This is a genomic window from Cellulosimicrobium sp. BMG9.23, from assembly GCF_059159985.1.
In genome coordinates this window covers 282,804-336,628 of sequence record NZ_JBZGBZ010000008.1, presented here as the reverse complement: position 1 = coordinate 336,628, position 53,825 = coordinate 282,804, and the positions used below count along the sequence as shown (strand labels likewise).

51 protein-coding genes and 1 pseudogene (1 of these 52 only partly in view) are annotated in these 53,825 nt (G+C 73.6%); 38 read left to right on the top strand and 14 right to left on the bottom strand.

The genetic code is table 11. The features are described from left to right. The first annotated feature begins 672 nt into the window (after window positions 1–672). From AC4H2G_RS16260 to AC4H2G_RS16200, 13 genes are all read left to right on the top strand, one after another. Window positions 673–1,398, top strand: coding sequence for a hypothetical protein (locus tag AC4H2G_RS16260; protein WP_494366762.1), 726 nt, complete (start codon window positions 673–675; stop codon window positions 1,396–1,398). Further along, on the top strand, window positions 1,395–2,417 hold the full coding sequence (locus tag AC4H2G_RS16255) for an HAD-IIA family hydrolase (protein WP_494366761.1): 1,023 nt from the start codon (window positions 1,395–1,397) through the stop codon (window positions 2,415–2,417). The genes AC4H2G_RS16260 and AC4H2G_RS16255 overlap by 4 nt, the downstream gene beginning before the upstream one ends. A 134-nt stretch (window positions 2,418–2,551) precedes the next feature. Continuing rightward, window positions 2,552–2,785: a hypothetical protein gene (locus AC4H2G_RS16250; protein WP_494366760.1), complete on the top strand. Its 234-nt coding sequence runs from the start codon at window positions 2,552–2,554 to the stop codon at window positions 2,783–2,785. 2 nt (window positions 2,786–2,787) lie between these two features. Beyond that, window positions 2,788–3,732: a TlyA family RNA methyltransferase gene (locus AC4H2G_RS16245; RefSeq protein WP_494366759.1), complete on the top strand. Its 945-nt coding sequence runs from the start codon at window positions 2,788–2,790 to the stop codon at window positions 3,730–3,732. Then, window positions 3,729–4,703: an NAD kinase gene (locus AC4H2G_RS16240; protein WP_494366758.1), complete on the top strand. Its 975-nt coding sequence runs from the start codon at window positions 3,729–3,731 to the stop codon at window positions 4,701–4,703. Before AC4H2G_RS16245 ends, AC4H2G_RS16240 begins: the two co-directional genes overlap by 4 nt. 2 nt (window positions 4,704–4,705) lie before the next feature. Further along, window positions 4,706–6,463 carry a DNA repair protein RecN gene (gene recN, locus AC4H2G_RS16235; RefSeq protein WP_494366757.1) on the top strand — a complete coding sequence of 586 codons (1,758 nt, stop codon included), beginning with the start codon at window positions 4,706–4,708 and terminating at the stop codon, window positions 6,461–6,463. A 6-nt stretch (window positions 6,464–6,469) separates the two neighbouring features. Further along, window positions 6,470–7,654, top strand: a complete 1,185-nt coding sequence (gene steA, locus AC4H2G_RS16230; protein WP_494366756.1) for a putative cytokinetic ring protein SteA — start codon at window positions 6,470–6,472, stop codon at window positions 7,652–7,654. Between the two features lie 191 nt (window positions 7,655–7,845). After that, entirely contained in the window at window positions 7,846–8,892 is a 1,047-nt protein-coding gene (locus tag AC4H2G_RS16225) for a copper transporter (protein WP_494366755.1), read from the top strand. A 1-nt stretch (window position 8,893) separates the two neighbouring features. Further along, on the top strand, window positions 8,894–9,745 hold the full coding sequence (locus AC4H2G_RS16220; protein ID WP_494366754.1) for a hypothetical protein: 852 nt from the start codon (window positions 8,894–8,896) through the stop codon (window positions 9,743–9,745). Continuing rightward, on the top strand, window positions 9,742–11,355 hold the full coding sequence (gene murJ, locus AC4H2G_RS16215) for a murein biosynthesis integral membrane protein MurJ (protein WP_494366753.1): 1,614 nt from the start codon (window positions 9,742–9,744) through the stop codon (window positions 11,353–11,355). The genes AC4H2G_RS16220 and murJ overlap by 4 nt, the downstream gene beginning before the upstream one ends. 58 nt (window positions 11,356–11,413) lie before the next feature. After that, window positions 11,414–13,099, top strand: a complete 1,686-nt coding sequence (gene pyrG, locus AC4H2G_RS16210) for a CTP synthase (RefSeq protein WP_494366752.1) — start codon at window positions 11,414–11,416, stop codon at window positions 13,097–13,099. Then, window positions 13,100–13,771 (top strand): NUDIX domain-containing protein, encoded by a 672-nt coding sequence (locus AC4H2G_RS16205; protein WP_494366751.1) that lies wholly within the window; start codon window positions 13,100–13,102, stop codon window positions 13,769–13,771. 70 nt (window positions 13,772–13,841) lie between these two features. Then, entirely contained in the window at window positions 13,842–14,729 is an 888-nt protein-coding gene (locus tag AC4H2G_RS16200) for a formylglycine-generating enzyme family protein (protein WP_494366750.1), read from the top strand. Between the two features lie 18 nt (window positions 14,730–14,747). Here the strand turns inward: AC4H2G_RS16200 and AC4H2G_RS16195 are convergent, their stop codons facing one another. Next, window positions 14,748–15,344 carry a TetR/AcrR family transcriptional regulator gene (locus AC4H2G_RS16195; RefSeq protein WP_494366749.1) on the bottom strand — a complete coding sequence of 199 codons (597 nt, stop codon included), beginning with the start codon at window positions 15,342–15,344 and terminating at the stop codon, window positions 14,748–14,750. 83 nt (window positions 15,345–15,427) lie between these two features. Between AC4H2G_RS16195 and AC4H2G_RS16190 the strand changes: the two genes are divergently transcribed. Further along, the gene (locus AC4H2G_RS16190; protein ID WP_494366748.1) at window positions 15,428–16,465 is read left to right on the top strand and encodes an NAD(P)-dependent alcohol dehydrogenase; all 1,038 of its coding nucleotides are present in this window, start codon (window positions 15,428–15,430) and stop codon (window positions 16,463–16,465) included. Window positions 16,466–16,480: 15 nt separating this feature from the next. On the opposite strand, the gene AC4H2G_RS16185 is transcribed toward AC4H2G_RS16190, so the two are convergent. The 3 genes from AC4H2G_RS16185 to AC4H2G_RS16175 form a co-directional block, all read right to left on the bottom strand. After that, entirely contained in the window at window positions 16,481–17,458 is a 978-nt protein-coding gene (locus AC4H2G_RS16185; RefSeq protein WP_494366747.1) for a COX15/CtaA family protein, read from the bottom strand. Window positions 17,459–17,536: 78 nt separating this feature from the next. Further along, a complete protein-coding gene (locus AC4H2G_RS16180; protein ID WP_494366746.1) occupies window positions 17,537–18,373 on the bottom strand; it encodes an ABC transporter permease in 837 nt (278 codons plus the stop codon). Further along, window positions 18,370–19,335 (bottom strand): ABC transporter ATP-binding protein, encoded by a 966-nt coding sequence (locus AC4H2G_RS16175; RefSeq protein WP_494366745.1) that lies wholly within the window; start codon window positions 19,333–19,335, stop codon window positions 18,370–18,372. The genes AC4H2G_RS16180 and AC4H2G_RS16175 overlap by 4 nt, the downstream gene beginning before the upstream one ends. A 208-nt stretch (window positions 19,336–19,543) precedes the next feature. On the opposite strand from AC4H2G_RS16175, the gene AC4H2G_RS16170 reads away from it, so the two are divergent. The 10 genes from AC4H2G_RS16170 to AC4H2G_RS16125 all read left to right on the top strand — a co-directional run bounded on the left by AC4H2G_RS16170 (window position 19,544) and on the right by AC4H2G_RS16125 (window position 29,134). Continuing rightward, on the top strand, window positions 19,544–20,317 hold the full coding sequence (locus AC4H2G_RS16170; protein WP_494366744.1) for a helix-turn-helix transcriptional regulator: 774 nt from the start codon (window positions 19,544–19,546) through the stop codon (window positions 20,315–20,317). Window positions 20,318–20,409: 92 nt separating this feature from the next. Next, window positions 20,410–21,870, top strand: coding sequence for a Fe-S cluster assembly protein SufB (gene sufB / locus AC4H2G_RS16165; RefSeq protein WP_494366743.1), 1,461 nt, complete (start codon window positions 20,410–20,412; stop codon window positions 21,868–21,870). 1 nt (window position 21,871) lies between these two features. Next, a complete protein-coding gene (sufD, locus tag AC4H2G_RS16160) occupies window positions 21,872–23,116 on the top strand; it encodes a Fe-S cluster assembly protein SufD (RefSeq protein WP_494366742.1) in 1,245 nt (414 codons plus the stop codon). Continuing rightward, on the top strand, window positions 23,113–23,457 hold the full coding sequence (locus AC4H2G_RS16155; protein WP_494366741.1) for a non-heme iron oxygenase ferredoxin subunit: 345 nt from the start codon (window positions 23,113–23,115) through the stop codon (window positions 23,455–23,457). The genes sufD and AC4H2G_RS16155 overlap by 4 nt, the downstream gene beginning before the upstream one ends. 58 nt (window positions 23,458–23,515) lie before the next feature. After that, window positions 23,516–24,289, top strand: coding sequence for a Fe-S cluster assembly ATPase SufC (gene sufC, locus AC4H2G_RS16150; RefSeq protein WP_494366740.1), 774 nt, complete (start codon window positions 23,516–23,518; stop codon window positions 24,287–24,289). A 40-nt stretch (window positions 24,290–24,329) separates the two neighbouring features. Further along, on the top strand, window positions 24,330–25,649 hold the full coding sequence (locus AC4H2G_RS16145; RefSeq protein ID WP_494366739.1) for a SufS family cysteine desulfurase: 1,320 nt from the start codon (window positions 24,330–24,332) through the stop codon (window positions 25,647–25,649). Between the two features lie 10 nt (window positions 25,650–25,659). Then, window positions 25,660–26,235 (top strand): Fe-S cluster assembly sulfur transfer protein SufU, encoded by a 576-nt coding sequence (gene sufU / locus AC4H2G_RS16140; protein ID WP_494366738.1) that lies wholly within the window; start codon window positions 25,660–25,662, stop codon window positions 26,233–26,235. Beyond that, complete coding sequence (locus tag AC4H2G_RS16135; protein WP_494366737.1) at window positions 26,232–26,588, top strand: metal-sulfur cluster assembly factor; 357 nt, start codon at window positions 26,232–26,234, stop codon at window positions 26,586–26,588. The genes sufU and AC4H2G_RS16135 overlap by 4 nt, the downstream gene beginning before the upstream one ends. A gap of 171 nt (window positions 26,589–26,759) precedes the next feature. Next, complete coding sequence (locus AC4H2G_RS16130; protein ID WP_494366736.1) at window positions 26,760–27,566, top strand: hypothetical protein; 807 nt, start codon at window positions 26,760–26,762, stop codon at window positions 27,564–27,566. A 215-nt stretch (window positions 27,567–27,781) separates the two neighbouring features. Further along, complete coding sequence (locus tag AC4H2G_RS16125; protein WP_494366735.1) at window positions 27,782–29,134, top strand: helix-turn-helix domain-containing protein; 1,353 nt, start codon at window positions 27,782–27,784, stop codon at window positions 29,132–29,134. 21 nt (window positions 29,135–29,155) lie between these two features. Here AC4H2G_RS16125 and AC4H2G_RS16120 read toward each other — a convergent pair whose 3' ends face one another. Both AC4H2G_RS16120 and AC4H2G_RS16115 read right to left on the bottom strand, forming a co-directional pair. Then, window positions 29,156–29,812, bottom strand: a complete 657-nt coding sequence (locus tag AC4H2G_RS16120) for a response regulator (protein ID WP_494366734.1) — start codon at window positions 29,810–29,812, stop codon at window positions 29,156–29,158. Beyond that, window positions 29,809–30,948 carry a sensor histidine kinase gene (locus AC4H2G_RS16115; protein ID WP_494366733.1) on the bottom strand — a complete coding sequence of 380 codons (1,140 nt, stop codon included), beginning with the start codon at window positions 30,946–30,948 and terminating at the stop codon, window positions 29,809–29,811. Before AC4H2G_RS16115 ends, AC4H2G_RS16120 begins: the two co-directional genes overlap by 4 nt. A 158-nt stretch (window positions 30,949–31,106) precedes the next feature. Here AC4H2G_RS16115 and AC4H2G_RS16110 point away from each other — a divergent pair, with 158 nt between their 5' ends. Then, window positions 31,107–31,598 carry a DUF6326 family protein gene (locus AC4H2G_RS16110; protein ID WP_494366732.1) on the top strand — a complete coding sequence of 164 codons (492 nt, stop codon included), beginning with the start codon at window positions 31,107–31,109 and terminating at the stop codon, window positions 31,596–31,598. A 676-nt stretch (window positions 31,599–32,274) separates the two neighbouring features. On the opposite strand, the gene AC4H2G_RS16105 is transcribed toward AC4H2G_RS16110, so the two are convergent. Both AC4H2G_RS16105 and AC4H2G_RS16100 read right to left on the bottom strand, forming a co-directional pair. Further along, window positions 32,275–32,700, bottom strand: coding sequence for a type II toxin-antitoxin system VapC family toxin (locus tag AC4H2G_RS16105; RefSeq protein WP_494366731.1), 426 nt, complete (start codon window positions 32,698–32,700; stop codon window positions 32,275–32,277). Next, complete coding sequence (locus tag AC4H2G_RS16100) at window positions 32,697–32,924, bottom strand: FitA-like ribbon-helix-helix domain-containing protein (RefSeq protein WP_494366730.1); 228 nt, start codon at window positions 32,922–32,924, stop codon at window positions 32,697–32,699. Before AC4H2G_RS16100 ends, AC4H2G_RS16105 begins: the two co-directional genes overlap by 4 nt. A gap of 170 nt (window positions 32,925–33,094) precedes the next feature. On the opposite strand from AC4H2G_RS16100, the gene AC4H2G_RS16095 reads away from it, so the two are divergent. Then, entirely contained in the window at window positions 33,095–33,808 is a 714-nt protein-coding gene (locus AC4H2G_RS16095; RefSeq protein WP_494366729.1) for a lysoplasmalogenase, read from the top strand. Here the strand turns inward: AC4H2G_RS16095 and AC4H2G_RS16090 are convergent. Then, the gene (locus AC4H2G_RS16090; protein ID WP_494366728.1) at window positions 33,805–35,202 is read right to left on the bottom strand and encodes a PP2C family protein-serine/threonine phosphatase; all 1,398 of its coding nucleotides are present in this window, start codon (window positions 35,200–35,202) and stop codon (window positions 33,805–33,807) included. The two genes, AC4H2G_RS16095 and AC4H2G_RS16090, sit on opposite strands and share 4 nt — an antisense overlap. A gap of 69 nt (window positions 35,203–35,271) precedes the next feature. Then, complete coding sequence (locus AC4H2G_RS16085) at window positions 35,272–37,722, bottom strand: DNA gyrase/topoisomerase IV subunit A (protein ID WP_494366727.1); 2,451 nt, start codon at window positions 37,720–37,722, stop codon at window positions 35,272–35,274. A gap of 204 nt (window positions 37,723–37,926) precedes the next feature. Here AC4H2G_RS16085 and AC4H2G_RS16080 point away from each other — a divergent pair, with 204 nt between their 5' ends. The 4 genes from AC4H2G_RS16080 to AC4H2G_RS16065 all read left to right on the top strand — a co-directional run bounded on the left by AC4H2G_RS16080 (window position 37,927) and on the right by AC4H2G_RS16065 (window position 43,481). Beyond that, entirely contained in the window at window positions 37,927–40,914 is a 2,988-nt protein-coding gene (locus AC4H2G_RS16080; protein ID WP_494366726.1) for a bifunctional acetate--CoA ligase family protein/GNAT family N-acetyltransferase, read from the top strand. Between the two features lie 116 nt (window positions 40,915–41,030). Further along, window positions 41,031–41,633, top strand: coding sequence for a DUF5998 family protein (locus AC4H2G_RS16075; RefSeq protein ID WP_494366725.1), 603 nt, complete (start codon window positions 41,031–41,033; stop codon window positions 41,631–41,633). Further along, the gene (locus AC4H2G_RS16070) at window positions 41,630–42,835 is read left to right on the top strand and encodes an alkaline phosphatase family protein (RefSeq protein WP_494366724.1); all 1,206 of its coding nucleotides are present in this window, start codon (window positions 41,630–41,632) and stop codon (window positions 42,833–42,835) included. Before AC4H2G_RS16075 ends, AC4H2G_RS16070 begins: the two co-directional genes overlap by 4 nt. Window positions 42,836–42,839: 4 nt before the next feature. Continuing rightward, window positions 42,840–43,481, top strand: coding sequence for a thymidine kinase (locus AC4H2G_RS16065; RefSeq protein WP_494366723.1), 642 nt, complete (start codon window positions 42,840–42,842; stop codon window positions 43,479–43,481). 30 nt (window positions 43,482–43,511) lie between these two features. Here AC4H2G_RS16065 and sepH read toward each other — a convergent pair whose 3' ends face one another. Continuing rightward, window positions 43,512–44,708 carry a septation protein SepH gene (sepH, locus tag AC4H2G_RS16060; protein WP_494366722.1) on the bottom strand — a complete coding sequence of 399 codons (1,197 nt, stop codon included), beginning with the start codon at window positions 44,706–44,708 and terminating at the stop codon, window positions 43,512–43,514. Between the two features lie 112 nt (window positions 44,709–44,820). On the opposite strand from sepH, the gene AC4H2G_RS16055 reads away from it, so the two are divergent. The 3 genes from AC4H2G_RS16055 (at window position 44,821) to AC4H2G_RS16045 (ending at window position 46,909) form a co-directional block, all read left to right on the top strand. Further along, complete coding sequence (locus AC4H2G_RS16055; protein WP_494366721.1) at window positions 44,821–45,474, top strand: trimeric intracellular cation channel family protein; 654 nt, start codon at window positions 44,821–44,823, stop codon at window positions 45,472–45,474. 3 nt (window positions 45,475–45,477) lie between these two features. Next, the gene (locus tag AC4H2G_RS16050) at window positions 45,478–46,329 is read left to right on the top strand and encodes an inositol monophosphatase family protein (protein WP_494366720.1); all 852 of its coding nucleotides are present in this window, start codon (window positions 45,478–45,480) and stop codon (window positions 46,327–46,329) included. A 280-nt stretch (window positions 46,330–46,609) separates the two neighbouring features. Next, on the top strand, window positions 46,610–46,909 hold the full coding sequence (locus AC4H2G_RS16045; protein ID WP_229245043.1) for a DUF4193 domain-containing protein: 300 nt from the start codon (window positions 46,610–46,612) through the stop codon (window positions 46,907–46,909). A gap of 86 nt (window positions 46,910–46,995) precedes the next feature. Here AC4H2G_RS16045 and AC4H2G_RS16040 read toward each other — a convergent pair whose 3' ends face one another. Next, window positions 46,996–47,505 (bottom strand): DUF3093 domain-containing protein, encoded by a 510-nt coding sequence (locus AC4H2G_RS16040; protein WP_494366719.1) that lies wholly within the window; start codon window positions 47,503–47,505, stop codon window positions 46,996–46,998. 85 nt (window positions 47,506–47,590) lie between these two features. Between AC4H2G_RS16040 and dut the strand changes: the two genes are divergently transcribed. The 4 genes from dut to AC4H2G_RS16020 all read left to right on the top strand — a co-directional run bounded on the left by dut (window position 47,591) and on the right by AC4H2G_RS16020 (window position 50,335). Beyond that, the gene (gene dut / locus AC4H2G_RS16035) at window positions 47,591–48,067 is read left to right on the top strand and encodes a dUTP diphosphatase (protein ID WP_494366718.1); all 477 of its coding nucleotides are present in this window, start codon (window positions 47,591–47,593) and stop codon (window positions 48,065–48,067) included. Between the two features lie 188 nt (window positions 48,068–48,255). Beyond that, the gene (locus AC4H2G_RS16030) at window positions 48,256–49,014 is read left to right on the top strand and encodes a DUF3710 domain-containing protein (protein WP_494366717.1); all 759 of its coding nucleotides are present in this window, start codon (window positions 48,256–48,258) and stop codon (window positions 49,012–49,014) included. A gap of 1 nt (window position 49,015) precedes the next feature. Next, window positions 49,016–49,390 carry an OB-fold nucleic acid binding domain-containing protein gene (locus AC4H2G_RS16025; RefSeq protein ID WP_494366716.1) on the top strand — a complete coding sequence of 125 codons (375 nt, stop codon included), beginning with the start codon at window positions 49,016–49,018 and terminating at the stop codon, window positions 49,388–49,390. Between the two features lie 84 nt (window positions 49,391–49,474). Then, window positions 49,475–50,335 carry a DUF3159 domain-containing protein gene (locus AC4H2G_RS16020; RefSeq protein ID WP_494366715.1) on the top strand — a complete coding sequence of 287 codons (861 nt, stop codon included), beginning with the start codon at window positions 49,475–49,477 and terminating at the stop codon, window positions 50,333–50,335. A 142-nt stretch (window positions 50,336–50,477) separates the two neighbouring features. Here AC4H2G_RS16020 and AC4H2G_RS16015 read toward each other — a convergent pair. Both AC4H2G_RS16015 and AC4H2G_RS16010 read right to left on the bottom strand, forming a co-directional pair. After that, window positions 50,478–51,140: pseudogene (locus tag AC4H2G_RS16015) on the bottom strand (potassium channel family protein); the annotation flags it as partial. Further along, entirely contained in the window at window positions 51,140–51,793 is a 654-nt protein-coding gene (locus AC4H2G_RS16010) for a potassium channel family protein (RefSeq protein ID WP_494366775.1), read from the bottom strand. The gene AC4H2G_RS16010 and the pseudogene AC4H2G_RS16015, both read right to left, overlap by 1 nt. Before the next feature lie 106 nt (window positions 51,794–51,899). Here AC4H2G_RS16010 and AC4H2G_RS16005 point away from each other — a divergent pair, with 106 nt between their 5' ends. Further along, window positions 51,900–53,825, top strand: the 5' portion of a protein-coding gene (locus AC4H2G_RS16005) for an APC family permease (RefSeq protein WP_494366714.1). 78 nt of this gene lie beyond the right edge of the window; only the first 1,926 of its 2,004 coding nucleotides appear in the window; it begins with the start codon at window positions 51,900–51,902; its stop codon lies off the right edge, out of view.

Here is a 53,825-nt window from a genome sequence, read left to right as displayed (position 1 = left end):
ACGGGGTGGGCCTTCGGCATTTCACCATCCTCCACAGCGTGCGCGATCATCCGCGCGGACGGCGTACCGCCGTCAGGCCAGCTGCACCGAGCAGCGCGCAGCCGGCGTGGGAGGATGATCAGCGCACTTCTGTACGGGGAGGGAACCCTGGTGAACGACACCCACGACGGCTCGGATCGCGAACGTCCGGCCTCTGACGGGCCGCGCGGAGAGCGCCGTAGTCGGGACGACCGAGCCGGAACCTCAGGTCCGGATCGCGGCAGACGTGACGGTGGGCCGGCGCGCTCGGGTTCCTCCGGCGCGCAGCGGTCCCCGCGGGGCTCGGGCGCGCCGCGCAGCGATCGTGGATCCGGGGAGCGCGCCGACCGGCGGGCGCCCGTGCGACGAGAGGGCGAGGGTCGTCCGGCGTCCCCACGTCGCGACGACCGCGACGGTGCGCGTGCGGGCGGGCGTGACGGCGGCCGCGGGCCGCGGGACGGCCAGCGTGACGGCAGGACGAGCGGTGGTCCCGACCGGTCGAGGGGATACGAACGTCGAGACGGCGGTACACGGACGGACGGGGACCGTCGCAACCACGCGCCGCGCGGTGGCGCGGGTCGCGATCGCGTGCGGTCCGACGACCGCCCGGCGCCGCGGCACCCCGCGGGCCCACCGGTTGCCGAGGACGTGAACATGTCGCAGCTCGACCGCTCCGCGCGGGCGCGCCTGCGGACGCTGAGCAAGGACACCGCGGAGGTCGTGGGAAAGCACCTCGTCATGGCGGGCCGACTCATCGACTCCGATCCCGAGCTGGCCTACGAGCACGCCCAGGCGGCGGTGCGCCGCGCCGGACGGGTCGACGTCGTGCGCGAGGCGGCCGGCCTGACGGCCTACAGCACGGGACGGTACGCCGAGGCGCTGCGCGAGCTGCGCACGGTGCGTCGGCTCAACGGCTCCTCGGAGCACCTGCCGATCATGGCGGACTGCGAGCGTGGGCTCGGCCGTCCCGAGCGGGCTCTCGCGCTGGCGGCCTCCGACGAGGCGCGCACGCTCGACGACGTGGGACGGACCGAGCTCGCCATCGTCGTGAGCGGGGCGCGCGTCGACCTCGGAGAGCTCGACGCGGCGCTTGCCGTGCTCGCCCAGGTGCCGCCCGCCGGGAAGCGGGGCGAGCTGGGGGCACGGGTGCAGCAGGCGAAGGCCTCCGTCCTCGAGGCGGCAGGGCGCACTGAGGAGGCCGCGCAGGTCCTCGCGAGCATCGACGCGTCGTTCCTCGTCGCTGACCCGGGTGACGACGACGAGGACGTGGTCGTCTACGACCTCTCCGACGACGACCAGTCCGGGACCGACGCCGCCGAGGACGCGGGCGAGCGCGCCGCGCAGACCGGAGCCGCGTCGTCGGAGGAGAGCGGACGGTGAGCGGGGGTCTGCTCGCGAGCGAGGTCGCGCTCGACGAGGCGTACGACCTCGCGCTCGTCGACCTCGACGGTGTCGCGTACCGGGGGCACGATCCGATCCCGCACGCCGCCGAGAGCTTGACCGGTGCTCGCGCGCGCGGGATGCGGCTCGTCTTCGTGACGAACAACGCGTCGCGCGAACCCGGCTCCGTCGCCGAGCAGCTCACAGGGCTGAGCATCCCGACGACCGCGGACGAGGTGATGACCGCCGCCCAGGCCGCGGCCGCGCTGCTGCGCACGCGGCTCGAGCCGGGCGCGCGCGTCCTGGTGGTGGGCGGCGCGGGACTCGTCACGGCGGTGCACGACGCCGGGCTCCAGATCGTCGAGAGCGCCGACGACGACCCCGTCGCGGTGGTCCAGGGTTTCGCGCCCGAGCTGGGCTGGACCCAGCTCGCGGAGGCGGCCTACGCCGTCCAGCGCGGCGCCTGGCACGTCGCGAGCAACCTCGACCTGTCCCTGCCGACGGCGCGCGGGTTCGCGCCGGGCAACGGCTCGCTCGTCGGGGCCGTGCGCGCGGCGACGGGGGTCGAGCCGGACAGCGCCGGCAAGCCGTCGCCGACCATGTACCGCCTCGCGATCGAGCGTGCCGGAGCCCGGTCGCCGCTCGTCGTCGGCGACCGGCTCGACACCGACCTCGCGGGTGCCCGCGCCGGCGGGTACCCGGGTCTGCACGTGCTCACGGGAGTGAGCACGGCGCGCGACGCGATCCTCGCCGAGCCGGGCCTGCGTCCGCACTTCCTGGGCGCCGACCTGCGGTCGCTCCACGAGGCGCACCCCGCCCCGACGGCCACGGGTGACGGCTGGTGGGCGTGCGGGCGCAGCGCGGCCCGTGTCGAGGACGGGTCGTTGCGTCTCGACGTGCGCGGTCCCGCGACGATCGACACCGTGCGGGCGGCGGCGTCCGCGGCCTGGGCGACGGTCGACGAGGGCGGTGCCGTCGACGCGGCGAGCGTGCCCGAGATCGCCGTCGGTTCGCACTGACCCGACGCCTGGCGTGCCGCGGTGTCGGAGGACCCGGCGCGGCAGTGGTCGATGTGCGGGTCCGGTGGGTCGCAACCGGTAGCGTTGGCGACGGCGGCCACGAGGCCGTCGTCGCAGCGCCGGAGGGAGCAGAGATGGCCGACGGGAACGCGCCGGGCGCGCCGACGCCGGGCGACCTGCGGCGTCGTGAGACGGTCCTCATGTCGGGACCCCACGACGGGGCGGGCACGGTCGACGCGTCCAGCACGCTCGACGACGCGCTCGCGCGGCTCGACCACCTCGACTCGCTGGCGACGCCGGCGCACGTGGAGGTGCTCGAGGCGGTGCACGAGGCGCTCGTGGCCGACCTGGCGCGCTCGGAGGACTGAGCGTGGCGGGAGGCTCGGGTTCTCGCCTGGACGGCGAGCTGGTGCGACGCGGCCTCGCCCGTTCGCGCCGCCACGCGGCGGAGCTCCTCGCGGCGGGCAGGGTGACGCGGGACGGTCTGCCGGTGACCAAGGCGTCGCTCGCCGTCGGGACGGCGACCGTGCTCGAGGTCGCACCCGACCCGGACGACCCGGGATATGCGTCGCGGGCCGCGTTCAAGCTCGCCGGGGCGCTCGACGCGCTCGAGGCGCTGCGCGGCGGCACGCCCGGGCTGCCGGCGCCACCGGCCGTCGACGGTGCCCGGTGTCTCGACCTCGGTGCTTCGACGGGCGGTTTCACCGACGTGCTCCTGCGCCGCGGCGCGGCCGAGGTGGTCGCGGTCGACGTCGGGCACGACCAGCTCGTCCCCGCTCTGCGCGCGGACCCCCGCGTCCAGGTCCACGAAGGGCTCAACGCGCGGGACCTCACGCCCGAGCACGTGGGTGCCGTGCCCGACCTCGTGGTCGGCGACCTGTCCTTCATCTCGCTCGCGATGGTGCTCCCGGCCGTCGCCGGGGTGGTCGGCCCCGGGACGGACCTCCTGCTGCTCGTGAAGCCGCAGTTCGAGGTCGGTCGTGACCGGCTCGGGAGCGGTGGCGTGGTCCGTGACCCGTCGTTGCACGCCGAGGTCGTCACGTCGGTCGCCCGCCATGCCGCGCTCGCCGGGCTGCGACCGGTGGCGGTGGTCCCGAGCCCGTTGCCCGGACCGAGCGGGAACCGCGAGTACTTCTGGTGGCTGCGGGCGGGCGACCCCCGCGAGGTCGACGACGCCGCAGTGGCCGACGCCGCGCGGCGCGCCGTGGCCTGGGACCCGGTCCCCGGCGCCGAGGCCCCACCCGTCGCCGTCGTGCTGCCCGCGCCCGGTCGCGAGACCGTGCGAACCACCCGCTCGACAGGAGGAGCACCGTGACACGTCGCGTGCTGATCGTCACCCACGGCGGCCGCCCGGAGGCGGTCGTCGCGCTGCGTGAGGCGGTCGCCGAGCTCGAGGCGGCGGGCTTCGCCGTCACGCTCCACGACGACGACCTCGCCGAGACCTTCGGCGACCACATGGCACTGACCCGTGTCCGTGAGGGGGTCACCGAGTCCGAGGTCGTCATGGTGCTGGGTGGTGACGGGACGATCCTGCGGGCGGCCGAGCTCACCCACGGGACCGACGTCCCGATCCTCGGCGTCAACCTCGGTCACGTCGGCTTCCTCGCCGAGAGCGAGCGCGAGGACCTCCACGCGGCGGTGACCCGTCTCGTCGCGGGGGACTACACGGTCGAGGAGCGCACCGTCGTCGAGGTGCAGGTGCACCTCCCGGACGGCGGCGAGCCGCTCGCCGGCTGGGCGCTCAACGAGGCGACGGTCGAGAAGGCGCAGCGCGAGCGCATGATCGAGGTCGCGATCGGCGTCGACGGTCGACCGGTGTCCTCGTTCGGGTGCGACGGTGTCGTGACGGCGACCGCGACGGGCTCCACGGCGCACGCGTTCTCGGCGGGCGGCCCCGTGATGTGGCCCGAGGTGGACGCGGTGCTCGTCGTCCCGCTCGCGGCCCACGCGCTCTTCGCGCGGCCGCTCGTGGTCGGGCCGCGGTCGACCGTGACCGTGGACGTCCTGCCGCGCTCCGCGTCGCCGGGCGTGCTGACGTGCGACGGCCGGCGGCGCATCGACCTGCCCAACGGCTCGCGGGTGGAGGTGCGCCGCAGCCCCACACCGCTGCGGTTCGCCCGGCTGAGCACGGCCCCGTTCACGGACCGGCTCGTCTCGAAGTTCTCGCTGCCCGTCGTGGGCTGGCGCGAGCGCGCGGCCGGCACCGCCGCCGCGACGCCGGCTGCCGCGTCGCCGCCCGCCGTGACGAGCCGCGCGACCGCGACACCCGACCCTGAGGAGGAGTGACCGTGCTCGAGGAGATCGTCATCGAGAACCTCGGCGTGATCCGGTCGGCGCGCGTGCCGCTCGGGCCGGGTCTGACCGTCATCACGGGCGAGACCGGCGCCGGCAAGACCATGGTGCTCACCGGCCTGGGGCTGCTCATGGGTGGCAAGGCGGATCCCGCGACCGTCCGTCCGGGCGCCGCGACGGCAGTCGTCGAGGGCCGCGTACGGGTCGTGGACCGGCCGGCGGTCGCGCGCCGGGTCGACGACGCGGGCGGGGAGGTGGACGACGACGGCACCGTCGTCGTGCTGCGCACGGTCGCCGCGGAGGGTCGTTCGCGCGCGCACCTCGGAGGCCGCAGCGTGCCGCAGGGAGTGCTCGCCGAGCTCGCGGACGACCTCGTCACCGTGCACGGGCAGTCGGACCAGCTCCGGCTGCGCACGGCGAGCCGCCAGCGCGAGGCCCTCGACGCGTTCGCGGGTCCCGAGCACCGTGCCCTGCTCGACCGGTATCGCGCCGCCTGGGCGGAGCGCAGCGTGCTCCAGTCGGAGATCGACGACCTCACCGCCCGGGCCGGCGAGCGGGCACGCGAGGCCGAGCTCCTGCGCCTCGGCCTCGCCGAGGTGGAGCGCGTCGACCCCCAGCCGGGCGAGGACACCGAGCTCACCGCGCTGGTGGCCCGGCTCGGCAACGTCGAGGAGCTCCGGGTCGCGGCACAGCTCGCGCACGACGCGATCGCGGGCGACGACGCCACCGAGCAGCCGGAGAACGCGGTCGCGTCGGTCGACCGGGCGCGTCGGGCGCTCGAGTCCGCGGCGCCCACCGACCCGGCCCTGGCCCGGTTCGCCGAGCGGCTCGCGGAGGTCGGCTACGTCCTCGCGGACGTCGCCACGGAGATCTCCGGGTACGTCGAGGACCTCGCGGCCGACCCGGCGGGGCTCGAGACGTCGCACGCACGGCTCGCGGAGCTGGGCACGCTCACACGCAGCTACGGGCAGACGATCGACGACGTGCTCGCGTGGGCGAGCGACGCCGGGCTGCGCCTGCTCGACCTCGACGACGGCGGGGAGCGGTTGCGCGCCGCGACGGAGCGCCGCGACGAGCTCGACGCGGAGCTCGGGAGCGTCGCCGCCGCCGTCACGGCGTCGCGCGAGCGCGCAGGCGCGGAGCTCGCCGCAGCGGTGACCGACGAGCTGCGCGGTCTGGCGATGAGCGGGGCGAGCCTGGTCGTGGACGTCGCCGCGACGGACGAACCCGGCCCGTGGGGTGCGGACGCGGTGACCTTCTCCCTCGCGCCGCACCCGGGCGCTCCGCCTCGGCCCCTGGGCAAGGGTGCGTCGGGGGGCGAGCTGTCGCGCGTCATGCTCGCGATCGAGGTCGCGCTCGCGACGTCGTCGGTCGCGGCGGACGGCAGCGGGCCGGCGCTGCCGACGTTCGTGTTCGACGAGGTCGACGCGGGGGTCGGGGGGAAGGCCGCCGTCGAGGTGGGCCGAAGGCTGGCGGCCTTGGCGCGCCGCGCGCAGGTGGTCGTCGTGACGCACCTCGCGCAGGTCGCGGCCTTCGCCGACGACCAGCTCGTGGTGACGAAGTCCTCGCCGGACCGTGCGGACGTGGACGGCGACGGGGACGCGAGCAGCCCTGTGACCGTGACGGGCGTGCGGAAGGTCACGGGGGAGGACCGCGTGCGCGAGCTGGCGCGGATGCTGTCGGGGCAGGAGGACTCCGACGCGGCGCTTCGGCACGCGCACGAGCTCCTCGAGTCGTCGGTCGTGGGACGATAGGGCACGATGAAGCTGACTCTGCGCAAGACCACGCTGCCGGAGACCGGACCCGACACGCTGGGCCCGGCGAAGGTCGACGCCCGGACGAAGGCCCTGACCAAGCGGCTGCACCCGGGCGACGTCGCGGTCATCGACCACGTCGACATCGACCGCGTGGCGGCGGACGCCCTCGTCGCCGCGAAGCCGGCCGCCGTCCTCAACGCGGCACGCTCGGTGTCCGGGAGGTACCCGAACCTCGGCCCCGACATCCTCGTCGAGGCCGGCATCGTGCTCGTCGACGACCTCGGTCCCGCGATCATGGCAATCCCGGACGGACGCGAGGTGCGGCTCGACGGGAACAAGATCCTGCTCGGTGACGACGTCGTCGCGGAGGGCGTCGTCCAGACGCAGGAGTCGGTCGCGCGCAGCCTCGAGGAGGCGCGGGCCAACCTCTCGGTCGAGATCGAGTCGTTCGCCGAGAACACGATGAACTACCTGCGGCGAGAGCGTGAGCTCCTGCTCGACGGCGTCGGCGTCCCGGACATCCGTACCGAGATCGACGGCCGCCAGGTGCTCATCGTGGTGCGCGGCTACCACTACCGCGAGGACCTCGCGACGCTGCGGCCGTACATCAAGGAGTACCGGCCCGTGCTCATCGGGGTCGACGGCGGAGCGGACGCCATCCTCGACGCCGGCTGGAAGCCCGACATGATCGTCGGCGACATGGACTCGGTCTCGGACCGCGCCCTGAGCAGCGGCGCGGAGATCGTCGTGCACGCCTACCGCGACGGCAAGGCGCCGGGGCTCGAGCGGGTCCAGGAGCTCGGGGTGGACCCCGTCGTGTTCCCGGCGACGGGCACGAGCGAGGACATCGCGATGCTCCTCGCGGACGACAAGGGTGCCGAGGTCATCGTCGCCGTCGGCACGCACGCGACGCTCGTCGAGTTCCTCGACAAGGGCCGGGCGGGCATGGCGAGCACGTTCCTCACCCGGTTGCGGGTCGGGGGGAAGCTCGTCGACGCCAAGGGCGTCTCGCGCCTGTACCGGCACCGGATCTCCAACGTCCAGCTCACGCTCCTGTCGCTCGCGGGGCTGTTCGCCGTCGTCATGGCGCTGATGTCGACGTCGGCCGGTCGGACGTTCTTCGGGCTCCTCGGCGCACGGTTCGACGACCTGACCTCCTGGATCGGCGCCCTGTTCGGCGGAGGCTGACCGGCGGAGGCTGACCGGCGGCACGACGGCGCGACCAAGTACGCACGGACGCACCGAGGAGTCGCCCGGCCGCCGGCGGTGACCCCGCCTGCCGCCGCCCGCCCGGACCGCACCCGCCCGGACCGCACCCGCCCGGACCGCACCCGACCATCTGACCACCTGCAGCACGCACCGAAGGACACCACCGCACAGTGATCGACTTCAGGTACCACATCGTCTCGTTGATCTCCGTCTTCCTCGCCCTGGCCGTCGGGATCATCCTCGGCGCGGGGCCGCTCCAGGGCGCGATCGGCGACCAGCTCACCGGGCAGGTGGAGCAGCTGCGCGCCGAGCGCAACGAGCTGCGCGACGAGCTCGACCGGGCGAACGTCACGCTCGAGGACGAGGCGCGCTACATCGAGGCGGCCGGCCCTCAGCTCGTCGCCGGGTCGCTCCAGGACCGTCGCGTGGCCGTCGTCGACCTGGATGGCGCCGACGGGGAGCGTGACGAGCAGATCGGCGCGCAGCTCGAGTCCGCCGGCGCGAGCGTCGTCGCGCAGGTGCGCCTCACCGACGCGTGGACGAGCGAGGACGAGGTGAGCGCGCGCGACACCGTGGCGGAGGGGCTCGCCGACAAGCTCGGGGACGTGCCGGAGGACGCCTCGACGGACCAGCGGCTCGCCCGCGCGCTCGCGCTCGCGCTCACGGGGACGTCCCCGCTGAACCCCGACGCGCGCAGCGACGAGGCCGTGGAGCTCGAGACGCTGCTCGAGCGCTTCGCGCTCGTCGACGTGGTCGAGGAGCAGGTCGCGCCGGCGGACGTCGTGCTCCTCCTCGCCGGACCGGCGCCTGAGCAGGCCGCCGAGGCTGCGGCGGAGGAGGCCACCGAGGCGCCCGCTCCGGACACCACCGTCATCGACATCGAGGTCGAGGTCGCCGTCGCGGCGCAGGACGTCGCGCAGGCCGCCCTCGTCGCCGGGAGCACCGCGGTGCCCGGTGACCTCGTCTCCACGATCCGTGGCTCCGAGGAGCTCGCAGCGAGCGTGTCGACGGTGAGCGGGACCGAGGCCGAGCCCGGCCGCATCAACGTGCCGCTCGCGCTCGCGGCCCGGCTCGCGGACCAGATCGGGCAGTTCGGGTTCGAGGAGAGCGCGACGGCGGTCCTGCCGCCGGCGGTCGAGCTGCCACCCGTCGTCCGTGGCTCGGACGACTCCGAGGGCGCCCCGACGAGCACGTCGACCGACCAGGGCGAGGGCTGACGTGGCGCGCGCGGGATCGGTGCTCCGGGCGGCCGGGGTCGCCGCAGCCACGACGACCGTCGTGCGGCGGGCCCTCGACGGGCTCTCCGGCGGCGGTGCCGAGCGCGGTGCCGAGCGCTGGACGCGCACGAACCACCGCGGCGAGCCCATCAGCCTGCTCGAGGGACCGGCGGCCGCCGCCGGGCTCGTCGCCGGAGCCCTGGCCGCGGGCGGCGACGCGCGCTCCCGCACGGCGACCGCGCTCGCCGCGGCCGGCGGCGGCGCCTTCGGCCTCGTCGACGACCTCGCCGAGGACACCTCCACCCGGACCAAGGGCCTGCGCGGTCACCTCGGGGCGCTCGCGCACGGCCAGGTGACGACGGGCGGCCTCAAGGTCCTGGGCATCGGCGCGACGTCGCTCGTCGCCGCGGCCGTCGGGACGCGACGCCGGGGCTCGGTGCTCGGCCACCTCGTCGACGTCGGCGTCAACGGCGCCCTCGTCGCAGGGACGGCGAATCTCGTGAACCTTCTCGACCTCCGTCCGGGGCGTGCGCTCAAGGCGTCCGCGCTCGTCACGGTGCCGTTCACGGCGTCGGCGACCGGCGGGACGACGGGCGCCGTCCTCGGTGCGGGCGCCGCGGCCGCACCGGCCGACCTCGGCGAGCGCGACATGCTCGGCGACTGCGGGGCGAACGCGCTCGGTGCGGTGCTCGGGAGCCAGGTCGCGTTCGCCGCGCCGCGGTCCGTGCGCTGGCTCGCGCTCGCGGGCGTCGTGGGTCTGACCCTGGCGAGCGAGAAGATCAGCTTCTCGGCCGTCATCGAGGGCAACGACGTGCTGCGGCGCGTCGACACGTGGGGGCGGCGCGCCGCGTGAGCGGACGCCCCGGGCGCCTGCGCGCGGCGACCCAGACGCTCGCGGGCGCGGCCGTGATGATCACGGTCGTCACGATCGCGAGCCGCCTCGTCGGCTTCGCGCGGTCGCTCGTGCTCTCGTCGACGCTGGGCACGACGGGCGTCGGGACCGCGTACACGTCGGCGAACATCCTGCCCAACGTGCTGTTCGAGGTCGCCGCGGGCGGGGCGCTCGCGGGCGCCGTCGTGCCGCTCCTCGCCGGTCCGATCGCGCGGCGGTCCAGGGAGGATGTCTCGCGCATCGCGTCGGCGGTGCTGGGCTGGACGCTGCTCGTCCTGGTGCCGCTCGGCGCGCTGCTCGCCCTGCTCGCGCAGCCGATCGCCGCGGTGCTCATGTCGAAGCATCCGGAGCTCGTCGACGTCACGGCGACGTTCGTCCGCGTGTTCGCGCTCCAGGTCCCGCTCTACGGGGTCGCCGTCGTGCTCGGCGGGATCCTCCAGGCGCACAAGCGCTTCTTCTGGCAGGCGTTCTCGCCGCTGTTGTCGAGCCTCGCCGTCATCGCGGTGTACCTCGTGTTCGTCGGTCTCGCCGACGGGAACCAGGAGGACGTCGCGGCGCTGTCCGGGCAGGCGATCGCGTGGCTGGGCTGGGGAACGACCGTCGGCGTCGCGGTGCTCGCGATCCCGCTGGTCGGGCCCGTGCTGCGCACCGGGACCCGGCTGCGTCCGCGGCTGCGGTTCCCCCACGGCGAGGGAGTGCGGGCGCGCAACCTCGCGCTCGCCGGCGTCGGCGCGCTCGTCGCGCAGCAGCTCTCGGTGCTCGCCGCGATGGGTGCCGCGCTGCGGTTCGGCCCGGAGTCCACCTTCCCGACGTACACGTTCGTGCAGCAGGTCTATCTCCTCCCGTACGCGGTGCTCGCCTTCCCGCTCGCGACGAGTGCGTTCCCGAGGCTCGCCGAGCACGTCGCCCACGCCCGCCAGGACCGTTTCCGCGCGCTGCTCGCGACGACGACGCGCGCGCTCGTCGTGGTCTCGGGTCTCGGCGTCGCGGCCCTCGTCGCGGCGTCCGGACCGGTCGAGGTGGTGTTCGCCGCCGTCGCGCGGACGTCCGTCGAGGGCCTCGGCGCGGGCGTCGCGTGGATGGCGCCGGGCATCGTCGGGTTCGCCCTGATCCTGCACCTGTCGCGCGCGCTCTACACGATCGACCACCAGCGCGTCGCCGTGGCGGCGACCGTCGCCGGCTGGGTCGTCGTGGCCGTCGCCGCCTTCGTCCTGCCGCTGGTGACGGGGGCGCGGGACGCCCAGGGTGTGCTGTCGATGCTCGGCCTCGCCACGACGCTCGGCATGACCGTCGCCGGCGCCGGGCTGCTCCTCGGCGTCCGGCGCCTCGCCGGGGTCGAGGCGGTCGCCGGCATGCTGCGCACGCTCCTCGTCACGGGTGTCGGCGCCGCCGCAGGAGCCACGCTCGGCGCGCTGCTGTCCCGCGCGCTCCTGCCCGACGACGCGGGCTGGCTCCCGGCCATCGGCGTCGGGGTCCTCGCGGCGGCGCTCGCGGGCGCCGTCGTGCTGGGGGCGTCGCTCGCGGCCGACCGTCCCGCGCTGCTGGGCGTCCTCCGTCGTGGCTCGGTGTGAGGCGCCTGACCCCCCGGTCCGCGTGCCGTCGTCCCGCCCGCTGTTAGGATGGAGTTCCGTGGCAGATCACCTGAACCGGCCCTCCTCCCGCCTCAACGCCTCGGGCGCTCGATCCGAGCACCGCACCGCGCACGTCTTCGTCACCGGCGGCGTCGCCTCCTCGCTCGGCAAGGGCCTGACCGCCTCGAGCCTCGGTCGTCTGCTCCGCTCGCGCGGACTGCGGGTCACCATGCAGAAGCTGGACCCGTACCTCAACGTCGACCCCGGGACGATGAACCCGTTCCAGCACGGTGAGGTCTTCGTCACCGAGGACGGCGCGGAGACGGACCTGGACATCGGGCACTACGAGCGCTTCCTCGACGTCGACCTCGAGGCGTCCGCGAACGTCACGACCGGCCAGGTGTACTCCCAGGTCATCGCGCGCGAGCGGCGCGGCGAGTACCTCGGCGACACGGTCCAGGTGATCCCGCACATCACCGACGAGATCAAGTCCCGCATGCGCGCCCAGGCCGGCGAGGACGTCGACGTCATCATCACCGAGGTCGGCGGCACGGTCGGCGACATCGAGTCCCAGCCGTTCCTCGAGGCGGCACGACAGGTGCGCCACGAGCTCGGCCGCGACGACGTGTTCTTCCTGCACGTCTCGCTCGTGCCGTACATCGGCCCCTCCGGCGAGCTCAAGACCAAGCCGACGCAGCACTCCGTCGCGGCCCTGCGCTCGATCGGCATCCAGCCCGACGCGATCGTGCTGCGCGCCGACCGTGTCGTGCCCGAGCCGGTCAAGCGCAAGATCGCCCTCATGTGCGACGTCGACAACGAGGCCGTCGTCAACGCGATCGACGCGCCGAGCATCTACGACATCCCGCGCGTGCTGCACTCCGAGGGCCTCGACGCGTACGTCGTGCGCCGCCTCGGCCTGCCGTTCCACGACGTCGAGTGGGACGGCTGGAGCCAGCTCCTGGAGCGGGTGCACGAGCCCGCCCACCGGGTCGAGGTCGCGCTCGTCGGCAAGTACATCGACCTGCCCGACGCCTACCTGTCGGTGACCGAGGCGCTGCGCGCGGGAGGCTTCGCCAACGACGCGAAGGTCACGATCCGCTGGGTCGCCTCGGACGAGTGCCAGACGCCGGCCGGCGCGGACGACGCGCTGCACGGCGTCGACGCGGTGCTCGTGCCTGGCGGGTTCGGCGTGCGCGGCATCGAGGGCAAGCTCGGCGCGCTGCGCTGGGCGCGCGAGAGCAAGGTCCCGACGCTCGGCATCTGCCTCGGTCTCCAGTCGATGGTCATCGAGTACGCGCGCAACGTCCTCGGCATCGCGGACGCGTCGTCGACGGAGTTCCACCCGGAGACCTCGGACCCGGTCATCGCGACGATGGAGGAGCAGCTCGCGATCGTCGGCGGCGACGGCGACCTGGGCGGCACGATGCGCCTCGGCTCGTACGAGGCGGCCCTCGTGCCCGGCTCGGTCGTCGCGACGACGTACGGCGCGGAGCGCGTCTCCGAGCGTCACCGGCACCGTTACGAGGTGAACAACGCGTACCGCGGCCGACTCGAGGAGGCTGGGCTCGTCGTCTCGGGCGCCTCGCCCGACTCGTCGCTCGTGGAGTTCGTCGAGCTGCCGGCGGACGTGCACCCGTACTACGTGAGCACGCAGGCGCACCCCGAGTTCAAGTCGCGCCCGACCCGCGCCCACCCGCTGTTCGCCGGGCTCGTCGCGGCCGCGCTCGAGAACCAGGCCGACTGAGTGGCCGCCGACCTGGGCGACGCGACGTCGCCCACCGGCCCGCGGACCGACGAGCCGGTGGCGGACGCGCTCGCTCCGAGACCGGTCGCCGAGACGTCGATCGTGCACGAGGGGCGCGTGTTCGACCTGCGCTCCGACGTGGTCGAGCTCGGCGACGGCGCGGTGACGCGCGAGTACCTCGACCACCCGGGGGCGGTCGCGGTCGTCGTCCTGGACGACGACGAGCGCGTCCTCCTGCTGCGCCAGTACCGGCACCCGGTGCGGCGTGAGCTGTGGGAGCCGCCCGCGGGCCTGCTCGACGTCGACGGCGAGGACGCTCAGCTCGCCGGCGCGCGCGAGCTCGCGGAGGAGGCCGACCTGCGGGCGGCGCGGTGGGACGTCCTCGTCGACTACTACACGTCGCCGGGCGGCTCCAACGAGGCCCTGCGCGTGTTCTTGGCCCGCGACCTGTCACCCGTCCCCGACGGCGAGCGGTTCGCGCGCGAGGCCGAGGAGCTCGACATGGAGCTGCGCTGGGTCCCGCTCGACGACGCCGTGGACGCGGTGCTGCGCGGCGACGTGCACAACCCGTCCGCCGTCGTCGGCCTCCTTGCCGCCGCGGCGGCGCGCGCCGCCGGCTGGTCGACCCTGCGCCCGGCCGACGCGCCGTGGCCTGAGCGCCGCGGCGGCTGACCGGAGGCGGTCCGCCGACCGGGCGACCGCCCGGTCGGCGCGCGGTACGCCTCGGGTAGCGTCACCTTGCGTGACCACGTTCGCACCGACTCTCGTCCGTGTCCCCGCCGGGAGGATCGAGCTCACCGACGCACGGTCGGGTTCGGCGCGGGTCGTCGGTCTCGCCGCGTTCGAGATCGGCCGGGCGCCCGTGACGGTCGCCGAGCACCGTGCGGTCGTCGATGCGGGGCGCGAGCTGGACCCTCTCGACGCGTGGGGGGCATCGGGTCCCCCGGCGGGCACGCCGCCCCCGTCAGGACCCCCCGACATGCCCGTGCACGGCGTCACATGGTTCGAGGCCGTGCACTGGTGCAACCTCGCGTCGGACGTCGCGGGACTGGCCCGGGCCTACCGTACCGACGGTCGCGACGTCGAGTGGGACGTGAGCGCGGACGGCTTCCGCCTGCCGACCGAGGCGGAGTGGGAGCACGCGTGCCGGGCCGGGACGTCCGGACCGGCGTACGGGCCGCTGGCCGAGGTCGCCTGGACGGTGGCCGACGACGTGCCCGGCCCGCAGCCCGTGGCCGGGAAAGCGCCCAACGCGTACGGCCTGCACGACATGCTCGGCAACGTGTGGGAGTGGTGCTGGGACTTCGCGGACACGGCGCGGTACGGGGAGTACCGGAGCCTGCGCGGTGGGGGATGGGCCGACCGCGCCTGGAGCGTTCGTGCGTCGGTGCGCCGGGGCAGCGCTCCCGACGCGCGGATCGAGGACGTCGGCTTCCGGGTGGCGCGGGGTGCGGTCGGCGAACCCGGCGCGCTTGCCGCGCAGGGATGGTCGGACGGGGCCGACCGTGTACGAGCGCACGTGGAGGGTTTCGTGCCGCTGGGATGGACCCCGCTCGCGCCGGGAGCGGGCGGAGCGGATCGTGGGCGACGCGAGCCACGGCCGCGCCGAGGCCGCCGCGCGCCTGGCTGAGCTCGAACCCCGACGGGGTCAGGTGACAGCCTCGGGTTGGATCGCGCGTCGGACGGCGTCCCGCAGCAGGATGCGCCGCCGCTCGTGCACGGCGTCCGGCTCTGCGGCGGTCGCGGCATAGACGTTGCTCACGGGCGACCACGCCATCGACATCGCGATCACCATCGCCATGATGTCGAACGGGTCGCCGGGCCGGACGAGGCCCGCGGCCTGCGCGTCGGCGATGGCACGGAGCTTGACGTCGTCCAGCCGGTCGGCGTCCGCCACGAGGTGCCCGGTGGGGCGGCGTTCGAGTCGCGCCCACGTCGCCAGCCGGATGAGGTCCGGGCGGCGGAGGTACTCGTCGTACAGGCGCACGGCCCAGTCGGCGAGGTCGGTGCCGTCGATCGGGGCCGTGTTCATGATCTGCTCGAGCGAACCCCTGAAGATGGCGTCGAACAGGCCGTCCTTGCTGCCGAAGTAGCCGTAGAGCTGGGCCTTGTTCGTGCGCGCACCCGCGACGATCCGCTCGATCCGTGCCCCGGCGACGCCGTGCTCGGCGAATTCCTGGGTCGCGATCTGCAGGATGCGCTGCTTGGTCGCGGCTCCGCGCGCGGTCGACGGCTCCTCGGGCATGGGCCCAGGATAACGACAGACCGTTCGGTCTATGCGGTGGTAGTAGTCTCAAAGAGACCGAACAGTCTGTTTAGGGAGACCGCATGCGCACGTCGATCGGATGGCAGCTCGACGGAGACAGGCTGCGCAGGACGACGCTCGAACGACGGGACCTGCGCGCGGACGACGTGGCGGTGCGCGTCGACTACTGCGGGGTGTGCCACACCGATCTGCACGCTGTGCACGCCCACGCTGGGGGCGGGGGCGGCCCGCTCGTCCCCGGGCACGAGTTTACTGGGGTCGTGAGCCAGGTGGGCCCCGCGGTGACCCGGTTCGCCCCGGGCGACGCCGTCGCGGTCGGCAACATCGTCGACTCCTGCGGGGCCTGCGACATGTGCCGCCGCGGCCAGGAGAACTTCTGCGCGGAGTTCCCGACGCTCACGTACGGCGGCACCGACCGCACCGACGGAAGCACTACCCTCGGCGGGTACTCACGCGAGTACGTCGTGCGGGAAGGCTTCGCGTACCCGCTGCCCGGCGGGCTCGACCCCGCCGCGGCGGCGCCGTTGCTGTGCGCGGGCGTGACCGTGTGGGAGCCGCTGCGTTCCCTGGGCGTCGGCCCCGGCTCGCGGGTGGCGGTCGCCGGACTGGGCGGGCTCGGGCACCTGGCTGTGCGGCTCGCGGTGGCGCTCGGTGCCGAGACGACGGTCGTCAGCCGGACCCCGGACAAGGCGGACGACGCCCGACGCCTCGGTGCGCACGCGATCGTGCTGTCCACGGACGTGGAGCAGATGGCTGCCGCTCGGGGCGGCTTCGACGTCGTGATCGACACGGTCGCCGTCCCGCACGACCTCGCCCCGTACCTCGGTCTGGTGGACCTGGACGGCACGCTGTGCACGCTCGGCCACCTCGGAGGTGTCGACCTGGAGGTCATGGACCTGCTCGTCGGGCGCAAGAGGCTCATGTCGGCGGGCAGCGGCGGACGCCCGGCGACCGCCGAGCTGCTGGAGTTCTGCGCGACCCACGGCGTCGTCGCGGACGTCGAGGTGCTGCCCTCGGAAGCGGTCGAGGAGGCGTTGCGCCGGCTCGAGCGCGGCGACGTCCGCTACCGCTTCGTGCTCGACCTGGCCGACCTCGACTGACCCGGAACCGAAAGATCAGGCGCGGGTTCGCGTGGTCAGCACGACGCGCGTCGTGCCGGCGACGAGGAGCGCCGAGCCGAGCATGTGGAGCCCGACGAGCAGAGCCGGCAGGCCGGTGAAGTACTGCACGTAGCCGATCGCTCCCTGGGCGAGCGTGATCGCGAGCAGGAGCCAGGCGGCACGTCGTACCTGCTGCGGGCCGCGACGGACGCTCACGAGGTAGGCGACGAGGAAGGCGACAAAGATCCAGACGGCCGACGCGTGGAGCTTGCTCATGAGCGCGGGGTCGACGGCGAACCGGTAGCCGACCTCGGCGTCACCGCTGTGCGGGCCGGCGCCGGTGACGACGACACCGAGCGCCACGACCACCGCGGTGAGCGCGGCGAGAGCCCAGGCGAGCGCCCGGGTGCGGGGCCCGACCGTCGGGACCGGTGGGCCGTCGCCCTCGCCGGACCGGTGCAGCAGGAGCAGCGACACCGACACGAGCGCGGCCGAGACGAGGAAGTGCACCGAGACCCAGCCGGGGTGCAGGTGCAGCAGGACGATGACCCCGCCGATCACGGCCTGCGCGGCGACGCCGAGCAGCGGGACCGCGCCCAGGAGCCGGTACGACAGGGTGCGCGACCGGTCCGTCCACACGAGAACGAGCACCGCCACGGCGATGACCGAGAGCACGCCCGCGAGCGTGCGGTTCCCGAACTCGACGAACTCGTTGTACGTCGTCGCGGGGTGGAACTCGGCCGTGAACTGGCCGGGGTGGCACTCGGGCCACGTCGAGCAGCCGAGCCCCGACTCGGTGAGTCGCACGGCGCCGCCCGTGACGATGATGCCGATCTGCCCGACGAGGTTCGCGACGAGCACGGGCCGGGTCCAGCGTCGCAGCGGCGCGAGCCGGTCGGGACGGCCTGCGGCGTATCCGGTGGCGCGGGCCGTGGCGTTGGCAGCGGCACGGTCGGTAGCGGCGGGATCCAGCGCGGGGGGCGGGGTGCTCACCGTCCCACGGTATCGGGGTCGGCCCGAGCCTTGGAATCCTGCGGGTGTGAGATGCGACCTCCTGCCGACGATGACCGCTCAGGTCCAGCGGAAGAGCTTGCCGGCACCCCAGCCGAGCGCTGCGGTCCACCCGAGCAGCACGACGACGGAGAACGGCGGGACCGCGCCGTCGAGCAGCGCGCCGCGCATCGCCTCCCCGAGCGCGCCCGAGGGGAGCAGCAGCGCGACGTGCGCGAGCGGCCCGGGGAGCTGTTCCGCGGGCACGAGCACGCCGCCGCCGACGGTGAGGAGCACGAGGACGAGGTTCGCGACCGCCAGCACGCCCTCGGCACGGAGGGTCCCGGCGAGGAGCATCGCGAGCGACGTGAACGCTGCCGTGCCGAGCAGGACGGCGAGCACCGCCGCGGGAACGCCTGCGAGGACGGGCTCCCAGCCGAGCGCCAGCGCGACGCCGGAGATCACGACGACCTGCACGACCTCGACCACGAGCACGCCCAGCACCTTGCCCGCGAGCAGCCCGCCGCGGCCCAGGGGAGTGGTCGACATGAGACGCAGCACGCCGTTGCGCCGGTCGAACGCCGTCGCGATCGCCTGGGACGTGAACGCCGTCGACATCACCGCGAGGGCGAGCACGCCGGGCGTCACGAAGTCGATGCGAGACGCGCCGCCCGTGTCGAGCTCGACGAACGATGTGAGGACGAGTCCGAGCAGCAGCATGACCGGCAGGATGATCGTCACGAGGAGCTGCTCGCCGTTGCGCAGGATCATGCGCGTCTCGAACGCGGTCTGCGCTGCGACGCGGCGCCAGGCGGGCGCGGCGAGCGGGAAGACGGTCGGTGCGGGACCTGCGGCCGCAGCCGGGGGCACGGCCGTCGACCGGCTCGTGGTCCTCGACGGGTTCTCGGGCGTGGTCATCGCAGGTGCCGTCCCGTGAGGTCGAGGAACACGTCCTCGAGCGTGCGGCGGCCCACCGTCACGCCCGAGGCGAGCACGCCGCGCTCAGCGAGCCACGTCGTGAGCGTCACGAGCGTCCCGGGGTCGGCGGGACCGGTGAGGGTGTACGAGCCAGGCTGGGGCTCGGCGACGAGCCACACGCTCTCGTCCGCACCGGGGGGCGCCGTCGTCCCGTCGGCGAGCGCGGCGTCCAGGCCCGCGAGGTCGATGCCGGGTTCCGCCTCGAAGCGCACCGTCCGGTCGACGTCGCCGTCCGCGCCCGCCTCGAGGAGGGAGCGGGTGGCGCCCGCGGCGATGACCTTGCCGTGGTCGACGACGTAGACCTGGTCCGCCAGGTCCTCCGCCTCGTCCATGAGGTGCGTCGTGAGGACGATGGCCACGCCGTCGGCTCGCAGCTCGCGCACGAGCTCCCACACCGCGTGCCGGCTCTGGGGGTCCATGCCCGCGCTGGGCTCGTCGAGGAACACGACGTCGGGCCGCCCGACCACCGCGGCGGCGAGCGCGAGGCGCTGACGCTGGCCGCCCGAGAGGCGTCGGACGGTCGTGCGCGCGAAGCTCTCGAGGCCCAGCCGTTCGGTGAGCTCGCCGACGTCGCGCGGCCTCGCGTACATCGACGCGACGTGCCGCAGCATCTCGAGCGCACGGACGCCGGTCGGCAGGCCGCCGTCCTGCAGCATCACGCCGACGCGCGGGCGCAGGCCGCGCGCGTCGGTCACGGGGTCGAGCCCGAGCACCTGGACTCGACCGGCGTCGGGGGAGCGCAGGCCCTCGCAGCACTCGACAGTCGTCGTCTTGCCGGCGCCGTTGGGCCCGAGGACCGCGGTGATCGCGCCGCGCTCGGCGGTGAGCGACACGCCGTCGACGACGGCACGACCGTCGTAGCGCTTGACGAGGTCGTGCACGAGCACGGCAGGGGCGGGCACCCGGCCGATTCTAGGGGCTGGCCGGGGGAGCGGGACCTCACGAGCGGGTCGGCCCGGCCGGGTGTCGCGTACGCCACATCGCCCCCTCTTCCGTGCCCGCTGAGGGTCGCCTTGCTTGCGCTCAAGCAATTAGGGAACAACCATGTTCTCTATATCGAGCTGCGTGCTGCGCGCACGCGTGCCCGCGACGACGCCGCAGGAGGTGTGCATGGCCGCAGGATCCGTCCGACAGGACGCACCGAGTCCTGCCGTGCCCGAGGTGCCGATGGTGCACGTCGCGTCCGACGTCGACCGTCGCACGCGCGAACGTGTGCTCGAGCTCGTGGCGAGCGACGGCCCTGTGAGCGCCGCCGAGCTCGCGGCGACCCTCGGGCTCACGCCCGCCGCCGTACGCCGCCACCTCGCTCTCCTCGAGGAGGACGACCTCGTCGCCGTGCACGACGCCGGGCATGCCACCGGCCTGCGCGGCCGGCCCGCGCGGCGCTACGTGACGACGTCGGCCGGTCAGGGCGAGCTCACGGGCACCTACACCGATCTCGCGACCGAGGCCCTGCGGTACCTGCGCGACGTCGCCGGCCCGGACGCGGTCGAGCGCTTCGCGCACGAGCGCCTCGCCGGGCTCGCAGACCGCTACGCCGCGCGCCTGGACGCCGACGACGTCGAGGGCCGCGCCGTGCAGCTCGCGGCGGCGCTCGCGGACGACGGCTACGCGGCGAGCGTGCGGCCCGTCCCGGGGACTCTTGCCGTCCAGCTGTGCCAGGGCCACTGCCCGGTGCAGCACGTCGCCGAGGAGTTCCCCCAGCTGTGCGAGGCGGAGGCACAGGTCTTCGCCAAGCTGCTCGGCTCGCACGTGCAGCGCCTCGCGACGCTCGCCACGGGCGGGCACGCGTGCACGACCAACGTGCCGCTCCACCCCGCCGCCCGCCTCCCGGGCGCCGGTGACGTCCGCACGCGCGGGAGACCGCCGTCGGACGAGCTCTGACCGCACCTCGAGCACGACCACCCGCCGGACCATCCCGGCTGCCCCCCGAACCGACTGCCCCCTCCGCATCGACGGACAGTGGAAGGAACACCATGAGCGCTCCCACCCAGGACGCCGCCGGCACGGCTCTGCCGACCGGTGAGAAGCAGACCGACGACGAGATCATCGCCTCGATCGGCTCCTACGAGTACGGCTGGCACGACAGCGACGCCGCCGGTATGTCCGCGCAGCGCGGGCTCTCCGAGGAGGTCGTGCGCAACATCTCCGCGCTGAAGAACGAGCCGGAGTGGATGCTCAAGACCCGGCTCAAGGCCCTGCGCCTGTTCGACAAGAAGCCGATGCCGAGCTGGGGCTCCGACCTCACGGGCATCCACTTCGACAACATCAAGTACTTCGTGCGCTCGACGGAGAAGCAGGCGACGAGCTGGGAAGAGCTTCCCGAGGACATCAAGGCGACGTACGACCGGCTCGGCATCCCGGAGGCGGAGAAGCAGCGCCTCGTCGCGGGCGTCGCGGCCCAGTACGAGTCCGAGGTCGTCTACCACCAGATCCGCGAGGACCTCGAGGAGCAGGGCGTCATCTTCGTCGACACGGACACGGGTCTGCGCGACTACCCGGAGCTCTTCCAGGAGTACTTCGGCACGGTCATCCCGTCCGGCGACAACAAGTTCGCGGCGCTCAACTCGGCCGTCTGGTCGGGCGGGTCGTTCGTCTACGTGCCGCCGGGCGTGCACGTCGAGATCCCGCTGCAGGCCTACTTCCGCATCAACACGGAGAACATGGGCCAGTTCGAGCGGACGCTGATCATCGCGGACGAGGGCTCGTACGTGCACTACGTCGAGGGCTGCACCGCGCCGATCTACTCGAGCGACTCGCTGCACTCCGCGGTCGTCGAGATCATCGTCAAGAAGAACGCGCGCGTGCGCTACACGACCATCCAGAACTGGTCGAACAACGTCTACAACCTCGTGACCAAGCGGGCGACCGCGGCCGAGGGCGCGACGATGGAGTGGGTCGACGGCAACATCGGCTCCAAGGTCACCATGAAGTACCCGGCGATCTACCTCCTCGGCGAGCACGCGCGCGGCGAGACGCTGTCGATCGCGTTCGCGGGCGAGGGCCAGCACCAGGACGCCGGCGCGAAGATGGTGCACGCAGCGCCGCACACGTCGTCGTCGATCGTCTCGAAGTCGGTCGCGCGCGGCGGAGGCCGCACGTCCTACCGCGGTCTGGTCCAGGTGCTCGAGGGCGCCGCGCACTCCGCCTCGACGGTGCTGTGCGACGCGCTCCTCGTCGACCAGATCTCCCGGTCCGACACCTACCCGTACGTCGACGTCCGCGAGGACGACGTGTCCATGGGGCACGAGGCGACCGTCTCGCGGGTGAGCGAGGACCAGCTGTTCTACCTCATGTCCCGAGGCATGGAGGAGACCGAGGCGATGGCCATGATCGTGCGCGGGTTCGTCGAGCCCATCGCGCGCGAGCTGCCCATGGAGTACGCGCTCGAGCTCAACCGCCTCATCGAGCTGCAGATGGAAGGGTCCGTCGGCTGATATGACCACCACCACCATTCCCGAAGAGGCCGGACTGACCACCGACCACTCGCGCGCGCAGGCCGACGGGGCGCACTCCCACGGCGTCGTCCCGCAGGGCTCGCGCGCCGAGCGCCTCACGTCGTTCGACCTCGCCGACATCCCCGTGCCCTCCGGGCGCGAGGAGGAGTGGCGCTTCTCGCCCGTCGCGCGCCTCGCGCCGCTGTTCGAGGAGAAGCTCGTCGGCCAGTCCGGCGGCGGCGACGTGCGCGTCACGGTCGTCGAGGCGCCCGAGGTGCAGGTGTCGATCGTCGGTCGCGACGACGAGCGCCTCGGCACGGCCGGCAAGCCCGGCGACCGCACCGCCGTCACGGCCTGGAACGCGTTCGAGCAGGCGACCGTCATCACGGTGCCGAAGGAGGCCGTCGCGTCCGACGTCACGTCGGTGCGCGTCGAGGGCCACGGCGACACGCCGACCGCGAGCCACGTCCTGGTGCGGGCCGAGCGGCACTCCGAGGCCGTCGTCGTGCTCGACCACGTCGGGACCGCGACCCTCAACGAGACGGTCGAGATCGTCGTCGAGGACGGCGCCCACCTGACCGTCGTGTCGGTCCAGGACTGGGCCGACGGCGCGGTGCACGCGTCGTCGCACCGGGCCCGCATCGGTCGCGACGCGCGTCTCAAGCACGTCGTCGTGACGCTCGGCGGCGACGTCGTGCGCCTCACGCCCGACGCGGAGTTCACCGCCGAGGGCGGCGAGGTCGAGATGGTCGGCCTGTACTTCGCGGACGCGGACCAGCACCAGGAGCACCGCCTGTTCGTCGACCACGCCGTCCCGCGCTGCAAGTCGCGCGTGACGTACAAGGGCGCGCTGCAGGGCGAGGGCGCGCACACCGTGTGGGTGGGCGACGTGCTCATCCGGGCGGAGGCCGAGGGCACCGACACGTACGAGCTCAACCGCAACCTCGTCCTCACGGACGGTGGGCGCGCGGACTCCGTGCCGAACCTCGAGATCGAGACGGGCGAGATCGAGGGCGCGGGTCACGCGTCGGCGACCGGCCGGTTCGACGACGAGCAGCTCTTCTACCTGCAGGCCCGCGGCATCCCCGAGATGGAGGCGCGCCGCCTCGTCGTCCGCGGCTTCTTCGCCGAGCTCATCCACGAGATCGGCGTGGAGTCGGTGGAGCAGCGCCTGCTCGACGCGATCGAGCGCGAGCTGAGCAAGTCGATGTCCGTCATCGACGGCACGGCCGAGGGCGTGGCGTGACGGCACAGCTCGCCTGCACCACCGCGGACCTCGGACCGGAGGAGGCGCTGCGCGTCGAGCTCGCGTCCGCCGCGGGTGCCACCGTCGAGGTCGCCGTCGTGCGCGACGGCGACGGCGGGTGGCACGCCATCTCGGACATCTGCTCGCACGGGGCCGTGTCCCTGTCGGACGGCGAGGTGGAGGGCTGCTTCGTCGAGTGCTGGCTTCACGGCTCGCAGTTCGACCTGCGGACCGGCCAGCCCACGGCGCTCCCCGCGATGCGCCCCGTGCCCGTCTACCCGGTGACGGTCGACGGCGAGCGCGTGCTCGTCGACGTCGACCGCACCGTCGGCACCCCCTGACACCCGGCCCGCGCGGCCGCACCCGAACGTCATCACCACACTTCTGGGAGATCCACGAATGTCCACTCTCGAGATCCGCGACCTGCACGTCAGCGTCGAGACCAAGGAAGGGCCGAAGCCGATCCTGCGCGGCGTCGACCTGACCATCAACAGCGGCGAGATCCACGCCATCATGGGCCCGAACGGCTCGGGCAAGTCCACGCTCGCCTACTCCATCGCCGGTCACCCCAAGTACCAGGTGACGAGCGGCACCGTGACGCTCGACGGCGAGGACGTCCTCGCGATGAGCGTCGACCAGCGCGCCCGCGCCGGCCTGTTCCTCGCGATGCAGTACCCCGTCGAGGTCCCGGGCGTGAGCGTCTCGAACTTCCTGCGCACCGCGAAGACCGCGATCGACGGCGAGGCCCCCGCGCTGCGCCACTGGACCAAGGACGTCAAGGGCGCCATGGAGCGCCTGCGGATGGACGCGTCGTTCGCGGAGCGCTCGGTCAACGAGGGCTTCTCCGGCGGCGAGAAGAAGCGTCACGAGATCCTCCAGATGGAGCTCCTGAGCCCGAAGTTCGCCGTCCTCGACGAGACCGACTCGGGCCTCGACGTCGACGCGCTGCGCATCGTCTCCGAGGGCGTCAACCGCGTCCACGGGAACACCGACGCGGGCTTCCTGCTCATCACGCACTACACGCGCATCCTGCGCTACATCAAGCCGGACTTCGTCCACGTGTTCGTCGACGGCAAGGTCGCCGAGCAGGGCGGCTCGGAGCTCGCGGACCGCCTCGAGGAGGAGGGCTACGACCGCTTCCTCGGTGGCTCGGTCGAGCCCGCGTCGGTCTGACCGAGCCGCACAGCGTCGCAGGACCAGCGAGGAGACGACCATGACGACCACCGCGCACGCCGCCGGCCAGCTCGACGGCAGCCCGTCGCGCCTGTCGGCCGGCGAGCTCGCCGCCGTGCGGGCGGACTTCCCGCTGCTCGAGCGCACCGTGCGCGGTGGTCGTCCGCTCGTCTACCTCGACTCCGCGGCGACGTCGCAGAAGCCGCAGGTCGTCCTCGACACCGAGGTCGACTTCTACGAGGAGCGCAACGCCGCGGTGCACCGCGGCGCGCACCAGCTCGCCGAGGAGGCGACCGAGGCGTTCGAGGCGGCCCGGGCCGACGTCGCGGCGTTCGTGGGCGCGCGCCCGGGCGAGATCGTCTGGACGTCCGGCGCGACGGCGGCGATCAACCTCGTCGCGTACGGGATCTCGAACGCGACGCTCGGTCGCGGGGGAGAGGCGGCGCGGCGCTTCGCGCTCGCGCCGGGCGACGAGATCGTGATCACCGAGGCGGAGCACCACGCGAACATCGTCCCGTGGCAGGAGCTCGCGGCCCGCACCGGCGCCGTGCTGCGCTGGTTCGAGGTCGACGACGACGGGCGCGTGCGCGTCGAGGACGCGGCGAGCGTCATCACGGAGCGGACGCGTGTCGTCGCGTTCACGCACGTGTCCAACGTGACGGGCGCGATCACGCCGGTCGAGCCGATCGTCGCGCGAGCGCGCGAGGTCGGCGCGCTCACGGTGCTCGACGCGTGCCAGTCGGTGCCGCACCTGCCGATCGACCTGCCCGCGCTCGGCGTCGACTTCGCCGTTTTCTCGTCGCACAAGATGCTCGGCCCGACGGGCGTCGGCGCGCTGTACGGGCGGCGTGAGCTGCTCGAGGCGCTTCCGCCCGTGACGACCGGTGGGTCGATGATCGAGGTCGTGACGATGACCGAGTCGTCGTACATGGCCCCGCCCCAGCGGTTCGAGGCGGGCACGCAGGCCGTGGCCCAGATCGTCGGGTTCGGCGCCGCCGCCAGGTACCTGCAGGAGCTCGGCATGGAGGGCGTGGCGGCACACGAGCACGAGCTGGCCACCGAGCTGCTGCGCATCGGGGAGATCCCGGGAGTGCGGGTCGTCGGCCCGCGCGAGCCGGTCGACCGGCTCGCGGTCGTGTCGTTCGTCGTGGACGGCGTGCACGCGCACGACGTCGGGCAGGTGCTCGACGACGCGGGCATCGCCGTGCGCGTGGGTCATCACTGCGCGCAGCCCCTGCACCGCCGGTTCGGCGTCGCGGCGACCGCCCGTGCGTCCGCGTCCGTGTACACGACCCGCGAGGACGTCGACGCCTTCCGGGAAGCGTTGGCAGGGGTCCGCGCGTTCTTCTCGGTGGACTGAGAGGACTTCGATGAGCTCGATGGAGCAGATGTACCAGCAGGTCATCCTCGACCACGCGAAGACCCCGCACGGGCGGGGCCTGGTCGAGGTGGCCGACGGCGCGGCGCACGGCCAGTCGCACCAGGTGAACCCCACGTGCGGCGACGAGGTGACGCTGCGCGTGGAGCTCGCGCCCGCGTCGTCGGGCACGACGGCCGGTGACGCCTCTGGTGGCGCGCCCACCATCTCTCGCGTGAGCTGGGAGGGGCAGGGCTGCAGCATCTCCCAGGCGTCCCTGTCCGTCCTCACCGACCTCGTGACCGGGCGACCTGTCACCGAGGCGGAGCACCTCGGAGAGGTCTTCCGCGAGCTCATGGGCTCGCGCGGCAAGGGCCTCGACGAGGCAGCCGAGGACGAGCTCGAGGACGCCACGGCGTTCACCGGCGTCTCGCAGTACCCTGCCCGCATCAAGTGCGCCCTGCTCGGCTGGGCGGCGCTGCGGGACTCGCTCGTGACGTCAGGGGCCCTGGACGGCACCTACCGCACCACTGCAGACCACGCCGACGCGGCGCACGCCGCGCGGGCAACGACGGAGGAGAACCGATGAGCACCGACACGACCGGCGCGCCCGCGGGCGGCGTCGCACCGAGCCCGCCCACGGTGGCAGACGTCGAGGAGGCCCTGCGCGACGTCATCGACCCCGAGCTCGGCATCAACGTCGTCGACCTCGGCCTCATCTACGGCATCCAGATCGACCAGAACAACCACGCGATCATCGACATGACGCTCACGTCCGCGGCCTGCCCGCTGACGGACGTCATCGAGGACCAGTCCGCGCAGGCCCTCGACGGCCTCGTCGACGGCTTCCGCGTCAACTGGGTCTGGATGCCGCCGTGGGGCCCGGAGAAGATCACCGACGACGGCAAGGACCAGCTCCGCGCGCTGGGGTTCAACGTCTGACCCTCTCGGCGAGCGCCTCGCGCAACGCCGGCCGGGAGTCGAGGCATCATCTGCTGCGCTCCGTCGTGCCCGTTCGGGCAGGCGATGCGGGGTCGACCGGTCGCACCATGGATCATGAGCCCCCGGCACCACGAGACCCTTCCGCGCGAGGCAACGGCGCGTCCTCGGTCCGTGACCGCTTCTCGTCCCGTCCGCACTCATGCCGTCGAGCGCGCGCCGACCTTCCTTCCCCGATTGCCGGACGGTGGACGTCGCGCGATGTTGCAGCTCCAGGCGAGCGCGGGGAATCGGGCGGCCAGCACGGTGGTTCAGCGCACCTACCAGCCGACCATTGCGGAGGAGCTGGACTACAAGACCCTCATCCCGACGAAGTGGAAGAGGTCGCCCGAGGAGGTAAACGGCGCTGCTGCGTTGGTGAAGCGGTGGTGCAAGAGCCACCGTCAGTTCGAGAGCCTGGTCAACAACTTCACCTGGGGCGAGTTCGTCGCCCTGACGAAGAAGTACGCGAGCGGTGAGTCGGTTCCGGTCAAGGTGGTCGACATCCGCGCACAGATGAACAGGGAGATGCGGCAGGAGCTGGCTGCGATCAGACGGGCACAGATCGATCACCTCCTCATCACCGGGAAGCCCGGGGCGGGCCGGACCCTCAAGAGCTGGTATGCCGACGGGATCATCAGCGGTCTCGCGCACACGCTGACCTTCCGCACCCAGGACGAGAAGGAACAGAAGAAGGGAAGTGCGACCGGGCCCTTCACGAGGAACTTCTCGGTCCAGGTCGATGACAGACCTGCGCGCTGGGAGATCCACGTCCACTACCGGGACTCGCAGAACCAGCTCGTCGAGAAGGCGCACGTCAAGCTCACCGACAAGCGCCACACGCACGAGCACGTGATGGACCTGCAAGCGGGTCACGCCCTCGTGGTCGCAGCTTCACAAGTGGTCCGTGGCTCGACGGACTCCCTCCTGACGGATCTTTGAGCCCGGATCGGCTGTGCCCCCGGCGTCACCTGCCTCGGCGCGCCCTCCTGCCCGATGCGGCCGTGCACGGGGCGGTCCGGAGCTGACCCGGCCTCACCCGGGCGCCGCCCGCAGCGTCGCTGGTCACGATCGGCCTGCGATTCCTTCCGCCACGTTGACGAGGAGTGTCCTGAGTGTTGGGATATGTGCGCCCACACCACTTTTCGGAGGATCATGTGACACAGCAGGACCAGACCGACTCGGGCAGATCCCCGCGGCAGGTGCGCTACCGCGGCCGGCACCTCCCGATGGTCGCGGTCGTCGTCGCGGCGACGATCGCCACCGCCCTGGCCTACAGCGGCATGGTCCTGTTCGGTCTCGAGGTCGCGCACATGTCGCCGCTCGAGGCGTACGGACTGGCGGGCTTCCTCGAGGTCAGCCTCGTCGCCGTGGCGCTCATGGCGCGCAACGCGGCGCTCGAGGGTCGCCCGTACGGCATCCTTCTCACGCTCACCTGGGTGCTCTCCGGCACGTCGGGCGTGTTCGCGGCGCTCCACGAGATCGCCGTCCCGACCGACAGCACCCCGTACATGGTGGTGTTCCGGTTCGTGCCCCCGCTGGTCGCCGCGCTCATGTGGCACCTCGCCCTCGTGGGGGAGCGGCACATGGTCACGGGCCACACCCTCGACGAGCGTCGCCGCGAGACGCGGGTCCACGGGTACGTCACCGCGATGGAGCAGTGGCGCGACGCACGCGTCGACAGCTCGGGCTCGTCGGCGGACCTGCGCAAGGTCCGGGCCGCCCACCAGCGTCAGCGCGCCGCCCGTGACGCTGCCCTCAAGCTGCTGACGGTCGAGGACTTCGAGCGGCGCATGCAGATCTGGGTCGACCGCCTGGAGGCCGCAGAACGCCACGGCAACCGGCTCGACCTCATCGGGGCGAGCTCCGTCAAGCGTGGCACCGCCCGTGGGTCGGCCGAGGAACCCGCGGTCCTCGCCGCCCGGGCGGCCGTGCCCGCCGAGGTACGGGGTCTGAAGACCCTCGCGCGGGAGTCGGCGCGCGACGCCGAGGTCCGCGCGGTCGAGGCCCCGCAGGCCGTCGCGCAGATCCAGGACCGCCCGTCCGCCGAGGAACGGGCCGAGGCCCCCGCCGTCGAGCCGGACGATCAGCCCTACACGCCCGAGACCGCCTTCGAGGCGCTCCCCGACCTCGAAGCGCGAGTCAAGGAGGTGTTCGGGCGCGCCAAGCCGCTTCCCTGGGAGCAGCCCGCCCCGGACGACGTCGCCGCGACGCAGGGCGTGGAACCCCCGGCCGTGACGGGTCACACCCGGCGCGTCGAGGTCTTCGACCTCGCCGGTCCCCGAGGGGGCGCGCAGGCCGCTGTCGGCGACGCCGACGAGGCCTCCCTCGGCGAGGACCCGACCGCCGAACGCGACCGCCGCATCGTCGATCTCGCCCGCCAGGGACTGAGCCAGCGCGAGATCTCACAGCAGGTCTCGGCGTCCCGGTCGACCGTCAGCCGCGTCGTGCGCCGCTACGAGGACCAGAAGCCTGTTGCGGACGACGACCGCGAGCTGGCGAACGCCTGAGACGGCTGCGATCTGTACCCGCTAGTCCGCTCTCACGCGTCTGGTGTCATAGGACCACATCGCGATCTCGACGCGGTTGCGGGCGCCGAGCTTGGTCATCAACGATGCCACGTGGGACTTGACCGTGCTCAGGCTGACGAAGAGCTCGGTACCGATCTCGGCGTTCGTCCGGCCCCGTGCCACCAGCGCGAGCACCTCCTCCTCGCGCTCGGTGAGCGAGTCGATGGGCTGGACCGGTACCACCGGCGTCTGGTCGGCGAAGGTCGCCAACAGCCGGCGGGTGACGTTGGGGGCGATCAGCGCGTCCCCGTCAGCTGCCGCGTGGATGGCCTGCACGAGGAGTTCCGGCCCGGCGTCCTTGAGCAGGAAGCCGCGGGCGCCGGCGCGCAGGGCGCCGAGGACGTACTCGTCGAGGTCGAAGGTGGTGATCACGACGACCGCCATCGGGTCCGTCACGTCCGGCCCGGCCAGGCGCCGGGTCACCTCGATGCCGTCGAGTCCGGGCATCCGGATGTCGACGAGGAGGACGTCGGGACGCAGCCGGGTCGCCAGGTCGAGCGCCGCGATTCCGTCTGCTGCCTCCCCCACCACCTCGAGGTCGGGTTGCGCGCCGAGGATCATCACCAGCCCGGTCCGGACCAGGTCCTGGTCGTCGGCGACGACAACACGGATGCTCATGCCGGCGCCTCCATCGGCAGCGCGGCAACGACCACCCAGCCGCCATCAGGCCCCGGCCCTGCGGAGAGCGATCCGCCCAGGAGCTGGGCGCGTTCGGCCATGCCCAGCAGGCCGAACCCAGGCTCCGGGCCTGGCCCCGGCTCGGTCCGTCCGTCGTCGCTGACACGCAGCGTGACGACGTCGCCCTCCCGCCGTACGTCGATCCCGACGCGGGTCGCGCTCCGGGCGTGTCGCACGGCGTTGGTCAGCGACTCCTGCGCGAGGCGGTAGAGCGCGACGTCGACGGGTCGTGCCAGACGGGTCAGCGAACCGTCCAGCGAGACCTCGACGGTGGGCGTCGCGTCGGCGCGCGCCAGAGCAGGCAGGTCCGCGACACCCAGCTGCGGTGAGTAGGCGACAGCTTCGTCCTCACGCAGCACCCGCACCATGGATCTCATCTCCGCCAGTGTCCGCGATGCTTCAGACTCGATCGCGGCCAGGACCTCGGCAGCCTTCTCAGGCTGGGTGCCGGCGACCACGCCACCGGCCTGCGCCTGCACCGCGATGGCCGAGACGTGGTGGGCCACGGTGTCGTGCAGCTCGCGCGCCAGCGCCACCCGCTCCTGGTTGCGGATCTCGCGCTGCTGGCGATGCCAGAGGTCCGCGCGGTAGCGGAACACCGCCGCGAGGGCGACGAACAGCAAGACGAGGACGCTCCCGCCGAAGACGTCGGCCCAGCCCGCGGAGGAGGCGTACATCCCCAACGCGACGACGACCGTCACGAACGCCGTCCCCAGGACCATCTCCCGTCCCGAGCCCCACCGCACCACGGAGTAGAGCAGGATCAGGACGGCCATCATGGAGTAGAGCCCGAGGTCCCCGGCGTGCGCAGTCAGCTGGAGGACCGAGAGCAGCCCGGCGACGCCCCACCCGACCAGGGCGGCCATCAGGGGGCGGCGCCTTCGCCAGAGCAGGGCAGGCATCAGCGTCAGGGCGAGCACCGCCACGAGGGGTCGCCAGGCCAGGTCCGGCCGAACGATGAGCTCGACCAGAGCGGCGGCCGCGAACACGCCCACCAGCAGCCAGTCGAGACGACCGACGGGCGGGGCGTCAGCAGGCCGCGGCTCATGCCAGATGGAGCGCCGGACGGTGACCACCGCTCCAGCCTAGAGATCGGCGCGCCTCGGCGTACCGGCCGAAAGAACGAGAGAGCGGACGTTCCGTCGGCCAGGTGAGCTCCAGCCTCCCGGCCGGTGTTCCCGCCACCGGGCTCCGAGATCGTGGACCTACCGATCCGCCCACGACAACGGAGCCCATGATGAAGACACGTCAACCCACCACCACACTGGAAGACCAGCCGGTCCCGGTGAGAGCCAAGCTCGCCGCAGCGTGGACAAGCCTCATGTTCCTGTATGCCTACGTGGACATTCTCAACTTCTTCACGCCCGGCGTCGTCGGCGACATCCTCGACGGCAGGGTCTTCGAGTTCGACCTCTCCCAGACCTTCTCGACCACGGCGATGATCCTCATGGCCGTCCCGATCTTCATGGTCGTGCTGTCGACGACGCTGCCCGCCAGGGTGAACCGCATCGCGAACCTCGTCGTGGCTTCGCTCTACGTCCCCGTCACGGCGTTCAACGTGGTCGGCGAGTCCTGGCTGTACTTCTACGGCCTGGGCATCGCACTGGAACTGATCCTTCTCGCCCTCATCCTGCGGTACGCCTGGAGCTGGCCGCGCACCGCACCTTCGGCGACGACGGCGACCAGCCCGGTCCGTGAAACCGCTCGCGCCCAGCATCAAGCGTGACCCAAGCGGCGGTCGCGGGCGTCGTTGACCGAGGCGCTGTGGACGTCCTGGAGCGCCGCTCTGCTCGTCGCGCGGTATGACTGGTCATACTCGGCCTCTGAAGACCGCGATTTCCGTACCCGATCGTGAGTTCGAGCGGATTGCTGCCCGGCACGGCATGAATCGTTCGGAGTTCTTCCGACGCGCGGGCGAGAAGTTCGCGGACGAGCTCGCGGGCAGCAGCGACCTGACTGCGCTGGCCGACGCTGCGCTCGCGTTCTCAAGGGAGTCGCGCGTGCGCGTCCTGCTCGTCATCGACCAGCTCGAGGATCCCACCAACGGGACCACGGTCGCGGCCCGGCGCGCGCGGGCCCGGAGAGCTCCTCGCGTTCGAGGCGCGGATGCGCCGGACTGTCGACGCCGGCCAGGGCGTCCACTTCTTCCCCGAGGGCGAGCTGGTGATGTACGACACGACCTGCGGCCCTTCCGGCGCGGCGCGTTCGCGTACGCCTGCCGGCTGGGTGTGCCGGTCGTGCCGATGGTCTTCACCGACGGCCGTCGGCCCTGGTGGCGCCCACGGCCGCCGATCCTGCTGACGATCCTGCCGGCCGAGCGGCCCCGGGGCTCCGGCCCGCCGACATCGCCGAGCTCCTGGCCCGCTGCCGGGCGGCGATGGAGGCGGTCGTAGAGGAGTCTCTCAGAGCCAGGTTCCCGGCTTCCAAGGGTTGACGGTCTCGACGGCCAGCGGGGCGAAGCGCTTGGTGTTCCGGGTCGCGACCACCGCGCCGCACGCCTGGGCCGTCGCCGCGATCACCGCGTCGTCGTACGGCGCGTGCTCAGGGACGCGATACGTCGCGAGGAGGCGCGCTGCGGCGAGGTCGAACGGAACGACGCGCCCGGCGAACGCCGGGAGGACGTTGTCCTCGAACCACCGTCGGAGGACCGAGCCCTGAGCGGCGTCCTCACGTTCCTTCGCGACGATGCCCCGTTCGATCTCGGCGATCGTGAGCGCCGAGACGTACTGGTCGGCGACGGGGATCGCCGACGCCCACCGTTCGACAGCGGGATTGCGTCCCCGGACACGTAGTGCGGACACGACGTCCGTGTCGAGGACGTATCTCACAGGTCGACGGCGCGCGACGTCAGCCCGAGTCGTCGAGGCTCGAACTCGATGTCCGCCCCTTCGTCGGTGCTGAGCAGGTCGACCAGCGTCACCGGATCCTGGGCCAGCGCTCCGGTGAGCAGGCTGCGTGCCTCGGCCTCGACCGAACGGTGGTGCTGCTTGGCCCGTGCGCGGAGCGCGGCCTTGGTGCCGGGGGGGAGATTGCGGATCAGGACCTGTTCCATGGGATCACCTCCGATATCGCCACCATGATATCAATCACGACCGTCAGGGTCCACGGCAGGTCGGCCCCTGTTCGCGGCCACCTCGGCATCTCGAGGGGATCTGCCTTGCGGCGCTAGGATCGGCCCGCCGGCAACGATGCCGGCGCCCGACCGAAGGAGCCTCGAGGCCCATGCTCGCTGCGTGGGGCGCGCTCGCCCTGCTCACTCTCGTCCACCTCGGCGCGCAGCTCGCCGGAGCCTCCGATCTCGCCAACGTCTCGCCGTGGTTCCTCATGCCCGCCCTGGCGTGCTGCCTGTGGCTCGCGACGCGCCCCGCGATCGACGTTGGACGTCAACGCTCTCGCCTCGTCCGCCTCACGCTCGTCGCGCTGGTCTTCTCGTGGCTCGGCGACACGGCGCCCGACCTCGCCGACGGCGACGCCGCGTTCCTCGTCATGGTGGGCTTTCTTCTCTGCGCACAGGTGGCCTACACGGTCGCGTTCTGGCCCTACCGTGCGGGCTCCGTCCTCCGACGCCGGCTCGCTCTCGCGCCGTACGGGCTCGCCTTCGTCGCGCTCGTCGTGGCGTGCGCGCCCGGTGCCGGACCGCTGCTCGTCCCGGTCGTCGTCTACGGCGCGTGCCTCGTGCTGATGGCCGTGACGGCGACGGGCGTCGACCGCCTCGCCGCCGTAGGCGGGGCCGTCTTCCTCGTGTCCGACGCCCTCATCGCGCTCGACGCGTTCGCCCCGTGGTACGCCGTACCCGCCCACGGGTTCTGGGTCATGCTCACCTACGTCGGCGGCCAGGCGCTGCTCGTCCTCGGCGTCCTGCGGCGGGTCGGGGCCGACGTCGCGCCGGAGCCGGGTCGCCATGGTGCCAGGACGGCGGGCCGTCCGGGCAGCTAGCCGTGAGCGGACAGCGGCTCGAGCGGCGCGTCCTTCTGAGGCGGCTCGACGTGGACGGCGACGAGCGCGACGTCGTCCTCCGCGCCCGCGGGGACGAGGTCGGTCAGCAGGAGGTCGAGCAGGCGCTCGGGGGCGACGTCGCCGAGCGCGGTGACGCGCTGGGGCAGCTCCTCCAGGCTCTCGCGCAGCGGCCGGTCGCGGCGCTCGACGAGCCCGTCGGTGTAGAGGAGCAGGGTGTCGCCAGGCCGGAGGACGTCGGTGTGGTCCGTCCGGTCGCCCCCGAGGCCCAACCCGAGCAGCGGGTCGTTCCGGGCACGCAGCAGACGCGCGGTCCCGTCGGCCGCACGGACGACCAGGGGCAGGTGGCCGGCGGAGCACCACGTGAGCTCGCGCGGCTCCCCGACGGCACCGGGGGCGATCCGCGCGACGGCGGCCGTGGCCAGGGCGTCCAGCCGGAGTCCCGTCGCGGTGTCCTCCGCGGCGTCGAGGAGCGCCGCGGGTGCGGCGCCGGTGGTGTACCCGACCGCACGCACGACCCCGCGTAGGTGGCCCATGCGCGACGCGGCGGAGACGTCGTGACCGGTGACGTCACCGACCACGACGGTCGTGTGACCGTCGCGCTGCACGAACGCGTCGTACCAGTCGCCGCCGACGTGCACCTCGGGGACCGCCGGACGGTAGCGCACGTCGATCCGCAGGCCGGGGACAGCGGGCGGCGGGGTGAGGATCGAGTCCTGGAGCTCGAGAGCGGCACGGCGCTCGCGGACCAGCGTGGCGGCGTACCGGCCGACCGTCGACCCCAGGGCGAGGGCTTGGTGGAGCACCGCCCGGTCGACGCGGTCGGCCGCGAGCTCGTCCAGGTCACGCCCGTGCAGGTCGCGGTCGGCCGGGCCCGTGCCGACAGCCCTGGGCGCGACGGGGGACCTGTCGACCAGCGGGGTCTCGCGTCGGGAACGGACGATCTCGGTGACGTCCTCCGCGCGGTGCACGATCACCGAGACCCGGCCGCCGGCGTCCACCACGGGGACGTTCGTGGTGATCCACCACCGCTCGTCCCAGCGTCCGTCCGGTCCGCGCAGGTCGTAGCGGTGCGGCCCGATCATCTCCAGGCGCCCCGTCGCCGCGACCCGTTCGAGCGACTCCACGACGCGTTCGGATGCCGGTTCGCCGCCCGAGCGCAGCGGGAAGACGTCGAGGTAGTGCCTGCCGACGACCGCGGTCGCCGGTGCGTCGACGGTCCGGAGGAACGCCTCGTTCGCGTCGAGCACCATGAGGTCGGGGGAGATGACGAGCTTCGGCGCGGTGAGGGCCGCGAACACGGCGTGGTAGTCCACCCCCTCGACCGAGACGTCCCGGTCGAGCCGCCCTCGCACGTCACTGCTGTGAGAGGTCATACCACCGAGCCTGGCGCATCCTGAGCGCTTCGCACTGCGAACCGGGTGCGCGGCGCCCCGGGCCGCGCGTCAGCCGACCGCGACGACCGGCGCCGCCAGCGGCGTGCCGGAGCCGTCACGCCGTTGGTCCACCTCGGGCAGCTCTGCGGCCTGGCCCCCCGCACCTGTCGCGCGGGGCGGTCCCTGCCCGACCCAGGCGAGGATCAGGGCGTCCTCTCCCTTGAGGAAGCGGTGCGCCCGGACGCCGCCCGTCGCGCGCCCCTTGCCGGGGTACAGCTCGTACGGAGTCACCTTCGCGGCACCCGTCTGGGTGCCCGGCAGGGCGTCCGAGGACCCGGCGACGGTGACCACGACGGCGAGGTCGCGGACGTCCGCGGGGACGACCCCGAAGAACGCCACGCGCTGGCCGTCGGCGAGCCGGATGCCCGCCATGCCGCCCGCGGAGCGACCCTGCGGGCGGACGGCCGTCGCGTCGAAGTGCAGGAGGCTCGCGTCGCTGCTGACGAGCACGAGCTCGTCCGCGTCGGTCGAGGGCGCGGCGCCCACGACGGCGTCGCCGTCCTTAAGGCCGATCACCTCCCACGCGTCGCGGTTGGTCGGGACGTCACCTGGCAGGACGCGCTTGACGACGCCCTGCGCGGTGCCGAGCGCGAGCGGGGGAGCGTCCGCGTCGAGCGAGGCGATCGTCACGGCCTCCTCGCCCGGCTCGAGCGCGGCGACCTCGCTGAGCGGCACGCCGCCGGACAGGCTCGGGGCGCCGTCGGTCGGGGGGATCGCGGGCAGGTCGAGGACGGACACGCGAACGATCCGACCGCGGCTCGTCACGAGACCGATCTCGCCGCGCGCCGTCGTACGGACGCGGCCGCGCAGGACGTCGTGCGCAGCGCGGGAGCCGCTCCGGGCCGGCTCGGTGTCGTCGCTCGTCCGGGCCAGCAGACCGGTCGCCGAGAACAGGGCCCAGCACGGCGTGTCGGCCACCTCGAGCGGCACGGCCGCCGTCGTGGTCGGGGCGGCGCCCGCCGACTCGAGCAGGATCGTGCGGCGCGGCGTCCCGTAGGTCTTCGCGACCTCCGCCATCTCCGCGGACACGACGGCGCGCAGCTTCGCGTCGTCGCCCAGGATCTCCTGGAGCTGGGCGATCTCCTTGCGCAGGGCGTCCTGCTCCTTCTCCAGCTCGATGCGGGAGAACTTCGTCAGGCGGCGCAGCTGGAGCTCGAGGATGTACTCGGCCTGCGGCTCGGACAGGTCGAACACGGTCTGGAGGCGCTCCCGCGCGGCGCGCGCGTCGTCCGAGGACCGGATCACCTGGATGACCTCGTCGATGTCGACGATCGCGACCAGCAGGCCGTCGACCAGGTGCAGGCGCTCGGAGCGCTTGCGCAGGCGGTGCTCGGACCGGCGCCGCACGACGTCGATGCGGTGGTCCACCCAGACGACGAGCAGCTCGCGCAGACCGAGCGTGCGCGGCTGGCCGTCGACGAGCGCCACGTTGTTGATGCCGAACGAGTCCTCGAGCGGCGTGAACCGGTAGAGCTGCTCGAGCACGGCCTCGGGGTTGAAGCCCGTCTTGACCTCGACAACGATCCGCAGGCCGTGCTCGCGGTCGGTGAGGTCCGTCGCCGCGGTGACGCCCTGGATCTTCTTCGCCTTGACGCCCTCGGCGATCTTCTCGATCACCTTCTCGGGGCCGACGACGTACGGCAGCTCCGTGAACACGATGCCCTTGCGGCGCGGCGTGAGGTTCTCGACCCGCGCCGTCGCGCGGGTGCGGAACGAGCCGCGGCCGGTGCGGTAGGCGTCGCGCACGCCGTCGAGCCCGACAATCTTGCCGCCCGAGGGCAGGTCCGGCCCCGGGACGAAGCGCATGAGGGCCTCGAGGTCCGCGTCGGGGTGCTGCACGAGGTGGCGCGCGGCGGCGACCACCTCGACGAGGTTGTGCGGCGCCATGTTCGTCGCCATCCCGACCGCGATGCCCGACGCCCCGTTGACGAGCAGGTTGGGGATCGCGGCGGGCAGGACCTCAGGCTGGGTGAGCTTGTTGTCGTAGTTGGGCACGAAGTCGACGACGTCCTCGTCGAGACCGGTCGTCATCGCGAGCGACGACGGGGCGAGACGAGCCTCGGTGTACCGGGAGGCGGCCGGGCCGTCGTCGAGCGAGCCGAAGTTGCCGTGCCCGTCGACGAGCGGGAGGCGCAGCGAGAAGTCCTGCGCGAGGCGCACGAGCGCGTCGTAGATCGCGCCGTCGCCGTGCGGGTGCAGCTTGCCCATCACCTCGCCGACGACGCGCGCCGACTTCACGTGGGAGCGGTCGGGCCGCAGGCCCATGTCGGCCATCATGTAGAGGATGCGGCGCTGCACGGGCTTGAGCCCGTCGCGCGCGTCGGGCAGGGCGCGCGAGTAGATGACGGAGTAGGCGTACTCGAGGAACGACCCCTCCATCTCCGTGGCGACGTCGACGTCGACGATCGTCTCGTTCACCTCGGCCGGGTCGATCGAGGGTGTCGAGGGCTTGCGCGCCATGGTCGTGCGGGCTCCTGCCGGTCGGTGCGTCGGGACGTCGGTCGGTGATCGTTCGGGCGGTGGGACGGCCCTCCCGCCGGACGCGAGGGTAGCCCACGCGTCCCACAGGCGGACCACGGCCCCGACCGCTCGGGACGATTGTCCTCCCGGACGGGGCCGCGCAGGTGCAGGCGCACCGCGCCGTCCACCGCATAGCCTGGGTGCGTGAGCGGCGCCGACGTCGGGTCCCACCCGGTCCAGCACCCCGTCGACTACCCGGTCGAGTGGGAGGCGGACGTCGTCCTGCGCGACGGCACGACGACGCACGTGCGCCCGATCCGGCCAGAGGACGCCGACGCGCTCCAGCGCTTCCACGTCTCCCAGTCCGAGCGGTCGACGTACCTGCGGTTCTTCGCCCCGATGCAGCGCCTGTCGGACCGCGACCTCGACCGGTTCACGCGCGTGGACCACGCCGACCGCGTCGCGCTCGTCGCCGTCCGGCCCCGCAGCGTGGTGCCCGACGACGGCCCGGCGGACCGCGCGTCGGGCCCGACGGGGTCGACGGGAGCGCCGGGGGAGCAGGACATCATCGGCGTCGCCCGGTTCGACCGCACGACCGGGCACGAGGCCGAGGTCGCGTTCAACATCGCCGACTCGGCGCAGGGCCGCGGCCTCGGCTCCGTGCTGCTCGAGCACCTCGCCGCCGCAGCGCGCGAGCTCGGCGTGCGCCGGTTCACCGCGGAGGTGCTGCCGCAGAACGGCAAGATGCTCGCCGTCTTCCGCGAGGCCGGCTACGACGTGCGCCAGCAGATGGACGACGGGTTCGTCGTCGTCAGCGTGGACCTCGACCCGACGGAGCGCTCGCGCGCCGTGATGGCCGACCGCGAGCACCGCGCCGAGGCACGCAGCATGCAGGGCCTGCTCCGCGCGTCGAGCGTCGTCGTCATCGGCCCCGCCGGTCCGGCGGACCCGGTCGCGGGGGACGAGGGCATCGAGTCGCTCCTCGCGCACCGCGCGCTCGCCGCCCTGCGGCGCGGCACGGGCATCGAGGTCCACGTCGTCGGCCCGGCCCTGACCGGGGCGTCGGGCTCCGGGATCTCGCGCTCCGAGACCGCACGTTCCGGGACCCCGCGTTCCGGACCGCCACCCACCGCCGTCGGTCCCGCCGTGGGTCCCGACGCCGTGCGCGTCACCGCGCACGCGTCGCTCGCCGACGTCCCCGCCCCCGTGGACCTTGCCGTCGTGTCGCTGCGTGCTCCCGAGGCGATCGACGCCGTCCGGCACCTCGCGCGCCTCGGGGTGCGCGGCGTCGTCGTGCTGTCCGCCGGGTACGCCGAGACCGGTCCCGAGGGTCTCGCGCTGCAGCGCGAGCTCCTGCGCGTCGCGCACACCGCGGGGCTGCGCGTCGTCGGGCCGGCGAGCTACGGGCTCGTCACCCACGGCACCGGCCCCGACGGGGTGACGCTCGCCGCGACCCTCGCGGACGACCTGCCGCGACCGGGCGTGGTCGGCCTGTTCTGCCAGTCCGCCCCCATGGCCGTGACTCTCCTGGCCACCACGGCGCGCCGAGGCCTGGGCGTGTCGTCGTTCCTCTCGGCGGGACACCGGGCAGACGTGTCGGGCAACGACCTCATGCAGTACTGGCAGGACGACCCCGCGACCCAGGTCGTGTGCCTCTACCTCGAGTCGATCGGCAACCCACGCAAGTTCTCGCGCATCGCCCGACGCCTCGCGTCGGTGAAGCCCGTCGTCGTGGTCACCGCCGGCCGGTCCGGCCACGTGGTGCCGCCTGGCCACGCCGTGCGCTCCACGACCGCCCCGCGCCGCACGCTCGAGGAGATGCTGCGGCAGTCCGGCGTCATCCGCGCGGAGAACACGCACCAACTCATCGACATCGCGCAGCTCCTGGCGCACCAGCCGCTCCCTGCCGGACGGCGCGTGGGCATCCTCGCGAGCTCGGCCTCGCTCGCCGCGCTCGTCGCGGAGGCGGCGGCGTCCGCAGGGCTCGTCGTCGCGCGGTCGGACTTCCTGCCGGAGGACGCCTCGTCCGAGCGTCTCGCCGAGGCCGTCGACGCGCTCTACGCCCCGGACGCGTGCGACGTCGTCGTCGCGGTGCAGGTGCCCACGGTCCGACCGCGTCGCGTCGAGCTGTCGCACGCCCTCGCGGCGGCCGCCGCGCGCACACGTCGGACGACGGTGGCGAGCATGCTGGGCCTGCACGGGCTCACCGACGAGCTCTCGGCCCCGGACCCGCACGCACCGGCCTCCCCGGCCTCCCCGGACGACGCCGACGACGCCGACGACGCGGACGACGCGGGCGACGCCGCGTCCGGGCGCGCGACGACGGCCCTGTGCCGGGTCCCCGCCTACTCCACGCCCGAGGACGCCGTGGCCGCGCTCGGCGCGGTCGTGCGGTACGCGCGCTGGCGCGAGGCCGACCACGGCTCCGCGGTCCGGCCCGCCGGCGTCGACGGCGCACGGGCGCGCCAGCTCGTCGACCGCGCTCTCGCGGACGCCGCCGAGGTGGAGCTCGACCCCGCGACGACGGCCGACCTCCTCGCGTGCTACGGCGTCCACGTGTGGTCCGCGCGCCGCGTGCGTACCGCGGACGAGGCGGTCGCGGCTGCGCGCGAGATCGGCTGGCCGGTCGCGCTCAAGAGCACCGCCCCGGGGCTCCGCCACCGCGCGGACCTCGGCGGTGTGCGGCTCGGCATCGCCGACGAGGCCGAGCTGCGCGCCGACGTCGACCAGATGCGCGCGGCGCTCGCGGCCGTGCTGCCGGGCGCCGCGGACCAGCCGCTCGAGGTGCAGGCGATGGCCGACGCGGGCGTGGCGTGCGTCGTGCGCTCCACCGAGGACCAGCTCTTCGGCCCGGTCGTCTCGTTCGGCCTCGCGGGCGACGCCGTCGACCTCCTGGGCGACGTCGCCTACGGCGTGCCGCCGCTCACCGACGTCGACGTCGCGGCGATGGTCCGGTCGGTGCGCGCCGCCCCGCGGCTGTTCGGGTACATGGGGACGCAGGTCGCCGCCACCGCAGCCCTCGAGGACGTGCTCGCGCGCGTGTCGGTCCTGGCGGACGACCTCCCGGAGGTGCGCAGCCTCGAGCTGTACCCCGTCGTCGTGTCCGAGCACGACGCCGCGGTGCTCAGTGCACGCGTGAGCCTCGCCGACGCCCAGCGTGCCGACGCGCTGCGGCGGGCCTTGCCCGGCTGACCGGCACGGTTGAGCGACGCCGCTGAGGTCCGCTGCCGGGCGCCGCCGAACCGGTGATCCACAGGCCGTGCCTGACGGGCTGGCCGCCCGCGACCGACGGGTGGGAGAATGCCCGGGTGCCCTCAGCAACCCCCGACACCGCTCCTGACGCGTGGACCGACCTGACCACCCAGCTCCACCGGGCCGGGTACTACCCCGAGCTCGTCGCCGACGTCCTCGACGTCGCGGTCGCCGGTGAGGAGATCGTGTCCCACCTCGTCCTCCCGGAGACGACGTTCGACGCGTCCGAGGTCCGCCGCCACCTCACGGTCCTCGTGCTGACCCCGACCCGGCTCGTCACCGCGCACGTCGACGACCACCCGGCCGACAGCGAGAACCCCTCGGCCTCGGCGGCGGCGACCACGGAGTCCGTCCCGCTGTCGGAGGTGCGGTCGGTGTCCCTCACGCACGTCGTCGCGGACCCGCAGACGCACCGCGGCGGCAACCTCCCGCTCGAGGTGACGCTCGCGCTCGGCTGGGGCGCCGTCTCGCGCGTCGACCTCGAGCCCGCGGCCTGCCCCGACCCGAGCTGCGAGGCGGACCACGGCCTGACTGGCCAGATCACGCCCGACGACGTCGTGGTCCGCGTCAGCGCGGAGGCCGAGGGACGAGCGGCCGTCGGGGCCGCGGTCGCCTTCGCCAAGGCACTGTCCCGCGCGACCGCACAGCGCACCCGATGACCTCGGTGCCCCGGACGGCGCCGCACGCGCCCGTCGGCGCGCCGCAGCTGCCCGACGGGCTGCTCGCGCCCGACCACGGTCTCGGCTCGCTCGCGGCCGTGCTCCCGGCCGCTCTCGACGCGCTCGGCGTGCCCGTCACGACGGCGACCGGCGTCGAGGGCGCCGCCGCGCGCGACGCCCTGGACCTGCCGCGCGCGGACCGCGTGTGCGTCGTGCTCGTCGACGGCCTCGGACACCTCAACCTCGCCGAGCGGGCCGGTCACGCCCCGTTCCTGCGCTCGCTCCTGCCCGATGCGCGCCCGCTCACCTCGACGTTCCCCAGCACGACCGCGGCGGCGATCGGTGCGTTCGGCACGGGGACGGCTCCCGGGCGCACGGGCATGCTCGGCTACACGCAGCGCAACCCGGCGACGGGCGGGCTCGCCAACATGGTGTCCTGGGAGGGCGCCCCGGCGCCGCACGAGCTCCAGCGGGAGACGCCGCTCCTCGCCGTCGCGGCGGACGCAGGCGTGGCCGTCACCTCGACAGGTCCCGCGCGGTTCGCCGGCTCCGGCATGACCGTCGCCGCGCTGCGCGGCGGGTCGTACGCGGCCGCCGACCCCCTGGAGCGCCGGGTCGACGCGGCACGTCTCGCCCTCTCGCGTCCCGGGCTCGTGTACCTGTACTGGGGCGAGGTCGACAAGGCGGGCCACCACCACGGTTCGGGCTCCTGGCAGTGGGGCGACGAGCTCGAGAACCTCGACCGCGAGCTGTCGCGCCTCGCGCGGTCGCTCCCGGTCGGCACGCTGCTCCTCGTCACGGCCGACCACGGCATGGTCGACGTCGACCCGGGGCTGCGCCGCGACGTCGCGACCGACCCGGTGCTCGACCAGGGCGTGACGCTCGTCGGGGGCGAGCCACGGGCCGTCCACGTGTACACCGAGCCCGGTGCGGCAGGTGCCGTCGCGGCGCGCTGGCGCGACGTGCTGGGGGAGGACGCTCTCGTCCTCGAGCGCGAGGAGGTCCTCGCGCGGGGCCTTCTGGGGCCCCACGTCCGCGACGACGCGGTCCAGGCCGCGGGCGACGTGGTCGTGGCGATGCACGGGCGCGCGACCGTCGTCGACTCCCGCACCCAGACCGCCGCGTCGCTCGCCCTCGTCGGCGTCCACGGCTCCCTCACCGAGCGCGAGATGCGCGTCCCGCTCCTCGTGGCGGGGCGCTGACGCCATGGCCGAGCTCGTCTTCTTCTCCGGGACCATGGACTGCGGCAAGTCCACGCTCGCCCTGCAGCTCGACCACAACCACGCGGCGCGCGGACGGCGAGGCCTGATCTTCTCCCGCGACGACCGCGCCGGGACCGACCGGCTCTCGTCACGGCTCGGGCTCGAGGTCGTGGCGCTCGAGGTCACGGACGGCACGGACTTCTGGGAGCTGGTGTCCTCGCAGCCGGTCCCGGTGGACTACCTGGTGTGCGACGAGGCACAGTTCTACTCCCCGGCCCAGGTCGAGCAGCTCGCGCGCCTCGTCGACGAGACGGAGGTCGACGTCTTCGCGTTCGGCATCACCGCCGACTTCCGCACTCGGCTCTTCCCGGGGTCCGCCCGACTCATCGAGCTCGCCGACCGCGTCGAGGTGCTCCAGGCCCACGCGCTGTGCTGGTGCGGCGCACGGGCGACGCACAACGCGCGCACGGTCGACGGCCGGATGGTCGTCGCGGGGGAGCAGGTCGTGGTCGGCGACGTCGGTGACGGCGGCGGCGAGGTCGCGTACGAGGTCCTGTGCCGCCGGCACCACATGCGGCGCATGACGACCGCAGCGGCGCGCGCGCTCGCACCCGCCGACGGGCTGTCGCTCGACCTGCCGGACTGAGGCCCGTCAGCCCTGCAGGACTGAGGCCGGTCAGCCCTCGGGCCGCGCGCCGAACACGATCTCGTCCCAGCTCGGGACCTTGGCACGGGACCGGTTCTTGCCCTTGCGCGGCTCGCGCGCACCCGGGCGTCGCGCGGACCCGCCCTCCGGGCCGGACGCGTCGACCCGCGAGGCGGCGTCCGGCGGGTCGGCGGTGTCGGCGTGCGGGTCCGCGGGCCGTGCGGCGTCCTGCGGGCCGCGAGCCGCCTCGTGGTCCCGGGTCGCGGCGGCGGGGTGCGAGTCGTCGGCCGCCTCGCGTGCCCGGATCGACGGGAGGTGCACGACCGTGGCACCGCCGCCCCGCTCGCCGTCCGTGTCGCCGCGCTCCGCGTCGGGACGGACGGACTCGGGACGGTCGGCGTCCCGGGTGGCGGGACCGGTGCCCGCGTCCGCGCCGTCCCGCAGCGCGACGCGCGGGCCGAAGCCCTCGAAGGGCTCCTGCCCAGGGACGTCCGTCGCAGCGCTCGTAGGCTCCGTGCGCGGCCGCACGCCTCGCCGCCGTCCCAGGTCGTCCAGGAGGTCGGCCGTGCCGTCGGGCTCCGGAGCCGCCGCCTCGGTCCGGCGGCGCGAGGACCCGGCATCGACGTCGAAGACCGCCGCGGTCCCGGGCGCGGGGTCCGGGTCCGACTCGGGCTGCGACAGCCAGCGCGCCTCGTCGTCGAGCGCGTGCAGCGCGCGCGACGTCGGGTCGTACGTCCAGCGCGCGGTGCGCTGACCCGACGAGACCTGGAACGTCGCCGTCACCACCCAGGCCGCGCCGTGCTGGCGGGCCGCGCTCCACACGACCGTGGCCGGGTCGACGTCGCGGGCCGCGAGCCGCCGCGCCGCGAGGTCGTCGATCGTCGGGGCGTCGTCGCCGTGCCCCTGCGGCGACCGCCGCACCCGGTCGACGACGTACTCCTGCTCCGCCACCACCGGGCCGGCGAACCGGCGCACGCTCTCCACGGGGATGCCCGCGGCCTCCGCGACGTCCTCGACCTCGTCCCCGGCGCGGAGCCGGGACTGGATCTCGCGCGGCGAGAGGTTGCGCTCGCCCTCCGCCCGCAGGTGCTCGAGGTGCGGCCTGTCGCGCCGGACCGCGGCACGCAGCGACTCGGTGATGGGCAGCAGGTAGTGGGCACCGCCCGCCCCGCCGAGGACGAGGTGCTCCCCGTCCTCGTGCAGTCTCACCAGCTCCAGCTCGTCCATCAGCCCTCCCGTGTCGCCGCGCCCGCTCCCTCGAGGGTGCCATCCTCGCGCGTGCGGCGGGTGCAACCCGCCCGGTGTGCCGCGGACTGGCCTCCTTGGGATGATGCGGCGTGTGATCCTCGACCTCGTCCCCGGCGACGCCCTCGAGCTCGGCGGCGTGTTCTGCGCCGCGCTGTCGGGCGGGCTCGCGGCGGTGCGCAAGCGCTACGACCTCGTGGGCGTGCTCGTCCTCGCCTGGGCGGCGGGACTGGGCGGTGGCCTGCTGCGTGACGTCCTCATCGGCGCGATCCCGCCCGTGGGCATCTCCGACTGGCGTCTTCTCGCCGTCGCAGCGGCCGCGGGGGTCGTCACCTTCTTCTGGCACCCCCGGCTCGAGCGGCTGCGGCGCAGCATCATCGTGCTGGACGCCGGGGCGCTCGCGCTGTTCGTGCTCTCCGGCACGATGAAGGGGCTCGAGTACGGCGTCGGCCCGCTCGCAGCCGTCTTCGTCGGCGTCCTGACCGGTGTCGGCGGCGGCATCCTGCGCGACCTCCTCACGAGCGAGGCGCCGCTGCTCTTCCAGGACAAGCAGCTCTACGCGATCCCCGCGCTCGCGGGAGCCGCGCTCACGGTCGGGCTGTGGGAGGCCGACCTGCTCGGCCTGCTCTCCCAGGCGGGGGTGCTCGCCCTGATCTTCGGCTTCCGCCTGCTGTCGCTGCGCCTCGGCTGGTCGGCCCCGGGACCGTGGGAGGGTCGCCCCTCGCCGCGCGGTTCCGGCAGGATGTGACCCGTGCACTCCTTCATCGACGACCCCCGCCTGCCCGACGACGTCACGGTCGCCGACCTGCGCGAGCTCGCGGAGCGGCTCGCGCGTGCCGCGGGCGACCTGGTCCGCACAGGCCGCCCCGACCGCGTCGAGGTCGCGTCGACCAAGTCGTCGGCCACGGACGTCGTGACGCGGATGGACGCCGACTCGGAGGCGCTGCTGCGCCGGGAGATCGCCGCCGCGCGCCCCGACGACGCGGTCCTCGGCGAGGAGGACGGCGCGTCGTCCGGCACGTCGGGCATCACGTGGGTCGTCGACCCGATCGACGGGACGGTGAACTATCTCTACGGCGTCGCGTCGTACGCGGTCTCCGTCGCGGCCGTCGTCGGCCCGCCCGACCCGCAGGAGTGGACCGTGCTCGCGGGCGCCGTGCACTCGGTCGTCGACGGACGCACGTGGACCGCGGGCCTCGGCGGTGGCGCGACCGTGGACGGCCGGGCGCTGCGGGTCGTGGAGCCGACGTCGCTCGCCCAGTGCCTCGTCGGCACCGGCTTCGGCTACGACGCCGACCGGCGGCGCGCCCAGGCCCGTGTGCTCGTCGACGTGCTCCCGCGGATCCGGGACATCCGGCGGCTGGGCTCGGCGGCGATCGACCTGTGCCTCGTGGCGAGCGGCGAGCTCGACCTCTACTACGAGCGCGGGCTCAACCCGTGGGACATGGCCGCCGGAGGCCTCGTGGCGCAGGAGGCGGGCGCCGCGCTCACGGGCCTGCGCGAGCGCGCAGCGGACCACGAGATGACCGTGGCGGGGGCGCCGGAGCGGGTCGCGGAGCTCGTCCGTCTCCTCGAGGACGCGGGCGCCGACGCCGACGCGTGACCGTCCGCCGGGGGCCGTGACGAAGGACACCGGGCGCGTCGCGGGCCACAGGGTGCATCCGCCCCGGAAATGGTGCAGAATCCGGTGGCCCGCCGGGAACAATTCCGGTGCGCCGTGCATTGATCAGCGTGCACGTGCCACGACGACCTCGGGGCACGACACGTCCCGGGACGCACTCCCGCGTCCCGCACCCGCGCTCGTCCGGAACGGCCGGTCATCGCCGGCAGTACCCGGGTGCGCGTTGTCGCGATCGACGAACTTCCGGAGAGTGACCCCACAGATGGCAACAGACTACGACGCCCCCCGCAAGAGCGAAGAGGAGCTCAGCGAGGACTCGATCCAGGAGCTGCAGGCTCGTCGCTCCGACAAGAGCTCGGGCGTTGTGGACGAGGACGAGACCGAGGCGGCGGAAGGCTTCGAGCTTCCCGGCGCGGACCTGTCCGGCGAGGAGCTCTCCGTCCGGGTGCTGCCGCGCCAGGCGGACGAGTTCACCTGCTCGAGCTGCTTCCTCGTGCACCACCGCAGCCAGCTCGCGTACGAGAAGAACGGGCAGCAGATCTGCTCGGAGTGCGCTGCCTGACCCGCGCCCGCACGTCCTCGTCGGCCGTCGTCCCCACCCGGGGACGGCGGCCGACGTCGTGCGGTGGGGATGAGCCGGGCGACCGCTCAGGCGTCCGAGCGGGCAGCGCGCCGCAGCGCGTCCGCGAGGTCCTGCGACCGGCGCGTGGAGACGAGCCAGTACGGCGTCGGATCCTGCGGGTCCTCGAGCGTCACGTGCACCCCGGTGCGGGCCCAGGCGCGCAGGCACACGTAGGCGCGTGCGTCGAGCCGCGGGCCGAGCTCGCCCCGCATCGCGTCGGCGTCGAGCGTCGTCACCTGACCCAGCAGCGTGACGGGGATCGACGCGCGTCCCGCACGGAACGTCCCGTCCTCCACGGACACGACGGGGGACGTCCACCAGAGCCCGGCGAGGCCCCCCACTGCTGCGAGTCCCGCGGCGCCGAGCGCGATCGCGTGGCTCGCGGGCCACAGCGCCACGGCGAGGACGGCGGCGAACCCCACGACGGCGGCCCAGCCACCGACCCCGGGCAGCACGCGCTCGCGGAATCCGGGCCCGACCGTCCCGGGCGCCGGGGCGTCGGTCGGGCGAGGGGAACGATCCGGGGCGTCGGTCATGCCTCCATCATCCCAGCCGCTCGAGATGCCCCGGGAACGGGGACCGTGCTCGCACGCGGCAGACGGTCGCACTAGGATCTGCCGGGTGCCGACCGACCACCAGCCCCCGACCGGCGACGTCGACGTCCTCATCACCCTCCTCGACGACGTGCCGCTGCCGGCGTACGCGCACCCGGGTGACGCGGGCGCGGACCTCGTGACCACGGTCGACGTCGAGCTCGCCCCGGGCGAGCGTGTCGTCGTCCCGACCGGGGTCTCGATCGCGCTCCCGGACGGGTACGCGGCGTTCGTCCACCCGCGCTCCGGCCTCGCGGCGAAGCACGGCCTCACGGTCGTCAACGCGCCGGGCACGGTGGACGCGGGGTATCGCGGCGAGATCCGGGTGACGCTGCTCAACACCGACGCGCGCGAGCCGGTCGTGCTGCAGCGCGGCGACCGCGTCGCCCAGCTCGTGGTGCAGAAGGTCGAGCGCGCGCGGTTCGTCCGCGCGGAGCGCCTGCCCGGCTCGCACCGTGGCGAGGGCGGCTTCGGGTCGAGCGGGGGGTGGGCCGCGGCGACCTGAGGTCGTCCGTGGTCCTCCGCGGTCCTCCGAGAGCACCGCGACCCCTGCCGGCACGTTCGCGCAGGGCCGAGCCTCACCCCGCGGACGCGTGGCGATCGTCACGGTGCGCTGGGGCTACTGTGGAAGGGTCGGGGCGAGCGCCCCGGCTGGAGTCCCGGCGGTGGCCGGGCAGGTGAAGGAGCTCTTTCGTGGGTCTGTTCCGTCGCTCCCCGTCGTCGCAGCCGGCCGAGCCGCCGGCAGCGCATGACACCGTCGACACAGCCGACACCGTCGACCCCGTGACGCCCGAGGCGGGTGCGGGCGCGGCCGCCGAGGCGAGCGCCCCCGGTCGCGGCCCCTACGACTCGTCGCAGGTGCCCGAGCGCGGTCCGCGCGTCGACCTGGGTGCCGTGTGGCTCCCCGGGGTGCCGGGCATGGAGTTGCGCATGGAGGTCGACAAGAAGACCCAGCGCATCACCGGCGTCGCGTGCGCGGTCGCCGGGTCGGGCCTGCAGGTCCAGGCGTTCGCCGCCCCGCGCTCCGAGGGCATCTGGGACGAGATCCGCGGCGAGATCGCCGCGTCCGTCACCAAGCAGGGCGGGACGGTCGACGACGTCCCCGGCCCGTTCGGCCGCGAGCTCATCGCGCGCATCCCCGCGCAGGCCCCCGACGGCCGCACCGGGGTCCGCCCCGCGCGCTTCGTCGGGGTCGACGGCCCGCGCTGGTTCCTGCGCGGCGTCCTCACGGGGAAGGCCGCGGTCGACCCGCAGGAGGCACGCCTGCTCGAGTCCGTGTTCGCGAACATCGTCGTGGTGCGGGACCAGAGCCCGCGCCCGCCGCGCGACCTCCTCACCCTCCACCTCCCCGGCAAGGCTCCCGCTCCGACGCCTGCTGTGCCCGCCGGCGCGCCCGAGACGCCGTCGTTCGACCCGCTGAACCGGGGCCCCGAGATTACGGAGATCCGCTGACATGTCCCCGACCCTGCGCGCAGCCTGGCAGTCGGCGCTCGCCTCCCAGGACGAGGTCGCCGCGGACGAGGAGCGGCTCGAGTCCGCCCGGCAGACGGGCTGTCGTGCCGTCGCCGACCTGCCGAACCGTCGGCGGGCCAAGGTCACGGGCATCCTGCGCTCCGTCGTGCTGCGACCCCGCGAGGGCGTGCCGACCGTCGAGGTCGAGCTCTACGACGGCTCCGGCGCGATCGACCTCGTGTGGCTCGGTCGTCGGCGCATCGCGGGGATCGAGCCCGGTCGCCGCGCGCTCGTCGAAGGGCTCGTGTGCGACGTCGACGGGCGGCGCACCATGTTCAACCCCCGCTACGAGCTGCTCGCCAAGCCGGGGGAGTGACCGGCGCACGACCCGAGCCGCGACCGTGACCGACCGCGCACCGGCGCCCGGCGGGCGCCTGCCAGCACACCTCGAGGACGCCACATGACCAGCACGCCCCCGTCGGGACGCCCCGGCCCCGAGCACCCGTCTTCGCGCCCGGACGAGGCGGCGGGCGCCGAGCCTGCGTACGACGCCGACGTGGTCGAGACCGTGGTCGACGACGTCTCCGCGCCGGAGGACGGGCCCGCGCGCGGCGTCCGTGCGCTGGCCGGCGAGCAGTTCTCCGTCGCCGAGGCGGTGGGCGGTGTCCGGGGGCTCGTCGAGTCCGTCGCGCCAGGCCTCGTCTTCGTCGTGCTCTACGTCGCCACCACGGACCTGACGTGGGCGCTCGTCGGCTCCGTCGCCGTCGCGCTCGTGGCGGTGGGGGTCCGGCTCGCGCAGCGCACTCCCGTGACCCAGGCCCTCGGTGGGCTCCTGGGCGTCGGGATCGGCGTCGTGTGGGCGTGGCGCTCCGGCGAGGCGCAGGACTACTTCGCGTGGGGGCTGTGGACCAACGCTGCCTACCTCGTCGCGCTGCTCGTCTCGCTCCTGGCGCGGTGGCCGCTCGTCGGGCTCGTCGTCGAGGGCTTCCGCAGCGGCTTCGGGACGGGGACCGCGCAGTCCGCCGACGCGGAGCCGGCCGGTGACGCCGAGCCGACCGGCGCAGCAGAGCCCGGGGCTTTCGCCCGCTGGGCGCGGGTCTGGCGCTCCGACCGGGCACTGATGCGGCGCTACGCCGCCGCGACGTGGCTCTGGGTCGGTCTGTTCGCCGCGCGGCTCGCCGTCCAGGTGCCGCTCTACCTCGACGGGTCCGTGGGGTGGCTCGGGACCGCGCGCCTCGTCATGGGCATCCCGCTGTGGGCGCTCGTGCTCTGGCTCACCTGGGTCCTCGTGCGTCGTCCTGCGGCTGGTCGTCCCGCCTGACCGGGACGGCCTCCTCGGCCTCGGGGGGCGACAGGACGTCGACGACGTCCCGGACCGTGGCGGTGTCGTCCTGCACGGCGGCGCTCGGGTCCGTCAGCGGGTCGGTGACGGCGTCGGGATCCGTCGCTGGCGCAGCGTCGGGCGGCATCGCGACGAGGAGCTGCGAGAGGGCGTCCTCGTCGGCCTCGTCACCGGTGACGAGCAGGAGCTCGTCGCCGGCCTCGAGGGTGTCGTCCTGGCTCGGCGCGATCGGGCGCGTGCCGCGCACGACGGCCGCGAGGACGGTGTCCGCCGGCCACGCGACGTCGCCGACGCGGCGGCCCACGAGGGGCGACGACGGTGGCAGCGTGACCTCGAGGATGTCCGCGCCGGACTGGTGGAACGTGAAGATCCGGACGAGGTCGCCGACCGCGACGGCCTCCTCGACCATGGCGGTCATGATGCGCGGCGTCGACACCGCGACGTCGACGCCCCACGACTCGTCGAACATCCACTCGTTCTTCGGGTTGTTCACGCGCGCGACCGTGCGCGGCACGCCGAACTCGGTCTTCGCCAGCAGCGAGACCACGAGGTTGACCTTGTCGTCGCCCGTCGCGGCGACGATGACGTCGCACTCGTCGACCTTCGCGTCGGCGAGGGTCGAGAGCTCGCACGCGTCGGCGAGCAGCCAGTCGGCGTCGGCGACCTGGGCGACGCGCATCGCGGCGGGCTGCTTGTCGACGAGCATGACCTCGTGGTCATGGCTCAGCAGCTCGCGCGCGATGGAGCGGCCGACGGAGCCCGCCCCGGCGATGACGACGCGCATCACTCGACCTCCGTCTTCGGGGCGTGCGTGAGGACCCGTTCGACGGTCGGTGCGTCGTCGGTGCCCATGAGGACGTGCAGCACGTCGTTCTCCTGCAGGACGGTGCGGTCGGTGACGGTGACGCCGTCCCCGAACCGGCTCACGAAGGCGATCCGTGCGCCCGAGGCCTCCTGGATCGCGCGCACGGTCCGGCCGATCCACGCGGGGTGGAAGTCGAGCTGCGCGAGCCGGACGCGGCCCGACGGGTCGCGGTACTCGTCGGTGGCACCCAGGGGCAGCATGCGCCGCAGGACCTGGTCGGCGGTCCAGCGCACGGTCGCCACCGTGGGGATGCCGAGGCGCTGGTAGATCTCGGCGCGCTGCGGGTCGTAGATGCGGGCCACGACCTTCTCGACACCGAAGGTCTCGCGCACCACGCGGGCGGAGAGGATGTTCGAGTTGTCGCCGTCGGAGACCGCGGCGAACGCGTACGCGTCCTCGATGCCGGCCTGCACGAGCGTGTCGCGGTCGAAGCCGACGCCCGTCACCTTCTTGCCGGTGAACTCGCCGGGCAGCCGACGGAACGCGTCGGGGTTCTGGTCGACGATGGCGACCGAGTGGCCGCTCGCCTCGAGCGAGTGGGCGAGCGTCGCACCGACACGGCCGCAGCCCATGATCACGAAGTGCACGCAACGAACGCTATACCGCCGGGTGCCCGGGTGGGGCGCGGGCTGACGACGACACGGCGACCGGTCGACGACGGGCATAGCATGAGGCCTCGTGTCGGAGATCGCTGATGCCGCCAAGCGGCTGCTCGTCGGACGCCCCGTGCGGAGCGAGCGGCTGGGGCACACGCTGCTGCCCAAGCGCATCGCGCTGCCCGTGTTCGCGTCGGACGCCCTCTCGTCGGTCGCGTACGCGCCCGACGAGATCCTGCTGACCCTCGCGGTCGCGGGCCTGGCGGCGACGACGCTCTCGCCGTGGGTCGGCCTCGCCGTCGTCGTCGTCCTGCTCACGGTCGTCGCCTCGTACCGGCAGAACGTGCGTGCCTACCCCTCGGGGGGTGGCGACTACGAGGTCGCCACCGTCAACCTCGGTCCGACGGCGGGCGTGGGAGTGGCCTCGGCGCTCATGGTCGACTACGTGCTCACCGTGGCCGTGTCGATCTCGTCCGGTGCGCAGTACGCGGCGAGCGCGATCCCCGCGCTGCGCGGCCACGAGGCGACGTTCGCGATCGTGCTCGTCGTGCTGCTCACCCTCGTCAACCTGCGCGGGGTCAAGGAGTCCGGGAAGCTCTTCGCGATCCCGGTGTACCTGTTCATGCTCGCCATCGGGTCGACGGCGGTCGTCGGGTTCTTCCGGTACGTCACCGGGAACCTGCCGCCGGCCGAGAGCGCCGACCTCGAGCTCGTCGCGGAGAGCGGGTTCGACCAGGGGCTCGTCGGGATCGCGGGAGCGTTCCTCGTCGCGCGCGCGTTCGCGTCCGGGTGCGCGGCGCTCACCGGGGTGGAGGCGATCAGCAACGGCGTGCCGGCGTTCCGCAAGCCCAAGTCCCGCAACGCGGCGACGACGCTCGCGCTCCTCGGGGGCATCTCGACGGTGATGATGCTCGTCATCCTCTTCCTGGCGAGCGCGACCGGCGTGCACTACGTCGAGGACCCGCACGAACAGCTCACCCTGAACGGGGAGCCGCTGCCGGCCGACTACGTGCAGCACCCCGTGCTCGGACAGCTCACGGAGTCGGTGTTCTCGGGTGCCCCCTTCGTGTTCATCGCCGTCTCGGTGGTCACCGGCCTCATCCTCGTCCTCGCGGCCAACACGGCGTTCAACGGGTTCCCCGTGCTCGGCTCGATCCTCGCGAAGGACGGCTACCTGCCGCGCCAGCTCCACACGCGCGGCGACCGGCTCGCGTTCTCCAACGGCATCATCACCCTCGCCGTCGCCGCGATCGTCCTCATCTGGGCCTTCGACGCCCAGGTGACCCGGCTCATCCAGCTCTACATCGTCGGGGTCTTCGTCTCGTTCACGATCTCGCAGCTCGGCATGGTGCGGCACTGGACGCGTGCGCTGCGGACGGAGCACCAGCCGCGCGAGCGCGCCCGCATGCGCCGCTCGCGGGTCGTGAACTCCGTCGGGCTCGCGATGACGGGGACCGTCCTCGTCATCGTGCTCATCACGAAGTTCACGCACGGGGCCTGGATCGCGATCCTCGCGATGGGTGCGGTGTTCGTGCTCATGCGCGCGATCCGCAAGCACTACGACAGGGTCCGCGACGAGCTGGCCCTCGGGGACGACCTCACCCAGGCTCGCGCCCTGCCGAGCCGCGTCCACGCCATCGTGCTCGTGTCGAAGATCCACCGGCCGACGATGCGTGCGCTCGCCTACGCGCGCGCGTCGCGCCCCTCGGTGCTCGAGGCGGTCACGGTGGGTGTCGACCCGGAGGACGTCACGGACCTCATGCGGGAGTGGGAGAGCCTCGACCTCCCCGTCCCGCTGCGCGTGCTCGACTCACCGTTCCGCGAGATCACGCGGCCCGTCCTGTCGTACGTGCGGTCGGTGCGGCGCGAGTCGCCCCGCGACCTCGTGGTCGTGTACATCCCGGAGTACGTCGTGGGCCACTGGTGGGAGCAGCTCCTGCACAACCAGAGCGCGTTGCGGCTCAAGGGCAGGCTCCTCTTCACGCCCGGCGTGGTCGTCGCGTCGGTG

Bases quoted from the DNA above. Each gene is read 5' to 3' on its own strand.
- AC4H2G_RS16180 (WP_494366746.1), bottom strand. From the start codon at position 18,373: ATGACCACGCCCGAGAACCCGTCGAGGACCACGAGCCGGTCGACGGCC.
- AC4H2G_RS16120 (WP_494366734.1), bottom strand. From the start codon at position 29,812: ATGAGCATCCGTGTTGTCGTCGCCGACGACCAGGACCTGGTCCGGACC.
- AC4H2G_RS16135 (WP_494366737.1), top strand. From the start codon at position 26,232: ATGAGCACCGACACGACCGGCGCGCCCGCGGGCGGCGTCGCACCGAGC.
- AC4H2G_RS16045 (WP_229245043.1), top strand. From the start codon at position 46,610: ATGGCAACAGACTACGACGCCCCCCGCAAGAGCGAAGAGGAGCTCAGC.
- AC4H2G_RS16070 (WP_494366724.1), top strand. From the start codon at position 41,630: ATGACCTCGGTGCCCCGGACGGCGCCGCACGCGCCCGTCGGCGCGCCG.
- sufD (WP_494366742.1), top strand. From the start codon at position 21,872: ATGACCACCACCACCATTCCCGAAGAGGCCGGACTGACCACCGACCAC.
- AC4H2G_RS16195 (WP_494366749.1), bottom strand. From the start codon at position 15,344: ATGCCCGAGGAGCCGTCGACCGCGCGCGGAGCCGCGACCAAGCAGCGC.
- AC4H2G_RS16110 (WP_494366732.1), top strand. From the start codon at position 31,107: ATGATGAAGACACGTCAACCCACCACCACACTGGAAGACCAGCCGGTC.
- AC4H2G_RS16095 (WP_494366729.1), top strand. From the start codon at position 33,095: ATGCTCGCTGCGTGGGGCGCGCTCGCCCTGCTCACTCTCGTCCACCTC.
- AC4H2G_RS16170 (WP_494366744.1), top strand. From the start codon at position 19,544: ATGGCCGCAGGATCCGTCCGACAGGACGCACCGAGTCCTGCCGTGCCC.
- AC4H2G_RS16010 (WP_494366775.1), bottom strand. From the start codon at position 51,793: ATGGGCTGCGGCCGTGTCGGTGCGACGCTCGCCCACTCGCTCGAGGCG.
- AC4H2G_RS16190 (WP_494366748.1), top strand. From the start codon at position 15,428: ATGCGCACGTCGATCGGATGGCAGCTCGACGGAGACAGGCTGCGCAGG.
- AC4H2G_RS16090 (WP_494366728.1), bottom strand. From the start codon at position 35,202: ATGACCTCTCACAGCAGTGACGTGCGAGGGCGGCTCGACCGGGACGTC.
- AC4H2G_RS16085 (WP_494366727.1), bottom strand. From the start codon at position 37,722: ATGGCGCGCAAGCCCTCGACACCCTCGATCGACCCGGCCGAGGTGAAC.
- sepH (WP_494366722.1), bottom strand. From the start codon at position 44,708: ATGGACGAGCTGGAGCTGGTGAGACTGCACGAGGACGGGGAGCACCTC.
- AC4H2G_RS16260 (WP_494366762.1), top strand. From the start codon at position 673: ATGTCGCAGCTCGACCGCTCCGCGCGGGCGCGCCTGCGGACGCTGAGC.
- AC4H2G_RS16100 (WP_494366730.1), bottom strand. From the start codon at position 32,924: ATGGAACAGGTCCTGATCCGCAATCTCCCCCCCGGCACCAAGGCCGCG.
- AC4H2G_RS16145 (WP_494366739.1), top strand. From the start codon at position 24,330: ATGACGACCACCGCGCACGCCGCCGGCCAGCTCGACGGCAGCCCGTCG.
- AC4H2G_RS16065 (WP_494366723.1), top strand. From the start codon at position 42,840: ATGGCCGAGCTCGTCTTCTTCTCCGGGACCATGGACTGCGGCAAGTCC.
- AC4H2G_RS16020 (WP_494366715.1), top strand. From the start codon at position 49,475: ATGACCAGCACGCCCCCGTCGGGACGCCCCGGCCCCGAGCACCCGTCT.
- AC4H2G_RS16250 (WP_494366760.1), top strand. From the start codon at position 2,552: ATGGCCGACGGGAACGCGCCGGGCGCGCCGACGCCGGGCGACCTGCGG.
- sufC (WP_494366740.1), top strand. From the start codon at position 23,516: ATGTCCACTCTCGAGATCCGCGACCTGCACGTCAGCGTCGAGACCAAG.
- steA (WP_494366756.1), top strand. From the start codon at position 6,470: ATGAAGCTGACTCTGCGCAAGACCACGCTGCCGGAGACCGGACCCGAC.
- AC4H2G_RS16040 (WP_494366719.1), bottom strand. From the start codon at position 47,505: ATGACCGACGCCCCGGATCGTTCCCCTCGCCCGACCGACGCCCCGGCG.
- AC4H2G_RS16025 (WP_494366716.1), top strand. From the start codon at position 49,016: ATGTCCCCGACCCTGCGCGCAGCCTGGCAGTCGGCGCTCGCCTCCCAG.
- sufB (WP_494366743.1), top strand. From the start codon at position 20,410: ATGAGCGCTCCCACCCAGGACGCCGCCGGCACGGCTCTGCCGACCGGT.
- sufU (WP_494366738.1), top strand. From the start codon at position 25,660: ATGAGCTCGATGGAGCAGATGTACCAGCAGGTCATCCTCGACCACGCG.